Genomic DNA, 54,222 nt, shown 5'->3' on the forward strand with positions numbered 1-54,222 from the left:
CGGATAAGGTGTTCCACGGACGGCTCCCTTGTTTGAGATCTCAACGAACTCATTCTGGCACATCCGATGCCGTCGGGCGCCGTCCACCCCATCATGCCGTGACCTTAGCCGAAGGGTGCAGCGGAGCAGGATGTTGCACCGCTGCAGCGCTCTGATGTAGCGGCATGGATCCTGGGATCTGCGCCGCGTCGCTTCGCTCCTTGCTTCGCCCCAGGATGACGAAACGACGGGCGCCTCGGCCAATCTCCAAAGTGTACGATCCGCCGGCGCAAAAACCGTCCAAATGTCAACCTTCCGCGCCCGGGAACCTAATGCACCGCAGCGTACATGATCTTCTCCTCCGTCGCCTCGGCAGGCGAGAACTCCTCGACGATGCGGCCTTGCCGGCAGACCAGGATGCGGTCGGACAGGTTCATGATCTCCGGCAGGTAGGACGAGATGACGACGACGGCCAGGCCCTCGTCGGCCAGCCGGTTGATGATCTGGTGGATCTCGGCGATGGCGCCGACATCGACGCCGCGCGTCGGCTCGTCGAAGATGACGATGCGCGGCTTTTGCACCAGCCCCTTGCCGATCACCACCTTCTGCTGGTTGCCTCCGGAAAGCTCGACCACGCGGGCATTGTCGTTGATCGCCTTGACGTTCAGCGTCCTGGTCCATTCGGCCGACAGCGCCCGCATCTCCTGCGCGTTGATTACCCAGCCCTTTTCCCGCCCCGCCGCCAAAAAGCCGCCGAACAGGTTCTCGGCGACGTCCATCGTTTCGAATATCCCCTCGCTCTTGCGGTCTTCGGTGACGTAGACGATGCCGTCCGCCACCGCCTCGCTCGGCACGAGATAGCGCACCGGCCGGTCGTCCAGCTCGATGGTGCCGCCGCGCAGGAAATCGCGCTTGTAGATGCCGGAGACGATCTTGAATGTCTCGGTGCGGCCCGAGCCGATCAGCCCGAACACCCCTGTAATCTGGCCCTCGAAGATCGAGAAGGAATTGTTGCGCACGACATTGCTCATCGAGATGTCCTGTACCGACAGCACCTTCCTGCCGGCCCTGCGCAGCTTGGCCTCGTCGCGCTGGCTGTAGAGCTGTCCCGAAAGCGTCCGCCCGACCATGGCGGCGACGATTCTGTCGCGATCGAAAGCGGCGGTATCGTCGGTGATCACCAGCTCGCCGTCGCGCAGGATGGTGATGCGGTCGGCGATATCAAGTGCCTCTTCGAGCGCATGGCTGATGAAGACGATCGACACGCCCCTTGCCTTGAGCCGGCGGATCAGCGCGAAGAAGTGCCGCTTTTCCTCCGGCGTCAGCGTCGCCGTCGGCTCGTCGAAGATGATGATCTCGGCATTGTGGTGGACGGCGCGCGCGATCTCGACCATCTGCCGCTTGGCCGCGCCCAGCGTCGCCACCATGGCATTGGGGTCGACGGGAAAATTCAGCGACTGCAGGAACTGCTGCGCCGAGATGTAGGTGCCGCGCAGCCGGTTGAGAAAGCTCTCCGTGCCGAGATAGAGGTTCTGCGCCACCGTCATCGACGGCACCAGGCTGGTTTCCTGGAACACCATGGCGATGCCGGCTTCAAGTGCCGCATGCGGCGAGGCGTAGGCGATCTCCTGACCCTTGTGGAACATCTTTCCCGATGTCGCGTCGACAACGCCGGCGATGATCTTGGTCAGCGTCGATTTTCCGGCACCGTTCTCGCCGAGCAGCGCGTGGATCTCGCCATTGCGCAGTTCGAAGCTGACATTCTTCACCGCGGGCACGCCGCGATAGGTCTTGGTCACGTTCTCCAGGCGGACGATCGGTTCCATCAGCGATGCCCTCCTGAAGTCAGGTCGATGGCCAGCAGGCAATCGCCGCCTTTCGAGGCAATGAACAGGCGACCGTCTGTCTCCGCCACGCTGCAGATGCCGTGGCGCGTGCCGTTGGCACGGCTGTGCAGGCTGAATTGCGGCCGCATCTCCCGATCGAGCCTGACCACCAGCCCGTAAGAGCGGCTCGGCGACCACGGCTTGTGGATGCCCATAGTGCGGATGCCGCCGCATTGCAGCGGCTCGAGGAAGCTGCGGTTGGAGGCGAGCGCCGGCGCGATCCAGTGTTGCGGCGACACTTGCGCCAGCATGTCGTTCCGATAGTGCGTTTCCTGCAGCACGAATTCGATCAGACGGTTGCGGGGCGCAAACAGCGCCAGCCAGGCACCGCCATCGGCGGCGGGCGACAGCCGCGCGGGATAGCCGGGCAGATGCGCCAGCACCGTCGAGCGGCTGCCAGTCGCGCCGTCGAAGCGGACGAGTTGGTGCCGCCAGCTCTCGCCGACCAACACGTCCTTGCCGGTTGGATGCAGCCCATAGGGAAAGGCGATGTCACCGGCGAGCTTGCGGAATTCGCTGCCTGCCGGATCGCGCTTCCACAGCGAACCCGACGCACCCTTCTTCATCAGATCGGCGGCCCATTCCGACGGCGCGTGTTCGGCCGAGCCATTGGCCAGCCAAAGCGTGCCGTCTTCCGCGTAGGCGAGTGCTGTTATGCAGCGGATCTCGGCCGGCAGGGCGGCCTCCTTGCCTGCAATCAGCAGCCTGCCGCTTTCGAGCCCGACCGTCAGTTCGCCGGCGGGCGAGCGCGCGAGCGCGGTGACGGCGGCCGGAAATGTCTCGACCAGAACAGGCGCGCCACCGGCGGCGAGCGCGTAGAGGGCATTGCCGCTGGACGCCAGCAGCCGGCCGTCGGCGACCAGCAGATTGTCGGGCTCGGGCAGTTCGGCGAAGGCCGCAACATCGTCCAGCAGCGTGTTCGGCCTGAAGGCACCGTCGAGCGGCGGGATGGTCACTGCCTTGCCGCGGAAGATGTCGAGGATCGGGTCCAGCATCATGGCTTGGCACCCCAGTAGGAAGCGGGGCTGGTCCAGTTCGGGTCGGCGCCGGCAATCCGGTAGCGGCCGATGCGGTTGTTGAGGATGCCGCCGACGAACAGAAAACCCTTGTGCTCGCGCATCGAAGTCACCATCGGATGCGCGGCGCCCGACAGGTCGCCCATCGCCTCGACGATGCCGCCCTTCTCGTTGAATTTCACCACGCCACCGGTGTTGATGTTGGGGAACAGCCATTCGTCCTGCGGCAGCCGGCGCGTCATGCGCTTGCGCATGTCGGGATGGCGCAGCGACAGGTCGAAGCTCGGCGTGCGCATGCCGAGCCAGGCCATCCAGTAATTGCCGTCGGAGGCACGGTTGATGTTGTCGGGGTAGCCAGGCATGTCGCGGATGACGCATTCGGCAACGCCCGCCTTCGGCCCTTCCAGCCAATATCGATGCACGCGGCAGGCCCAGCTCTCGGCGAAGAACAGCGACTTGCCGTCATGCGCCATGCAGACGCCGTTGGTGTAACGGTAGCCGTCGAGCAATGTCTTGGTCGAACCGTCCTTCGGGTCATAGACGAGCAGCCGCCCGGTGGCGCGGTTCTCGATCGAGTCCAGCGCCCAGTCGTGCGCGTCATAGCGCTTGGTGGAATCGGTGAAGTAGATGCGGCCGTCCGGCGCGATGTCGCAATCATTGGGGTCGCGCAGCCGCGCATCGTCGACGATCGAGGTCCAGGAGCGCGACGTTTCCGCCGAAAGCCGCTTCACCTCGCGCTGCGGCGAGACCGAATAGAGGCCCATCGCGCCAACACAGCTGATCAGATTGCCTGTCTTGTCGAAGGCCAGGCCGAGTGGAAAGCCGCCAATATGGGCAAAGACCTCCGAGCGTTTGTAGTCCGGCGCGAAGAAGCGGACGATCTCGCCATGCCTGGTGCCGCAATAGAGATTGTCGTCGCGGTCGAGGATGACGTCTTCCGGCCCTTCCAGCTCGCCGAGCCCGATATGGTCAGCCCCAGACAGCCGGTTGTCGAGCTCGTAAGGCGTGCCGGAGCCCGGTGCGGCCGACTGCGTTGCGCCCATTTTCAGATAGACCGGTGCGACATAGACCTCGTCCAGAACCTTGTGGCGGTTCTTCAGCCAGCGAATGTCGATGGTGACGGCGACGGCCAGCATGATGCCCAGCACCATCTGGTTGGTGCCGGTGCCATAGCCCAGCCGGATCAGGCCGTTGGTCATCGTCAGCACGATGATCGCGCCCATCAGCCCCTTGATCACCGAACCGCGACCGCCGCCCAGGCTGACGCCGCCGACGACCGCCGCTGTCAGTGCCATGACCTCGAGGTTGAGGCCTGTGCCCGGCCCTGCCCCGCTCAGCCGGCAGGCGATGAGGAAGCCGCCTAGCGAGGCGCAGAAGCCGGAGAACACATAAGTCATGAACACGGTGCGGCGTACGCGGATGCCGGCATTGTGAGCCGATCGCCGCGACCCGCCCACCGCCTGCACATGCCAGCCGGGCCGCGAGCGCGTCAGCGCGACATGCGTAATAATCGCCAGGATAATCGCCGCCCACACCGCAACCGACAGGCCCCAGAAGGTATCGTCGCCGATGAAGTCCAGCACATCCGATGTGGCATCGGAAAGCTGGACGTCGGCCGCATAGGTGGTGACCAGTATGTCGAACAGCGCCCGCCCGAAGATGAAGGTGACCAGTGTCGTCAGGAAAGCGCGCAGCCTGAAATAGCCGATCAGGTAACCGTTGATCGCGCCGAACAGCAGGCCGGTGGCGATCGAGGCGGCCAGCGCCAGCCACACCGATTGTTCGAGGATGAAGAAGACGAAGACGGCGGAAAAGCAGGACAGCGCGAAGATCGAGCCGACCGAAAGGTCGATGCCGCCGCCAAGCATGACCACCGTCATGCCGGTGACGACCAGCGAGAACTCGCCGAGCTGGCGGGTCGATTCCTGCAGCGACATCGGCTTGAAGAAGCCGGGAATGATTGAACCGAACACACCGAGCGTCGCCACCAGCGCCAGGAACGGAATGGCGTTGTCGGTCCAGCGTTTGCTCAATATCTCGCCGACGAGATGGTCGGGCACGAGATTGTAGCGCCAGGACTGGAGGCGTTCGCGAAAGGACATCGGTTGCTGCTATTCGAGAGAAAAGGGAAAAAGGGGCCGGGCTATCCGCAGAACAATCGCCTCAGGTTTGCGCTGCCCCTCACCCTTACCCTCTCCCCGTATAGAGACGGGGAGAGGGGGTCGCCAGCGTTGGAGCGTATCCCTTCTCTCCGTCACTATACGGGGAGAAGGTGCCGGCAGGCGGATGAGGGGCAGCGCGAAGCTCAGGAAAGCCGGCCTACTTGGCCGCAGCTTCGGCTTGCAGTGCTTTCAAATCCCAGCAGCTGTCCGGCTTGAGGTCGGCCTTGGTCGTCGCCTTCTCCAGCGTGTAGATGTAGGTGTGCGAGGTGCCGGCCGGCTGGCCGCTCTGCAACAGGAATTTTATGACGGCGTTCATGTCACCCGACTGGCGGGCAAGGTCGGTCATCACCACCGCGCCATAGGTGCCGTCCTGCAGCTTGTCGCAGTCGGCGGTTTTCTCGCCGCCACCGGTGGTGACCAGGAACACCTTGCCCTCGAGCTTGGCATCGCGGATCGCAGCCGATGCGCCGGTCGCGTCACCGTCCCAGAAATCGATGATGGCGCAGATGTCGGGGTTCTGCTGCAGCATTGTCGTCGTCACGTTGCGCGAGGTCGTCGCATCCCAGTTGGAGTCCGGCTTGGCCACGACCTTGAAGTCGGGGTTCTTGTCCAGCACCTTCATGATGCCGGCATACTGGTAGAGGCTCGATGAGTTGGCCTGGTCGCCCTGCACCAGCCCGATCTTCTTGGAGGAGTTCGGCCCACAACCCTTGATCGCCGCTTCGGCTTCCAGCTGGCCGAGCCGATCCCAGTCGCTGCCGACAAAGGCATCGGCCGGGAAGTTCGCCGGATTGTCGACCAAAAGCACATAGGTGCCGGCCGCCTGCGCCTTCTTCATCAGCTTGGCATAGGAATTGAGGTCCGGCGAATGGATGATCAGCACGTCCGGCCTGGCGTCCGACGAGATTGCGTCGGTTATCGCCTGCGCGCCGGCATCGACCACCCAGTTCGGATCACGCGTCTCGAACACGCCGCCCCAGGCCTCGACCTCCGTCTTCAGGTAATGCGCCCAGCCCTGTGCCAGGTCGAAGCCCATCGCCATCGGCACCAGCATCACACGCTTGCCCTTGAGTGCTTGCGAATAGGCGGCCGGACCCGGATCTTCGGCGGCGAAGCCTGGCGCCACGAAGGCGGAGACGGCAAGCGCTGCCGCGGCAGCCATAAATGTCCTGATGATTTTCATGTCACATCCTCTGGTTTGGTATGTCGTTCGCGGCCGGCCCCAACCGTTCGCGTCAATCTAAATGTCGCCTTGCTGCGCGGTCTGCTCATCGCGCGGATTGATGAACCCATCAACGATGATCGCCGCCAGCAGGATCGCGGCCTTGATCAGGTTCTGATAGAGCAGCGGAATGTCGATGATGGTCATGGCGTTGAGCAGGATGCCGATCAGCGCGGCACCCACCAGCACGTTGCGCACCCCGCCCCGCCCGCCAGACAGACCGATGCCGCCGATCACCGCAACCAGCACGATGTCGTAGAGCAGCGTGGAATTGACGATGCGGGTGTTGATCGAATGCAGGCTGGCCGCAGTGAGCAGGCCGGCAACCAGCGAGACCAGGGCCGACAGCACGTAGCGCAGCACCAGCATCGGGCGCACTGGAATGCCGATATTGCGCGCCGCGACCGGGTTGTCGCCGGCGAAATAGACGTAGCGGCCCCATTTGGTGTAGCGCAGGAACAGGAAGAAGGCGAAAGCCAGCCCGGCGAAGACAAACACCTCGACGGGGATGTCGAGGAAACGCAGCCCGCCCAGAAGCTCGACCCAATGGCCGGGCGGCACCGGCACGGCGTCCTGCGTGATCAATTGTGAACGCACATAGCCGAAGACGAAGGACGCGGTCGCCAGCGTCACGAAGATCGCCGGGACCTCGGCGTAGGCGACCAGGATTCCGTTCAACAGCCCGATGGCGAGAACACCGGCGAGCACATAGGCGAAGGCCAGCCCGTCGGATGTCCCCGAATTCAGCAATTGCAGATACCACGCGACCGACATCGCCATGATCGCCACCGCCGACAGGTCGATGCCCCTGCCGATGATGACGACCGCCATGCCGAGCGCCAATATGCCCAGCACCGAGACCGAGCGCACGATGGCAACGAGATTGTTCGAATTGATAAACCCGGGCAGTCCGATCGCGGCGGCAATGAACAGCACAACCGCGATGGCAAAGACAATGCCCTCCTGATTCAGGCTTCTCCAGTTTAGCCAGCCGGTCGCGTTCATTGCCCGCTTTCACCCGCGATGGCTACGCCCTGCTCCCTCTGCGGCCATCGGAACGAAAGCTAATCGGCTCAAGACCAATTCGTCAAATGAATCCGTGCATTGCAGGCCGGCTTGCGAGGAAATTCCGCGCTTGGATGCACCGATTGGCGAGGCTGGCGCAATGCCGGGAACTCAAGCTGTTTTGCAATTGATCGCGCCGATCGAAGCGCCGGCAAAGGTTTGCTCCGGAACGATCGAAGCAGGCATAATTTATGTCCGCGATTGCCGCTGGATTCCTGCGTCAAATCCGCAAAACATGGCCCGAGACCTCGGCGCCGGCAGCCTTCGGCAACGCCAGGAAGCGACACGAGGCGACGAGCCCGATTGCGCCGATCGCCACGAAGGCAAGTCGGAAGTCGACGAGATCGAGCGCCGCAGCGCCCCTGGCGATCTGCGACAGGTTGAGCAGTGCCGCGGCGACCGCTACGCCGAACAGCATCGCCACCTGCTGCAGCATGCTGGACAACGTCGCCGCCGAGCTGCGCTGCGGTGAGGCCACATCGGCGAAGGCCAGTGTGTTGAGCGCGGTGAACTGCATCGATCGCGAAAGGCCGGCGATCAGCATCAGCGCCACCACCAACGCTTGCGGCGTCTGCGGCGAAAGCACCGCGCAGGCCATGATCGACAGAGAGGCGATCACCCCGTTGACGATCAGCACCGGACGGAAGCCGAAGCGCCTCAGTGTCGGCGTCGTCACCGCCTTCATGCCGAGATTGCCGAGGAAATAGGCCAGGATCATCATGCCGGCATCGACCGGGCTCAGGCCAAAGCCGACCTGGAACAAAAGCGGCAGCAGGAACGGCGTGGCGTTGATGGCGATGCGGAAGATCGTGCCGGCCGACAGCGTCGAGATGGCAAAGGTCTGCACCTTGAAAGCTGTGAGGTCGAGCAGCGGATGGTTGGCGCGTTGCAGATGCCGCACCGCCAGCCAGCCGACCAAAATGCCCGTGCCGAGCAGTGCCACGGTCGTCAACACACCCTCTTCCGGATGCGCGATGCGCTCGAGGCCATAGAGCATCGCGGCGAGCCCCACCGAGGTCAGCAGGAAGCCCGGCCAGTCGAGCGGCTTGGCTCCGGCTTCGCGGTCGCCGGGAATGAAGCGGGCGACCAGTGCCAAACCGGCAACGCCAAGCGGGATGTTGATGAAGAGATTCCAGTGCCAGGAGAGATAAGTGGTGATGAAGCCGCCAAGCACCGGCCCGACCACCGGCGCAAACAGCGCCGGCCAGGTGATCAGCGCCGTGGCGTTGAGAAGCTCGGATTTCGGCGCGTTGCGCAGCACCAGGATGCGGCCGACCGGCGTCATCAGCGCGCTGCCCAGGCCCTGAACCGCGCGTGCGGCGACGAACTCGGCCAGGTTCTGTGAGATGCCGCAAACGAGCGAGGCCAGCGTGAACAGGGCGATGGCCACGAGGAAGATGTTGCGCGCGCCAAAACGGTCGGCAAGCCAGCCGGACAGCGGCACGAACACCGCCATGGTCAGCATATAGACGGTGATGCCGATGCTCATCGCCACCGCCGGCACGCCGAAGGATTCTCCCATCTGCGGCAGCGATGTCGAGATGATGGTCGAATCCAGAAGCTGCATGAAGAAGGCGACGGCGACGATCAGCGCCACCCGCCGGGCTTGCCGCGCCGCCGGCGCGGTTTCGGGCAAGGCTTTGTTTTCGGGAATGGCGGTCATGCAAAGAACTGTCCGAAGGGGAATTTTCACCCGCTCCATCGGCAACCGCACAATTGTCCGGCAAACCGATGACCCACCGGTTTCAACAGCATCCGGCCGGTGCCGTCCAGACCTGGACCAACAAACTTTCGTGTGGCATCGCAGCCGCCATGCGATGACCTGGCCCTGGCGCCGAACCGGCCTTTTACGATCCGCGATGATGCTTCGTGCCGCAGCCGGCGTATCTCATGCGGCTTCGATCTTCTCCAGGAACAGGCTGAGCTGGTCCGGGTCCATGTGCACGACGTGCCTGTCTTCGGGATACGCCAGGCTGTTCACATCGGCGACATATTCGGAAAAGGCGGCGATGCGTTCGGCCTGCAGGCGATCGTATTCGGCGGCGAAATTGCGATAGACCTTGGAATGGCGCGGCATGTGGCCACGGTTCTGGCCAAGAATGTCGTCGGCGAACAGATACTGCGCGTCACAGCCGGTGCCCGCTCCCATCGACAGCATGATCAGCGACGTGCGTTCCGAAATCGCCTTGGCCACCTCGACCGGCACCACCTCGATCTCGGCGCCGATCGCGCCGGCGGCCTCCAGTTGCTTCACCGCCTCGAACACCTGCATGGCGGTATCGGCGGTCTTGCCGACAGCCTTGAAGCCGCCCGTCCAGGTGGCGCGTGACGGGATGAGGCCGACATGGCCGATCACCGGAATGGCATCGTCGGCCATCCGCTTGATGGTGGCGTACCCGGCGCTGCAATAGACCGCATCGGCGCTGGCCTTGTAGAGCCGGAACGCCCAGCGGACGAAATCATCGGCGGTGCCGATTTCGAAGAAATTCTCGCCCGGCATGGTGAACAGGCTGGGTGCCGCATCGCGGTATTGCGGATTGAGCACCAGCTCCGGCGGCACCGAGACGATATCGACGCCGGCGCGTTCGGCGGCCTCGGCCTCGTCCATCGTCAGCACGCGCAGCATCGTCAGCTGCCGCTTGCCCTTCATGGCACGCAGGTCTGCGACGGTCGGTCTTTTCCGGCTCATGGATTTTGGTTCCCTTTGCTACGTGACAGAAGGCCGGTCAGGCGATCTGGATCATCACCTTGCCAGCTTCCACCTTGACCGCATAGGTCTGCAGATTGACACAGACGGGAGCCCCTTTGGCCTGGCCGGTCTTGTAATTGAAGCGGCCATTGTGCTTTGGGCATTCGATGATGTCGTCCATGACAAGCCCATCGGCCAGATGCGCCTTCTCATGCGTACAAAACCCGTCGGTGGCGAAGAATTCATCGTCCGGCGAACGGTAGATCGCGAAGGTGCGACCGCCATGGTCGAAGCGGATGACATCTTCCTCTTCGACATCGTCCACGGCGCACGCTTCGACCCAATCGGCCATCTCTGCTTCTCCCGAAATTTCTGCGTTGCGCTGGTGCGCAGTACCTACTCAGCCGCTGCCGACATGTTCACTTCGTGGAATTCGCCACGATAGGGCCGTGCGGTTGGCGGCAGTTCGCGCTTGAGGAAATAATCCTCGTATTTGAGCTGCCTGAGCAGGACAGGCCAGACCTCGCGATAGGCATGCCATATCGACGGGTTCGGTTCCGGCAGATCGTGCTTGATCAATTCATGCAGCCTGGGCAGCGCGTGATAGGGCACCATCGGAAACATGTGGTGCTCGACGTGGTAGTTCATGTTCCAGTAGATGAACCGGCTGATCGGGTTCATGTACACGGTACGGGTGTTGAGCCGGTGATCGACGACGTTGTCGGCCAGACCGATGTGTTGCAGCAGGCCGGTCATCACCATGTGCCAGGTGCCGTAGAGGCGCGGCACGCCGATGAGCACCACCGGCACCCACGACTGCATGGTGAGGGCGAGTGCTATCGTGGCGATGTAGACGGCGATGTGCCAGCGCGCCGCGATGACGGCCTTGTGCTGTTCCATCTCGGGAACGTAGCTTTTCTCGTCGGGCGTCAGCTTGCCGAACGCCTGGCGTACCAGTGCCGGAAGCGAATAGCGAAAATCGAGGATGCCGGTGAAAGCCAGCGCCGCACGCAAAAGGTCCGGCGGGCGCATCACGGCGATCTCGGCGTCGCGGCCGACGATGATGGTGTCGGTGTGGTGGCGGGCATGGCTCCAGCGCCAGGTCACCGGGTTGCGCATCAGCATGAAGCTGGCGATCTGGTAGACGACATCGTTCATCCAGCGCGTGCGGAAGGCAGTGCCATGGCCGCATTCGTGCCAGCGCGAGTCGCTGGACGAGCCGTAGAGCACGCCGTAGACGAAGAAGAACGGCACGCACCACCAGGTACCCCAGAAATAGATGGCGCCGGCGGCCGAGCCGAGGATGGCGACGATCCAGATGATCGTGTCGCGGATCGCCGGGCCGTCTGAGCGCTGCATCAACTCCTTGATCGCCTTGCGGGGAACATCCGTGTGGTACCACTCCGCCGAGGCAAGCCCGGTTTCGATCGCCCTGCGCGTGCTTTCGCCGACCAGGCTGTAATCGCGCTTTACCGTGCCAGCCATTGTGACCTCCAATTCCCGATCGGCCGCGAGCCCTCCCCGCTCCAGCCGGAACCAGCCTCCCAACTGGTGTCCCGTATCGTCGTCGCCATTATCACGACCTGCCTCCAAGAACAGGAAAATGGCCCGACGGCTGGGGATAATCCTGCTGCGGCTGCGTGGCGATTGCCGCGATCCGGCTCTCGGCGACGGCGATCTCGCCGGCGCCGTCGAGAACCCGGAAAACGGCATTGTAGGAGCGGCTCTCGCCATGCTCCAGCCAGATCATCTCGCCGCGTTCGCGCGCCGCCAGATTTCCCAGCACATGATGCGTCGACGGCTCGATCCCAAGCGCGTACTGCCCGGCCTGGAAATTCTGCCATTGATAGGCGCAGGGCAATTGGTCCTTGCGCGTGACCACCTCGAAGCCGAGGCCGAGCCTGTCGTTGACCACCGCCACCGGCACTTCGCCGGCGCTGTCGGCGCCGAGTTCGTGCTGCCAGACCTGTTCCTTGAACCCCGGTTGCGGCGCCGGCACCGTGCGGTAGCCGACCTTCTGCGCTTCATAGCGCTCGCCGGCATGGCCTGCCCAGACGACGTCGCGGATCGGCGCCAGGTAGCGCGCGCCCTCGTCGAGTACCGGATGGCTGACATTGATGTGGTAGAAATACATATGCGGCGTACGGTTGAAACCGTGATTGACGACACGGTCCGAAAGCCGGATCTCGTTGCCGCCGACATCGGCCTCGATCCGCCGCAGCAGGTGCAGATCCTCGCCGAATACAGTCGATTGCTGGACGATGCCTTCGGCCCACAACACGCAGCGGTCGCCGTCCCAGGTCTCGCCATAGCCGGTCAGCCGCGCCGGAATGGTGCTGACACGGCCGTGCAGCGAATGGCGCACCGTCTTCTTCGGCGGGTAGTTATAGGTGTCGGCGGGTACTTCGTTCATGAACAATATATGGTCGAGGCCGCAGGTCAGCAGAAGGCCGGAAAACGACCGCGCCCACGCCAATCCCTCCTCGCCTTCATATTCGTGCAGGCCGGGATGGCGAAAACCGCTCGGCGAGTGCCAGCCGATCGCCTGGCCCCTGAAGTCGCAATCGGCGATATCGAGCGCCCGGTCGACCAGCGCGGTGAAGCGCAGGCCGGAGCCGGTGCGGAATTCGAGCATGCGGATGCCGCGCTCGACGCCGTCGCCAAGCGTCATCAGCCGCACGCCGGCGAACTGCGACAGCATGCCGGAGCGTTCCGAGACCTGCCGGCGCGACAGCGTCTTGCCGTAAAGCTTTACCATGTGACGGCCAGTTCTTTCACTTTGCTCCCGTCCTTCACTTCGCTCTCGTCTCCTTGAGCAGGGCCGACATGTCGGCACCGGTGATGATGCTTTCCACGGTCAGCAGATCGGTATCGGCGACCGTCTGCTCGGCGACGATCTCGCCGCGGCGCATGACGATGATGCGATCGGCGACCTGGAAGACGTGATGGATGTTGTGGGTGATCAAAAGCACCGAGTGACCGGCGTCGCGCACTTCCTTGACGAAGCGCAGCACGCCGTGCGTTTCCTCGACGCCGAGATTGTTGGTCGGCTCGTCGAGGATGATGACCTTGGCGGCAAATTGCATGGCACGCGAAATGGCGATCGATTGGCGCTCGCCGCCCGACAGCGTGCTGACCAGTGCATCGGCGTCGAGTTTCTTCGAGATGCCGACGCGCTTCAAAAGCGCCGAGGCGGCATCGCGCAATTTGGCGAGATCGAGCGGCGCGAACACGCCCAGCCATTTGAGATTGACCGGTTCGCGGCCGAGGAAAAGATTGCGCGCGATGCTGAGATCGGGCGCCAGCGAGGTGTCCTGGTGGATGGTCTCGATGCCGAGATCCATCGCGTCGCGCGTCGAGCGGATGGAGACCTTCTGGCCGCGCACATAGATCTCGCCGCGATCGACCGGAAACACGCCCGAGATCGCCTTGATCAGCGTCGATTTCCCGGCGCCGTTGTCGCCGAGCAAGGCCACCACTTCGCCCTCGTTGAGCGTGAAGGAGGCGCTCTTCAGGGCGCGGACGCTGCCGAAGGACTTTTGCAAATTCTGCAGCCGAAGCACTTCCATGATCAGCTCCTGGCGGCGTTCTTCTGCAGCAAAGCGTGCAGGATGAGCATGGCAAGGATGATGACGCCGACGAAGATGTTGTAGGCGAGCCCAGGCACGCCGATCAGCACGATGCCGTTGCGGATGCTGCGCAGCATCAGCGCGCCGACGATGGTGCCTAAAATGGTGCCGCGTCCACCGGTCAGCGCGGTGCCGCCAACCACCACCATGGCGATCACTTCGAGCTCGTACCCGGTGCCGGCCACCGGCGAGGCGGCAGAGATGCGAAAGGCGCTGATCATGCCGGCGAGACCGGCAAGCACCGAGGTCAGGATGAACAGCCAGATCTTGACCGCATCGGCCGGCACACCACGCGCCACGGCAGCGTTACGGTTCGAGCCGATAGCACTGATCCAGTTGCCGAGCTTGGCGTAGCGCAGCACATAGATCGCCAGTAGCGACAGGCCGATGAACCACCACAGCGAGGTATAGAAACGGAACGTTCCGATATTGAAGCTGCCGGCCAGCAGCGTTACGAAGAAGCCAGGCTGGTCCCAGGATTTCAGCGGAAATCCTTGCGTGATGTAAAGCGCTGCCCCGCGCACGACGAGCAACATCGACAGCGTCACCAGGAAGGACGAAATGCCGATCTTGGTGACGATCAGCCCGTTGATCGCGCCGATCGCTATGCAGAGCAGCAGGCCGGCCAGCAGCGCGACGCCAATATCAAAGCCGCCGTTCTGCACCAGCAGCATGACGACGACCGGCGCCAGCCCGAACACGGCACCGACCGAAAGGTCGAACTCGCCCGCCGTCAGAAGCAGCGTCATGCCGAGCGCGATGATGCCGAGCTCGGGCAGGAACGCCATCATGTTGGAGATGTTGAGCGGCGACAGGAAATTGGCGTCGGCGATCGCGAACACCGCCAGCAGGACAATCAGGATGACGAGCGAAGAGAACTGCGGCGAGCGCATCAGGCTCGACCTGCGTTTGGCACGCGGCATTTCCTCTTCTGCGGCAATTGTCATGACTGTTTCGACCATATCTCAAGGTGACGCCCGCCGCCTGCGCGGCGAGCGTCAGTTCCAATCACTTGTTGTAGAGTTTCAGGATCGGTTCGACGCTCGAGGCGTCGTAGAGACTGAACGTGTGGATGTCGTAGCCGATCGGTTCGCCAGCGGCGGCCAACCCGAGCAGCGCCACCGGCATGAAGCCCTGCGCCGATGGGAACTGCCAGGCAGCCGCGTTGATGAACCCAGACTTCACTGACTCGGCCGTTTCCTTCGAATTGCCCCAGCCGACGACCGGGATCTTGCCGGCCGGCACGCCGGCGCCGTCGAACACCCGCTTGACGCTGGCCGCGACGGAATCGCCGAGCGCGATGATTGCCGGCGGGTTGTTGGCGACCATGTAGTCGGTCATCTTGGCGATGATGCCGGCCGGATCGGTGCCGCAATCGACCACATCATATTTGATGCCGAGCGGATCGAAGACGCTGGCGATGCCTTCGGTCTCGAGCTGCTGGTAGCTGGCGCCCGGCACTTCGACCGGCAGGAACACTTTGTCGCCCTGCTTCACCATCTTGTGGTCGACCAGATATTTCGCCCAGATGACACCGGCTTCCTTAAGGTCGGCGCCGACATAGGCCTGACGGCCGGTTGCCGGATCGTCGGTGTTGAAGAACACGATCGGGATACCGGCCGCCTTCGCTGCCTTGACCTCCTCGGTCCACAGGCCGGGCTGCGCCGAGGTCGTGGCGATGCCGTCCGGCTTGGCGGCAAGTGCGGAGTTGAAGGCCTCCTTCTGCGCCGCCATGTCGCCACCGCTGAACGAGATCTTGCAGGTCACCTTGAGCTGGTCGCAGGCCTTGGTGGCGCCGGCATTCCAGTCGATCCAGAAGGCATCCGACGGGCCGCCATGCGACAGCAGATAGAACGTCTTCTGGGCGTCCTGCGCCAGCGCCGGCGTACCCAGCGCAACACCGGCGAGAACGGTCGCCGCGGCAGCGATTTTCAACGCGAATTTCAACATTTCTCTTCCTCCCTTGTTTCGTAGCCGAACCGCGCCATCACAGTCCGTTGGCGCGGAATTTCCCGTCGAGGAATTTCTTGGCGCGCGGCACGTCGTCTTCCGAAAGATGTTCGATGATGACCGGGATGTTCGGGTGCTTTTCGGCCAGCCGCTTGAGATAGAGGTCGTAGTTCAGCGAACCGAGACCGGGCGCCGGCAGCTCGATCTCGCCGACGCCGCGGAAAGTGTGGCTCTCCAGCGCGTCGTCGTCGCCGATATCTGCGTGCTTTTCCGACTTGTCGCCGCCGGAACGCTTGACGTCCTTGGCGTGGGCTATCTTGATCTTGTCGGTCAACGTGTCGAACACCTGGTTCAGGATCTGGTCCATCCTGTCGATGTTGTGCGTTTCGAAATAGTTGGTCGGGTCCATCAGCAGGCCGAGGCCTGGGTGGTCGACCTGCGCGAACATCCTCACCGTCTCTTCGACCGAGCCGACGACATTGTTGACATAGGTTTCGAGCAGGAAGACCGCGCCGTGGTCATAGGCGGTCTGGGCAAGGTCGGCGATGACCTTGCGGCATTCCTCAAAACCTTCCTCGGTCTTGTTCTTCGGGTGATGCACCCAGTCGGACTCGGTGTTGTAGGTACCGGTTTCCGAGATCACGTAAGGGGTGCCGAAATGGCGTGCGTTGCGGATGATCTCCTTCAAATAGCCGACGCGCCTCTCGCGCTCGCCCATATCCGGATGGATGATGTTGGTGTAGCCCGATACGCAGCAGATCGGCAGATTGTGATCGCGAAACGTATCGCGGACGGTCTTGGCCTTGTCCCTGGTGATCTGCCCGGCCGACAGATCTATGTCCTTGAAATGCAGGTCGAGCTGCACGGTGTTGAAATCGAGCGCACGGATCTTCTGCGCGGTTTCCTTGAGGCTATACGGGAAATAACCCGTGAAAATACCTGCCTGCATCATGGTGTGAAGTCCTCCCTGTAAGTAATTCAGTCAGTTGATATTTCGGAAAGTTTGACTGTCCGGCCCTTGTCGATCGAACGATAGCCGGCTTCGACCAGCGCCATAGTCTTGACGTTGTCGGCGACCGACAGCGCCGGCGGCTCGCCCGTCTTGACCGCGTGCTGGAGCTGCTCCATGACGCCGATAAAAGCATGCGGGAACCACATCGTGTCCCAGCTGGGTGTCACCCATTCACCACCGGTGGTCTCGGTCGAGGCATAGGTCAGCGTCGAGGCAGCGCCAGTCGGCCAGCCGATGGTACCCTTGGCGACGCCCTTGGTGCCGTCGACGCGCCAATTGATGTGCTGGTCGTCCTTGTAGCCCTCCTGGCGCGGCCCGGACCAGACATCCTCCAGCGATACGGCGAGCACGCCGGACGGGAACTTGATCGTCGACACGGTGATGCCGTCCGAATGGTCGAAGCGGGTGCGCGGGTCCTTGCGGGTCAGGGTGGTGATCTCCAGGGGATCGCCGAACAGGAAGCGCAATACGTCGAGATGGTGGACGCTCATATTGGCGAGCGTCAGCCGGTCATAGTCCTCGAGGAAGCTCTGCCAGTGCGGGATCGCATGCATGTCGATCTGGGCGAAAACGATGTCGCCGAGCGCGCCGCTGTCGATGATCTGCTTCAAGACGCGCATCGACTGGTCGTAACGCATGTTCTGGTTGACCGAGAGGATCTTGTCGGCCTTGGCCGCCTCGTCGCGGAGTTTGACGGCCTCTTCAAGGGACAGCGCCAATGGCTTCTGCGCCAGGATCGCCTTGATATGTGCTTGCTTCAGCGCATGGCGGATCAGCGCCGGCTGCTGGTCGGGCGGAAAGGCAAGGTCGATGATCTCGACGTTCTTGTCCTCGATGAGCTGTTCCGGCGTGTCGTGGACGGTTGGGATATCCCAGCGTTTGGCGACCTTCTCGGCGCTGGCCTTGGTCCGCGAGGCAATCGCCACCACCGGGAAACCGGCTTCCTTATAGGCGGCAAGGTGACATTCGGCCATGATCATGCCGGCGCCGACGCAGCCGATCCTGTATTCCCTGGTGCGGACTTTAACGTCCGGCTCGAAGCCGTTGCCCGCCATTTCTTGGCTTGCCATATGTTCCTCCCGAAGCTCGTTCCTTGCCGCCGCCGTCATCTTGCCAGCGCTCCCCCGCTCTGTCCGAAATAATGCACCCTGCCCGGCTCGCAGGATATCGCCACCATCGCGTCCGGCCTGATGTCTGGCTGGCCGCGCAACAGCGCCCGCAGACGCGCCTGCCCGGCGGCGAGCGTCACAACGGTGTAGCCGCCGAGCGGCTCGACCTCGAACACTCGCGCCGGGCGGCCCGCGCCCCCCTCCGACCAGGCCTTGACCTTGATGTCTTCCGGCCTGAGTCCAATTTCCACGGCATCGGCCGGGGCGCCGGTATCCGCGATGCGGATCGTGCCTTCCGCCGCCTCCACGCCTTCGGCGCCGTGCACCGACTTCAATATGTTCATCATCGGCGACCCGAGCAGCCGCGCCACATAGGTGCTGGCTGGCCGGTCATAGATCTCGGCCGGCGCGCCGATCTGCCTGATCTTGCCGTTCTCCAGAATGGCCATTCGGTCGGCGACCGACATCGCTTCTTCCTGGTCGTGCGTGACATAGATCAGCGTCTTGCCGAGCTCGCGCTGGATGCGCTTCAGCTCGACCCGCGTTTCCTCGCGCAGCCGGGCGTCGAGCGCCGAAATCGGGTCGTCCATCAGATAGGCGGCCGGGTCGCGCACCAGCGCACGGGCGATCGCCACGCGCTGCCGCTCGCCGCCTGAAAGCTGTGCCGGCGGCTTGTGCAGGATATGGCCGATATGCAGCTTGGCCGCGACGTCGGCGACGCGCTTTTCGATCTCGGCTTCGGCGACCCGGCGTTCGACCAGCGGAAAGCGGATGTTGTCGCGCGCGCTCATATGCGGAAACAGCGCCAAATTCTGGAACACCATGGCGACGTTGCGGTCGGCCGGCGACACTGTGTTCACCGGCTTTCCGCCGATCAGGATCTCGCCCGCGTCCGGGGTTTCCAGCCCGAGCACCAGACGGAGTATCGTCGACTTGCCCGACAGCGGCGGCCCGAAGAAGCAGAAGAACTCATTGTCGTTGACAGTGAACGAGGCGTCGTCGACGGCGAGCGTGTTGCCGTAGCGTTTGGTCACATTGCGGAAGGCGATATCGGCCATGGTCTCAGCCCGCTCTCAAGGCGAGGCCGGTGACGGCGTCGAAGACGCGCACCGCCTCCACCGCAGGTGCGACGACGGTTGTCTGCCCGATCGCCAGCCCGACATCATTGTCGAACACCGCCTTCACCGCAGTCTCGCCGTCGCCAAGGTGGATGATGGTGCGCGCGCCGATCCGCTCGACGAAACTCACCGGCATGGACAGGCCACGGCCGTCTTCAGCCAGCGTCACCTGCTCCGGTCGAAAGCCATAAAACACCTCGCCGCGCATCCTGCGTACGGCATTGGCGATCTCGACCGGCAGCGGCGGTGTCACGCCGAGTGGGCCGAGATCGACGACCAGGCCACGGTCGCTTTCCGCCGGCCAGCCCTTGAGCAGGTTCATGCCCGGCGCGCCGATGAAGCGGGCGACGAAGACATTGGCCGGATCGTTGTAGACTTCCAGCGGCGTGCCGACTTGCTGCAGCACGCCATGGTCCATCACCGCGATGCGGTCGGCCATGGTCATCGCTTCGAGCTGGTCGTGGGTGACGTAGACCATGGTCTGCCGGAACTGCCGCTGCAACTGCTTCAGTTCGGTCCGCATCACCGCCCGGAATGCGGCATCGACATTGGAAAGCGGCTCGTCGAGCAGGAAGATCGCCGGCTCCATGATCGCCGAACGGCCGATCGCCACTCGCTGCAATATGTTGACCGACAGCCTGTCCGCCTTGCGGTCGAGCAGCGGCGTCAGTTGCAGCATCTCGGCAATGGCGCCGACACGGCGGCCGATCTCGGCCTTTGGTGCGCCGCGCATTTTCGGCCCGTAGGCGAGGTTCTGCCGCACGCTCATATGAGTGAAGATCGCATAGTTCTGGAAGACGAACCCGACGCCGCGCCGCCCCATCGGCACGCCGGCCATGTCGCGCTCGCCGAACAGGATCTTGCCGCTGGTAGGCTCTTCCATGCCGGCGATCATGTTCATCGTCGTCGACTTGCCGCAGCCGGACGGCCCCAGCAGCGCCATGAACTCGCCGTCGGCAATGGCCAGGTCCATCGTCTTCAGCGCGGTGAAATCGCCAAATTTCTTGACCAGGTTCTGCAGATGGATGGTGCTCATCAGGCCGCCACCTCGCGTACCCGAGCCATGCGTTTCATGGCAAACACCGCGGCGATGGACAGCACGATCAATATGGCCAGCGCGATTGCCGCCACATAGCCCCAGATCAGGTCCTGGGTGGTGAGCTTGTAGATGTAAACGGAGATGGTTTCGGTAGCGACGCCAGGACCGCCGCCGGTCATGATGTAAAGCGTGTCGAAGATCTTGAAGTTCTCGATCACCCTGATCGCCAGCGCGATGATGATGATCGTCTTCATCTTCGGCAGCACGATGGTGATGAATCGCTGCCAAGGGTTGGCACCGAGCAGCGTCGCCGCCTTGATCTGGTCCTCAGGCACGCCGACCAGGCCGGCAAGCAGGATCAGGAACATCAGCGGCGTCCACTGCCAGATATCGGCGACCATGACGGCGATGAGCGCCAGCGTCGGGTCCGACAGCCAGGCGATGGTGACGGGAAAGCCTGAGATCGCCGACAGGATGTCGTTGACCGGGCCGCCCGACTGAAACAGCATGAAGAACATGTAGCCGGCCACCGCCGGCACCACCATCATCGGCATCAAGAGGATCGAGTAGAAGATCCGCTTGCCGGGGAACTCGTCGGCAAACAGTGTCGCGAGCGCCAAGCCGAGCAGGAACTCCGCCGGCACGCAGACGATCATGACGATGGCCGTGCGCTTCAGCGCACTCCAGAAGCGCGCATCGGCGGCAAGGTCGGTGTAGTTGGCGAAACTGTTCCACATCGACCAGGCGTTCCACCAGCCGGTGCCCGACAGCGGCGACCAGTCGGTCAGGCTGATGTAGAGCTGCATCAGGAGCGGGAAGACGGCGATGAACAGCACCAGGATCTGCGCCGGCAGCGTCAGCCGGAAGCCGAGCTTTGCGCCCTCGTCCGGCAGCACCGACGCCGCTTTGGAGGCTTGCATGTCGCCCTCCGAAATCGTCGCAGTCACCGCGCTCATTGCTTGAGCGCCCCGAAGGTCAGCCCGCGCACCAGATGGCGCTGGATGGCGATGCCCATGATGACAGGCGGCACTGCGGCTATCAGGCCGAGGGCTGCCTTGGCGCCGTAGAGTTGGCCGGTCATCGAGGAGGACAGCGAGGCCATGTAGACAGGGACCGTCACCCATTCGCGCGTCGTCAGAAGCAGCGCAATCAGATAGTCCGACCAGTTGAGGATGAAGACGAACAGCGCGGCACTGGCCAGCGGCGCGCGCATCATCGGCAGCGTGATGCGGATGAAGACGCGCCACCGCGAACAGCCCTCGACCAGTGCCGCCTCCTCGATCTCGCGCGGCATGTCGTCGAAGAAGGTCTTCATCAGCCAGAAGGCGAAAGGCAGCGTGACGATGCCGTAGATCAACGACAGCCCCCACCAGCTGTCGGTGAAATTGAGGAAGGCCCACATGATCATCACCGGGGTCATGACCGCCATCGGCGGAAACAGGCGAAGCTGGATCAGCGCCAGCGGCAGGTTCTGGCCCGAGCCGAAGCGCGACAGACCGTAGGCCGCCGCGGTGCCCGCCGACATGGCGATTGCCGTACCGAATGTGGCCGACAGCAGCGACGACAGGATCGGCTTCAAAGCTGTGCGGTCGAGGGCGACGATCAGATTGTTGGTCGATTCACCGAAGACGAAGCGGAAATTGCTGAGTGTCGGGTTCTTCGGCCACCATGTCAGGTCGGCGCCGGTCGCCGACCATTCGGCGATCGGCTTGAACGCCATCGACACCATCCACAGGATCGGCACCAGCGTCACCGCCATCGCCGCAAGGATCGCGGCATAGCGGAATATCTCGAAAGGAACTGAACGCTTCATCTTGCGGCTTTGCTGGGTCCTTCGTTGCCGAGGGGAAGAGCGACCGCTCCTCCCCTTCTTGGTAGGATCCTTGGAAGGATCAGGCGATCGGATCGAGGACGGTCGGCCAGGCCTCCTTGTTGGTCTTGATCGCTTCGAGAAGCTTCTCCTCGCCGGTGCGGCGGGCAATCTTCTTCCACTCGGCCTCGGTGTCGGCCATCGCCTGCTCGGCTGTCTTGGCCTTGGTCAGCGCGGCGACGAGGTTCTCGTCGAGCGCGTTGTGGAAGGCGGTGGCGCCGGGATAGTTGATGGTGGGCACGGTGCGGGCGACCGTCTCGCGCACCACGTCCATGTGGTAGGCGTGGTAGGTCTGGCGAACCAGCGGATCCGAGAAATCCGATAGCCGGAACGGATCGAAGTAGCCGCCCGGATTGGCAGTCATCCAGGCGTAGATGCGGCTTGAGCCCAGCCACTGCAGGAACAGGTAGCAGGCCTCCGGATTCTTGGCTTGCGAGGACACCGACGCCGACAGATTGAGCCACAGCACCGACCGGCTGACCAGCTTGCCGTCGATTTCGCGGCCGGGCGGCAGCATCGAGCCGATCTTGCCGGTGACAGCTGAATCCTTATTGCCGGCATTGTCGAGGAATTTCGGCAGATTGGAGAAGGCACAGGTCATGGCCGCGCCGCCCTTGGCGAAATTGCCGTACTGCTCCGGCCAGCCCCAGGAGATCGCATCCGGCGAATGGTGCGAAAGCGACGCGATGTACTCGCTGGTCGCCGCGATACCTTGCTCCGAATTGATCAGCGGCTTGCCGGTGTCGTCGAACAAGAACTGATTGGGCGAAGCCATTGAGACATAACGCTGATACCAGTTGGTGTAGCCCCAGCCCTGGTTGCGCAGATCGGTCGAGCCGAACAGGCCCTTGTCCGGGCGCTGGAAGAAAGCCGCGATCTCGTCATGCTGCTTCCAGGTCTTCGGCGCCGCCAGTTCATAGCCGTATTTGTCGGAGAAAGCCTTCTTCTCGGCTGCGTCGCCGAACAGATCGGTGCGGTAGACCCAGGTCTGGAAATCGCCATCCAGCGACACGCCGTAGGTCGAGCCGCGATACTGGTTGAGCAGCGAGACGCCCTTGGCGCCGTTGACATAGCCGCGCTCGGGATCGTCCCATTCCGGCTTGTATTGCGCGACGAAGTCGTCGAGCTTGAGGATGCCGCCGGTTTCGGCGAGGTCGCCAAGACGGTTCCATTCGACCGCGTAGATGTCATACGCCCCACCCTTGGTGGAGATGTCCTGCATCGTCTTGGTGAATTCCTGGCCGTTTGGCACACCGACGATTTCCAACGGAATGCCGGTTTCCTTCTCCCAGAGATCCTTGATCGACGGCGCGCCGGCCGGAAACGGCTGGGTCAACTGGCCGATCGAGCCGTCGGACAGGCCAAGTACGATCTTGGCCGGCGCCTTGCCGGCGCCCTTCATCGCCTTGGCCGCCTCGATGGCGCGGCCCTCCGGCGTATCGGCACCATATTGATAGCGCTCCGAACCGTCGAAACCCGTCGGGCCACCGATCATGCCGGGCGCCAGGGCATCGGCCGCATAGGCACGGCTCGGGCGAATGAATTTCGGTGCAATACCTGCGGCGGCAACAAGGACTGCCGCCTTTCCACCGGACGCCAGCAAACGGCGCCGCGACACGCGGACCAAATTCGACATTGGAACTCCTCCCTCAGGGCCTTGTTTCCTCCACGGCCCTTATGATGGATATTGACGGCACTATACGAAGCCTGTCAACATCATAAATAATCAAAATGCATCATAACATCTCACGGGAGGGGAAGAATGGCGTTTGTAAGGGCTCTCATACTGAAGCCGGTGCTTGAATTTGAGGGAGCCCGGCTGCCCACCTCCCCGCTTTGGTCTGCTTGGGCACTCTGGTGTAGCGCAACGGCTTGCGCATCGGCCAAGGCCGGTTACATCATTTCCCATCAGAATCGCGGACGGCGATGAAGCCGCTCTCCGACGGTGGACCCATGAAATGCGTGATCTCGATGCGCCCCTGGCGCGTTTTGGAATGAGGTGATCGACAGTGCGGTCCACCCTGACAGACATAGCCCGGGAGGCCGGCGTTTCGGCCGCCACGGTCGACCGTGTGCTCAACAACCGCGCCGGGGTCAGGGCGCGCACCCGTGAGGTCGTGCTCGAAACGGCACAGCGGCTTGGCTATATCGCTGAAAATTCGAATAATCCGAGCTCGCTCAACGCGGTTACTGGCGAGGTCATACGGCTGGATTTCGCCCTGCCCGCCGGCACCAATTCCTTCATCAAGATGCTGCACCGCCAGATCGAGGCGCAGGCGCAGGCGCGGCCCGACCTCGACGTCCGTGTCGCTACTATCGAAGGTTTCAATCCGGACCGGCTTGCGCGTCTGCTGCAGGAACTGCACGGGCAGACGCAGGGCGTCGGTGTGATCGCACTCGACCATCCGACGGTCCGCGAGGCGATCCGCTCGCTTTCGACCAGCGGCGTCAGGGTCGTCACCATCGCTTCCGACATCCTGCATGTGCCGAGGGTTGCCTATATCGGCATCGACAACCGCGCCGCCGGCCGGCTCGCCGGCTACCTGCTCAACCGCTTCATGGGCGCAGGGCGTCCGGGCAAGGTCGCGCTGTTCGCCGGTTCGCTCTCCTACCGCGGCCACGAAGAGCGCGAGATGGGCTTCCGCCACATACTGGCGGAAGAATCGCCCAATCTGCAGATCGTCGAGATGCGCGAGATGCTCGACGACCGGGAGAAGGCCTATTCGGAGGCCTCCGCCCTGCTGGACCGGCACCCGGACCTGGCCGCCATCTACAATGTCGGCGCCGGCAACACCGGCATCGCCCGCGCACTCAAGGAGCGCGGGCGCGCGCTGTCGACGGTCTTTCTCGGCCATGAGGTGACGGAAGGCACCAAGGAGCTTCTGCTCGACGGCACGCTGGACGCGGTCATCGACCAGAACCCGCGCGTAGAGGCCCGCGAGGCGCTCAACACCTTGACCCATGCGGTCAGGGGCTTGCCTTACGAACTGCACCAGCCACGGCTGCAAGTGATCTTCAGGGAAAGCATCCCGGAGATCTGAACCAGGTGAAGAAGCACGGGTGCGTCACAAATTCATAATCGCTCGGGCGAGATTTTGGCGGCCAGATCAAGGGTCCGACCGAGAATCTTCGATCAGGCTCAGACCTGCAAAATTAAATTGACTATTATCATCATGTTTTAATAAGTATCCCTGCCCGGCCCGTGTGTCGAGGCTTCTCCATCATGCCAGCCAGGGCCAACGGCCGCCGCCAGCAATCTTTGCTTTTCCCGGGGCTGCACGCATGAAACAGACAAGCAACAAGACCTTGATGGCGAGCACCGCGCTCGCCTTCGCGCTCGGCCTGTGTGCCGCGCCGCTGGCCGCCGCGCAGGAGCCGGAGAAGAACGGCGCCGCCGCCAAGGCCGATCGGCCGGTCAAGGTCGCCCAGCAGGCTAGAACTGGGCAGAACGAGCCGACCGTGCTCGACCTGATCACCATCTCGGCGACGATGATCAAGACGGCGATTATCGAATCGATGGCCGCCATCAGCGCCGTCGATCAGGAAGAGCTCGAACGCATCCAGCCTGACACCGCCGCCGACATGTTCCGCACCACGCCCGGCGTTGCCGCTTCGATGAACGGCGACGATCCGGCAACCGCCATCAACATTCGCGGCCTCGAACAATATGGCCGCGTGGTGGTGACGCTCGACGGCGCCCGCCAGGATTACTGGCGCGTCGGCCACGGCTCGGGCTCGTTCTATGTCGAGCCGGAACTAATCAAGGAAGCGACCGTCATTCGCGGCCCGGTCTCGAACGCCTATGGCTCGGGCGGCATCGGCGGCGTCGTCTCCTTCGAAACCAGGGATGCCGGCGATTTCCTCAAGCAGGAGGAGCGCTGGGCGCTGAGCGAGAAGCTGGGCAATGAGGATAATGGCGACGGCTTCACCACCAGCACCACCGGCGCCTACCGTTTCAGCGACGACGCCGACATCATCGGCAACCTCATTTATCGCGACCGCGACAGCTACACCGATGGCAATGGCGACGCCGTGCCATGGACCGGCGAGAGCATCACCAGCGGCTATATGAAGGCGACCCTGCGGCCGGCCGACGGCCACGAGCTCAAGCTCGGCGCGATCCTGCAGCGCTACAATGACCAGATCACCGGATCGAGCGGCTCGACCTCGCCAACGCTGAGCCGCTACGACACCGACACGACCAACCAGACCTACACGGCTGCTTATATGTGGAGGCCGGACGACAACGAACTGATCGACCTCAGTGTCAACGCATACCACAACCGCACGCGCGCCGAGCAGACGCAGGTCTGGCCGGCAACGGCGATCGGCAACTTCCGCTATTACGACGTCGCCACGACCGGCTTCAACCTGAAGAACTCCTCGCGTTTCGACGCCTGGGAGTTGGCACATACCCTCACCTACGGCCTCGACTACTACTATCTGGAGGCCTCGTCGGAGGCCGCGCATTTCGGTTCGGGCGAGCAGCAGGGTTATGGCGGCTTCCTGCAATGGCAGGGCGACTACAGCGACTGGCTGCAGCTCATCGCCGCCATGCGCTATGACGGCTACCAGCTCGACGGCAAAACGAAGACCGTGCCGCCGGCGGAAGCCTCGATTTCGGGCGATCGCTGGTCGCCTCGCCTCACCGTCGGCGTGATGCCGTTGGATGGCTTCCAGCTCTACGGCACCTATTCGGAAGGCTACCGGGCACCAGGCCTGCAGGACGTCTATCGCGGCGGCGGCGCGCATGGCGGCGGCGACAGTTACCAGCCTAACCTGCTTCTGCAGCCCGAAACGGCGAAGAACTGGGAAGCCGGGATCAATCTGAGATATGACGATGTGCTGGCCGCGGGCGACCTGTTTCGTGCCAAGGTCAACGTCTTCCACACCGCCGTCGAAGACTATATCGACGTCGACCTCACCGTTTTGCCGCGGATGGCGATCAACATCGGCGACGCGCGGCTGAAGGGCATCGAGGCCGAAGCCGTCTACGACTATGGCTGGGGGTTCGCGAACCTCGCCGGCGCCCTGATCGACGCCGAGGTCGTCAGCGGCGTCTATTCCGGCCAGACGCTGAACAACACGCCGCTCGACCGCTTCTCGGCGACCGTCGGCTTCCGCATGCTGGAAGACCAGCTCACCGTCGGTGCGCAATATCTCAGCGTCGGCAAGATCACCCGGACAAGCCGCACCAATCCCGACGCGCCGGTCGTGGTCGATGACGGCTTCGACCTGGTCAACGTCTTTGCCAACTGGCGCATCAACGACTACGCCAAGCTCGATTTCAGCGTCGATAACGTCTTCAACACCGCCTACACCGACCCGCAAAGCGCCTGGTCGACGACGGCGGCGACGGAACAGGGCAAGGGCCGCACCTTCAAGGTGGCGCTCACAGGCAGGATCGGAGGTTGAGAATGAGGGAAGCTTCAGTGAGCGGACTGGCCTGCGAAGCGCGCTTGAACCTGCGCAACCTGCCGCATTACATCGACCGCATCAGCGACAGGCTGCAGAGCTTCGATGCCGATGCCTCGCGGGAGGGGCAGCGGCTCGACTTCCGCTTCGCCTTCGGCGACGCGTCCCTTGACATGGAGCGGCTGGTGATGCGGGCCAACGCCGCCGACCGCGATGGGCTGGCCCGCATCAAGGACCTGCTGGCCACTGCCGTAGAGGTATATGCCAAGGAAGAAAGTCCCGAGATCGTCTGGACCGGCGATCTCGCCGAAGAAACCCGCCTCGCGCAGTTCCGTGAGATGGTCGTCACCCAAGTCGGCGACCTGACGCGGCATATGCGCCGCATCCGCTTCGCCGGCGAGGATCTCTCTCGTTTTGCGAAATTCGGCGGCATGCATATCCGCATGCTGTTTCCGACCAGGGACGTCCCCGATCCGCTCTGGCCCGTGCTCGGCAGCAATGGCCTCCCGGCATGGCCCTCGGACGACAGGCGCCCGGCAGCGCGCGTCTACACCATCCGGGCCCTCGACGTCGAAATGGGCATCATCGAGGTCGACTTCCTCATCCACCCCGGCGACAGCGTCGGCGCCCGCTGGGCCATGCAGGCGGCGCCCGGCATGAAGATCGGCATGATGGGGCCGGTCGGCCGTCGGGTGCGACCGGCGTCCTGGTATCTCATGGGCGCCGACGAAACCGGCCTGCCGGCGCTGGCTCGCATGCTGGAGACGCTGCCCGCCGAGACCAAAGGCGTGGCCTTCATAGAGATCGCCGACGATGGCGAACGGCAGGTCGTCGACAACGCAACCGGAATAGAGGTGCACTGGCTGCCGAGAAATGGGGTGCCAGCCGGGCTCGACGACAGGCTGGCGCGCGCCATCCGGTCAGTCGCATGGCCGACCGGTTCGGCATTCGGCTGGTTTGCGGCCGAAGCGGCAGCCGCCACGACGGTGCGCGAACACTGGCGCGGCACGCTGGCGCTCGGCCGCAACGAAACACTGGCGGCAGCCTACTGGCGGCGGGGCGCGGCGGGACTGATGGCCGGCTAGAGCTTGCTCACCATCGCTTGCGCATCTTCGCCCAGACCGATTGCGATCCGGTCGCCGGAGACAATGCCTGACACGTCGCAGACAACCAGCGGCATGCTGATTTCGTAGAGGAATTCGGCAACGATGGCGCCGACGGCAAGGATCGGGTCCGGCCGCTCCAGGATAATGCCGGCCGGCGCGGTGCCTCTGCGGATCGCTTCGGCCAGAACCGAAGACGAGGACGACGACCCTCGCCCGCTCGGCATCACCAGGATCTTGCCGGCGATATTGCCGCCCAGGTCCGGATGCGAATGGTCGATGATGTCGCCCGTTTCGACGTCGATCCCGCCCCAGAAGCTGAGCGCCTGCGAAAGCACCAGCGCTGGGCCTTGTGCCGAGCCGGAAAGGTGGAATGTACCGGTTCTGGCCGGCGTCTTCATGGCGCGCCTCGCACGACGCGGCCGGCCGCAGCCGAGCGGACGCAGTCTTCCATGTCACCGAAGGCCACCGAGACACCGATATTGCCAGGTGCGTAATGCGCCCATTTGCCCGAATTGGTCATCACCACGCCATCGAGACGCTCGAGGATCGACGTGACATAGGTGCAGGTGTCGGTGACCGGGACAAGGCCGAAGGCTTCCATGCCGGCCAGTGCGCCTTCGTCCTGCAACCGCGTCAGCGTCGCGCGCCCTGTGTTGACATAGATCGGGACACCCTTGCCTGGACCGACTTCGCGCAGCAGCGGCAACAGGCGCATCCACTCTTCATGGGAGAAATGCGGCGTGCCTAACGACACGGCTGCGAGCTGCACGCCGTCGGGAACGCTCGACAGCCTGGCCAGCGCATGGTGGATGTCAGCGCGAGAGATCCGGATTTTTTCCTCCGGCGCCAGGCCGTGCAACGCCTCATCCGGCGTCTTCGCCTCCGGCGTGATGCCGACGGCATGAAACAGCGCCACGGCACCCGTCGTTGCCGCCGCCGCCCCCAGCGCCTTCAATTGGTCCTCGTCGCGCGGCTGCGGCAGGCCCGATATGACAGGGATACGGTCGCCAGCCCTTTGCCCGATGATCAGCCCGACGCCGACAAACAGAGCGTCGCTTGGCTCGAAAGCAGCGTCAGTCAGCTCGAACAGGACCTGGCCTCGTCGATTTTCACTCAGATGCAGCCCCCATGCCGGCGCGCGCCCGGTAATTGCGCAGCACAAATCGATAAAATCGCCATAGCGGTTGGTCCGCGCGCCGATCACCGAATTGGCAAAGACGATGGCGTTGGATTCACCCCAGGCGATCTGCTCGCCGAACCTTGGCCGGAACCGGGTCTGATAGGGTGCGCAGGTGAAGGTCGCCTGGCAGCCGAGTTCCAGATGCGCCTTCATCAGGCGTCGCGCCGGCGTTTCTTGCGACACCGGCATCTTCACCAATCCGGTATGGATGAGGTCGAGCGAACCGACATTCAGCGTCGTCGGCACCCGAACGCGGCCGCCGCCCTCGATCAGCCTTTCGACGAAATCGAGGCTGGCCTGGCCGTGATAGAGGCAGCCGTCTATATGGGCACCGGCAATGTCCAGCAACTTGCGCGCGCCGACCGCCTTCGAAAAGGCAACCAGGATCGTCATGGCGGCAGCCGCTGCCGAGCCTTGCTCGCCATGCAGCATCGACTGGTCGCCGGCCGTCAATTCCAGCGTCATCGGCAATATTCCCGAGCCCGCACTATGCCGATCAAGCACTCCCTGATTACGGAGCGTCTGGCAAGACAGAGCTTTGGATCTCTTCTACTTCGCAGCCGTCAGCAGACCAGACGTTCACAGCTCATCGCGAAGCAAGAGAGACGCGAAGCACGGTCGCAGAGCGGGCGATCCGCGGCGGAAACGGCACTATTCCTTCGGCGCTATTCCTTCTGGGACGGTCCGTCGGCCGCGCTGCGGTCACCATCTGCAGAATGCGGCAGAATGCCGAAATCGCGCGACTTGGTCCCATGCGCCGCCGTCAGGAAACCATCGGCTGTGAGACCTCGCCTCAAAAGCTCACGTACCGCGGCCGACCGGCTCGGCATGTGCTTGTCGAAGCGCCAGTTCTCCAACGCCGCCAGTTCATCGACGGTCAGCATGATCTGCAATCGTTCCGGGCGTTCCAGTTCGGACATCTCGGCCTCCTGTCACACCAGCCTAAATGCAGCTGAGTTAGTGTGTTCCTAATTTTCTGTAGAGTTAGGTACGTGAGCAGAATGCGTCAAGGCCTTCGGATCAGCGAGTCATGCAGAAGTCAGATGAAGCGGATCAAGCGTCAGATAGGCAATCAACAAAATACGCTAACTATTTGACATAAAACGAGTTTTTAAGGAATTTCGCTTGCCAATCGCGAATCCTGGGCGCATCGTGGAACATGAGGGACAAACCGCTCCTGAAGGGAAGGGTTTTCCATGCGCTACGGATTTTCGGTTCGCCTGCACGAAGACGTCAGTTCCCGAGTTCGGGCTGTATTGCGGTCCGGGATTGCCATCAATCTGACTGCTGTCGCCGAAGCCGCGCGACTGCAGAACCTCGCCGAGAATGTTGCGCGCGAGGACATCGAATGGCTCGTCATGCAAGCAGCCCAGCTCTACGGGGCGGCTATCGAGTTCGACGGCTTCGCGGAAACCGATCTGGCGGAGTTTGCGTGCCCTCAGCTGATGCAAAGCAGCCCCGCCGCGGGTTGGGACTCCCTGGAAGACGAAGCGTCCGCTTCGCCGGATCCTGGCCGTCAAACACACTGAGCGCGTGCTCGTGTGAGCCCCCGCCATGCTGACGCCACGTGCTCGGAAAAAAGCCCGCCGCAATGGCGGGCTTTGGACTGCTGGAGCTTTGGTGGACGAAGGCCTCTCGGCCTGGTCCGACATTCATCCGATGTATTCGCCTTAGCGGCGGGCGATCAGCAGGCACAATTGGCGCAGATCGCTGTCGTAAGTGCCTCCGCTGCTGAGCACGTCAACGCAGCGCTTCTTCATCCTGGCCAACTTGTCGCCCGACATGTCGGCAACGACCTGAGGCAAGCTGGGATTGCTGGGATTGCTGGGATTGGACGGGTTGGACGGATTGCTCGGATTGGTGCCACCACCGATCCCGACACCGGCGCCGACATTGATGCCGCTGCCGATCCCGACCCCCGCGCCAGCCCTAACGCCGCTGCCGATACCTACCCCCGCGCCGGCAGCAATGCCACCGGAACCGCCGATCGTCGCGCCGGCACCGGCGTTGATGCCGCTTCTGCCCCCGACCGATGCGCCGGCGCCCGCCGCGATTCCGCTGGAACCGCCAACCGTCGCGCCGGCACCGGCGTTGATGCCGCTACTGCCGCCCAACGACGCACCGAGGCCTGCCTTGATGCCGCCGCTGCCGCCAACCGTCGCGCCGGCACCGGCGTTGATGCCGCCGCGACCGCCAACCGTCGCGCCGAGGCCGGCTTTGATGCCGCCGTTGCCGCCGATGGATGTTCCAACACCAACGGCAATTCCGTCCGCGGCATTCACGGGCATCGAGAGCATGAAAATAACTGCGCTGCCTGCCACCGCATCGGTGATTGTTTTGATTAAGGTGGTCATAACACTCTCCTTGCTGTAGTTGCGCTGAACAGCCCGCGACGTCGCCGGTTGCATACCTACTAATTTGCAAGAAGATGATCGGTTTCGTTGCCGATCAGCTCGCTGGCCTCATGGTATATTTTCAAATAACAGCCGCGTGAAATTTGTAGTGAAATTTTCCGAAAGTTTTACTTTGGGATGGCCTCTACCGATTGAAGCGATGCGAGACTCAGCTGATGGCGCCGCAACAGACGAACGTTGCGACGGTCGGCGGCCAAAGAAGGCGAATTCCTAATCAGCAAACCACAACATCAAACCTACCTACGGTAATAGAACAAGGGGGGCCGAGAAGATCCGCGCTGCGCGGGTTTGCTTCACTGTGCTGCGTCATTTTTGCCGGAACCTTTCCATCACCCGGGTTGTTTTTTCTGTAGTCGTCACATGATGATAACCCAATGATGGAGATCAACATGCTTACGAAAATCGTGACAGCTTCCATACTTGCAGCCGGTCTGGCGACCGCGGCGATGGCCCAGAACGCCGGGTCGGACAACAATGCGCCTGGCAGCGAGAAGAGCATCGTCGTCCAGCCCAAGCCGAACGGTATTGACCCTGGCACGACCCGCAGCACGATGGGCACGACGGGTACCATGAACTCCAATGCGGACGAAAACTGCCCTGCAACCCCGCAAGGAGCTCAACCCGATGCCTCCAACAAGCCTGCCGGGACGGTTTCACCGACTGTCAACGACAACAATTGCGGTAAGTAGTTAGCCGCGCCAATCGGGCTTGCCATCGCGGGCTTGCGGCAGCAGGACCGGCAGGACTGGTTTTGCTGCCGATCATGGAACGATGCATGGGCCGACCACCCGCGAGATCCAGCGTTGGAATCAAATCCGCTTGCGTTCACGCTTTACGTGGTCGCGCCTTGGCTTTGCTTCCGTCCTTGCTGGCGGCCGGCCTAGGTGGCGTGCTTTCGGCTTCGGTCGGCTGGCGGTCTCCGGCGCGGCGGTTTCTGCGTCGATTTCGGCGGTAGCCTGATCCCAATGCTGCTGATGCGCCCCGTCGGGCCTGCCTGCCTGTTCCCAGATCGCGTGTGCTCGCTGGCGAATCCGTTCCTGCCTGTCCGTCACTGATACCTCCGTCGGCTCGGTTGATGCGTAAGCAACCTTGTTCTAGCTGAAATTTCGACCGGCGTCTTGAGCGGCAGGCGACACCGTCATTGAACCTCTCTGTCACACAGGACGGCGACCCCGAGGAGCGCCGCCTTCTTGATGATCAGCCCTTCAAGGTCCGCGTCCGAGCGCTCGGTTCCGGTGCGTTCGCGCAACAGTGCTATCGCCGCCTTCATCGACAGCAGGCCATCGCCTCGTTCAGCAAGCAGTTTGTCGACGGCGGCGGCCACGTTGACCGGCTCGACATGCGGCAGCATGGGAATGGCTCCTTTCCTTGTTTCGAGACGACAGCGGCTCCATCCCGATCCCTCGGGATGGAGCTCTCATTTGATAATTTAGGCCATGACCTTCCAAATCCGGTTCGCGGTTTGGCAACGCCGATCACTCGATGACCTGCACGATTTTGCGGGTGTCTGGGTCGACGAGCACGGTGCGATTGCCGACGACGACGTATCTGTACCGCACGTCTGGAACATCGATCGGTTGCAGCTCGACCGTATCGGGCAACGTGGAACCGATATTGAGCTCCACCCCCAGAAGACTGATCGACGCCAGCGGGTGCTTGTGGACGTATTCGCGGATGACCGTCTGCTGTTTGGGCGTGACAATCACCTGGTCCGCGGTGGCCACGCCGACGCCGGCAAGCAACGCCAATCCCGCCGCAGCAGGAACAAGGTGGATTTTCATCGTCTACTCCTGTTGTTACGGGCCTCGCCCTTACAATTGCGACGCGGCATTCCGGTCGAAGCGGCGAACCCTCTAGGCAAACGCCCACGCCACCTTGTTGTTCCGTAAGTGGCGGCTAATCGAACAGCGGTGAAGTGCCCGCGCGATGCGGCGAATGGACTGCGAATGAGCTTGCGGTGGCCCGCGTCGCAAGACGCGGGCCGATCGGTTTCCCGATCAGCAGCGATACCGGAGGGGGGTGATATCTACTGCGTCTAAAATAACATTTAGGACAAGCTAATGTTCCTCAGCGAGTGCAACAAACCTGCCGGCGCGAGCGGCGCGAAGTTGCCGCTCGTCGCTGCTACTGCTTTGGCGGCTGTGGCGGCACCTCGCCGGGCTTGATCACCGGGGTCTTGCCCTCATCCGGCGGTGGCGCCGCCATGCCCTGATCGCCCGTTGGCGGGGGCTTCAGGACCCCACCGCATGGCTCGAGCGTATCGGACAAATTGTTGCCGGCCGGCTTCTGCTGTTGGCTGTTCTGGTCCGGCGGCTCGACTTTGCAGCGGTCGGATTGCGCCTGTTCGCCCGGCTGCGCGGCCGCCGGCACCGCCAGCAGCAGCGCACCTAACATGTACGGCAAGAAAATGAGCGGTCTCATGTCGAGCTCCTTTCGCGCCAATATCTTCTGAATGTGAAGGCGGGCCGGCGCGATTGGTTCCGTCGTGCGGCAACGCGCGCGGACCGCGGCGGCCCGGAACCGGCCGCCAGACTTATGAGTTCAACCACAGAGCCAATTCAGGGCCGCTGACATTATGGAGAACCGGCGATGGAACCGCGCAGCAAAGAACGAACCGACGACGAGACGGAGAGCCCGACGATCGAGCAGCAGGACTGGGATGCCATCCGGAGCGGGAGAATCCTCCCTGACGGCGTGCCGCAAAACGGCGATATTCGCTATGACGTCGAGAAGAGCGGCGAACTGCCGGAGGAGGACGACGATAACGCTTACCAGGACAGCGACGAGGCCTTGCCGGACGATACCGATGAACGTGTCATTTCGCGCGATCTTGCAAGCGAAGGTGGCCCTTTCGACGAGGAATGAGCCGCCGCCTGCTTTCAATTCGGGAGGTCGAAGAGCGGCTCCTGGCAGCGATAGACCAGACATTGACCGTCGAGCGTCTTGATATACGCGGCGCGCGGCACCTGCGGCCAGTCGCATTCATTGCCGAATTGGCGGACGTAACGGTCGTAGGTGTTCTGGCCGGTGGTGAGCACGACAGAGCGATGCCTCTGGATCAGAAGCTGCGTCTGTTCGCATGTCATCGCGCGGCTGTCCGGCCGCGCGTAGGCCGTCGCGGCAAACAGAAGTGCCCCGGCTGTCAGGACTGCCGCTTGTGTCTGGACCTTGGCAAGCATGACACCATCTCCCATGCCTAACGCGCATCTTGGTCGGGCAGCGCCGGATCGAGCCGCCCTGTCGCGAAAGAAAGATCGTACAGAATGCGAGCAAAAATGCAAAAAGCCCGCCGCACCTTTCGGCGCGGCGGGCTCCAACTGAACGTCACTATTTCGGCGGGCTTGGGCGGCTTATTCCTCCTTCACCGGCCCGAACCGGCGCACGATAACCTCGAAGACGATGTCCGAGATCCACATCGCCGAGACGCCGATGAGGAACGCCGCGGCCAGCGTCGTGGTGTCGTCGTCCGGAGAAGGAATGGGCAGGCCGGCGGCGCGGAAATAATGCACGACCGGCAGCGTCAGATAAGCCGCCGCCAGCGCGCCGCAGATCGGCGAGGCCACCATTTCGCGGACCTTGTAGCGGTGGCGCGACAAGGCCCGCAAAATGCCGCCGGACAGGCCGGCGACCAACACCGGCGCCTTGATGCCCAGGACGTCGAGTAATTCGTGCATCATGGCGTCCACCCGCACCATCTGGCGCCCTGCCCGTTGAACGCGTTCATCTCGTCGAGCTCTGGCCGGGTCATGGCGGCGATCACGGCCGCCGATGGCCGGCGCGGCTGGTTGTGGTCGCACCAGACCTGGCGCGGATTGCCGGCCGGTGCGGTTGTCGCGCAGCCGGCGAGCACCACGCAGAGGATCAGCGCTTTGCCCATTTCTCAGCCTCCGCTCTTGCTGCCGCATCGGCCATGCCGGCGGCCTTGCGCTCTTCGGCGGCGGCCTCGCGCCTCATTTCCAGGCGATCCTCGGCGGCCGCGACTTTTGCCTCGGCCTGTTTGACCGCCTCCTTCTTTGCCCGGTTGATGCCGCCGGCAACGTAAAGGCCGATGCCGCCCGCCACGGCAGCGAATACCGTCATGACGACCCTGTTGCCGATGATGGCGCTGAGAATGCTGAGAAGCGCTGCCATCACAAGTCCTCCGCGCGGCGGCGGCGCAGGAACTCGGTCAAAACGCCGTTGATCACAAGAAACCAGGGGAACCATTCCCCCGGGATAATCGGCGAAAGGACCTGCGGGTCGACATAGGTGACGATAGTCGCGATGACGCCGATGGCCGCCTGAAGCCGCGCCCAGAATATTGTCTCGCTGTCGCGGAAAAAGCTCTTGATCCGGGTCCACATGTCATTTCCTTCCGAATAGCTTGAGGATGGCTGATAATTTGAGGATGGCGGCGATCAGCGCTGCCCAGAGGCCGGGCCTGGCGGCAGCCACGGCAGCCACGGGAGGCACGGGAGGCACGGGAGGCACGGGAGGCACGGGAGGCACGGGAGGCACGGGAGGCACAGAGGGTATAGCGGTCGCTTGGGGAACGGCAATTGGCTTCGCGGGCTCTGGCGGGACTGTGGGGACGACCGCCGACGACACCGGACCGGCAGACGGCCAGGGCGTGTCCTTGATGCGCGACCATTTGCGATAGGCCTCGGCAAGCCTGGTATCGTAGGCGTTCTTGCGATAGCCGGCGCCGTTGTAGCCCTTGGCGAATCCCGACCAGTCATGATTGCGCAGATTGTCGTCGAGCCGCTTCTCGACGATGAAATCGATCGCCGCGCCGAGCTGCAGCGCCTCGTCCGCCATCATCGCCTCGGCCATCGCCTGCACGGTAAGGAAGCCTGCCGCCATGAAATTCTCGCCGAGAACCTGGCCCAAGCCCCATGAGGCCGATTTGAGCGCCGCGGTTTCGTCGATCGCACAAGCTGCCCTGAGCCGTGGGTAGCTATCCCTGGGATAGGGCTTTGCGCCCCACTTCGGATAAGCGAGGCCGGCGGCTACCGCTTGTGCCCGCTTGGCACCCGACAGGTTGCGGTAGAAGACGTGCGGTTCGAACAGGATGACCGGCCGGCCAACGGCGTCGAAGCCATGCCCGCTCGTCTCGACATCGAGGAACGCGTGCATCTCGTCCTCGCCGACGCCGATCCGGGCACCGAGTTTCGGCAAGTCTATATCATCGAGGCGCCTGGCGGCGCCCCTGAACGTCATGTCCATGGGCAGTCCTTTCCGCCCTCGCGGGCAAGGTTTTGAGGTTGAAAAAGCAGATGCGCGGCGGCAAAGCAGAATTTGGCGGCAGCCCGCGCCGATGTGGCAAGGAAGGTTGATGTTTTCGACCCGCCGTGTGAAATGGCCGCGGGATGGTGCACATGTCTGATGATGAACAAACCGCTGCGGCACGCTGGTCGGTGAAGTCCGAGCTCCGCGCCGTCGCTCGCGACAAGCCGTTGCTCGCGGTGCTGGCGGCGATCCTCTGTCTCTATTGTGCGTTTATCGCCGGACCGATCGTCTATGCGGTGCTGGCCATCAACGGCATTGCGGATTTCTTCAAATGAAGCCGGTTCCGGCGATATCGCTGCGGTCCGGCGCGCTGCGTTTTCGGCCCCGAAATTGCTTGGCCTGGATGAAATTGCCTAGCCGGGATGAAACTGTTCCCGTCTATCGTTCGTAGCTTTAGCGGGAGGACACGTGACGATAAGAATCAGGCTTCCGGGCGGCACCTTGAAGATCAAGAAAAGGAGCGAGCTGCGGCGCCGCGAGCAGAACCGCGAGGTGCCGGTTTGGCAGGTCGGCAATTACTTCGTCATCTGGTGGCCGAGCGGCGTGTCCGATCGCCCATCCTCGCCCAGAAAATCCTCGCCCAGGAAATAGCCCGCGCACCCGACGATCCCGACTGGCACTGGCGCCCCCGTGCGGGATCGGGAACCGCCGCGTGCGCCCAAACCTCAAGACCGCTCGACTAGTCCCAGAAATAGTCAGCGGGCAGGCATTGACTCTTCCGCAGCGGAAGGTCTCTGATGCTGCATTGCACAATGGGGTGGCGGAATCGATGGCGGTGCGTATCAGGATGCCTGGCGGCACACTGAAGGTGAAGGTGTACCGCGAATTGCGCGACCGCGAACGCGCCCGCCGCATACCCGTCGTCAAGATCGGCCGGATCTATTTCACCTGGTGGTCGAACCGCCAGCGCCTGATTGATGATCAGTCGCCAGGATGAAGCTCCTTCGGCCGGCCCTGCCCGCCTGGCACCGCGAAGCCTCCGCAGCTCGCAAAATAAGTTGATGATCCTGCTGTTGACTCTTCCGCAACGGAAGGTCTCTACTTACCGCATTGCACACAATTGCTGCGTTGCACAACGGGAGTTGAACCGATGGCAGTGCGTATCAGGTTGCCTGGCGGCACTCTGAAGATGAAGACCTATCGTGAGTTGCGGGCCAGGGAACGCGACCGCCGCGTGCCTGTGATGAAGATGGGCTCGCTGTATTTTGTCTGGTGGTCGAAAAGCCAGGACCCTCACCAGAAGCCGCAGGACAGCAGACGGTAGCCCGCCGGCGCGGTGGGTCTGCGTCGGCGATGAACCCTGACAATTCCGAAATACCGCCCAGTTGTAGGATTTCTGGTCGGCCTGCTGTGCCATTGTTGGTGCGCACAGCATCCCGAGCGGCCCTCGCAGAGCAATTCTTCTGACGTCTTTTCGGCGATTTAAAACGGCGTCCAGACTGGCGGCCGCGGGCGTTTTGCAAGCTTGCAAACCGCCGCCGCTTGTCGCAAATAATTGTCCGCGGGCGGGCGATCAGGAGTCATCCATTGATGAATGTCCAATCGCGCATGCATGCTTTCCTTCGCTCAAGCCCCCTCCGATATTATTTTCACCTCGCAAAGGCTCGCCTTGCCGGGTCTCCGCAATCAGACGAAAGTGTAATCCTGTCGCAGATTGTTGGCCAAAGCCCGAAAACGTTCTTGGAATTTGGTTTCCATCCGACGGAGTACAACTGCATTGGGCTTAGTGAATTCAGGGGTCTGCTCGTCGACGGCGACGCAACGACCGTGCGGTTGGCGCGCTCGCTGCTTCCAAAGCGGATTGAAGTGCGCCAGAGCTTCATTGATCTCAACAACATCGAAAGTCTCGCCACGCATTTCCCGCAACTTGGAGTGCTTTCCGTCGATGTCGATGGAAACGACTACTGGTTTCTGCAAGCCTTGCTGCCAGTGCGCCCGGCCGTCATTGTCGCGGAGTACAATGCCAGCTTCGGGCTCAACCCCGTCACCGTGCCATACGATCCGTCGTTCGATAGGGCCGCAAAGCACGAAAGCGGTTGGTATCACGGCGCCTCGATCACCGCTCTGACGCAGCTCTGCAATAGTCACGGCTACAAACTCGTCGCTGTCTCGGCGGCTGGCGGCAACCTGTTCTTCTTGCCGCAGACTGTGGCCTTGCCCGGACTAGAGCCTGTGGAGGCGTACCGCGAGAGTGCACTTCGCAACGGCTGGTCAGGAACCACGGCGAAGGAGCAATGGGAGCGGATCAAGCACATGCCCTTCGTGACAGTGAGCTAACCGTGTGATGAGCATTAACCCAAAGGCATCATTTCACGACCCGGTCAGGCCGCACCAGGGCGTCAGCAGGGACGTCGGTTCGCACTATGGAACCGGCGGAGATAATCGCCCGATCGCCGATCGTGACACCCTTCATGATCATGGCACTGTTCCCAATCCAGACATCGTCTCCAATCACGATCGGAGCGGAGCGGATGCCAGGGTCGACTCTAGGATGGCCCCGCTTGAAGATGGCTTGCATCTGCGCGAAGCGCTTCTTCGGGTCCATAGGATGCGAGTTGGTGTCGTGGATCGCCACACCCCATGAGACGTGTACCCGCTTTCCGATCTTGATCCCCACCGGGTCTGACGACCAAATCGTCGAGCTTGGGCCAAGATAGAACCAATCATCAATCTTGATCCGACCCTCGTGGGCAAAGACCTGCAAATGCCCATCCAAATGGCTGTCCGCGCCGATTGAGACGCGAGACCGGTCGCCGTGGATATTAAAGATCTCTGCCCCGGCGCCGAACTTCGTGCGCGGCCCGATGACGGCATTCTCCCTAGCGGCGCCCGTGGCGATCCACGACCAAAAGCGGCGGCGAAGAGTGAGAACGGTGGAGAAGACGCGCATTCGCGAACATCTGCCACACAGGACCATTCCAGTCTAGGCTCCGAAGAAGCCCCGGCGCGACAGACATCGGAGTTCCTCAGCGTCGAAAGTTCCGTGACGCAGACTGCCCGCAGCATTCGGATGGAGCTCATCGCCCATGTAAAGCAACGAGGTCAGGTAGCCGATGCCACTCTCACCACCTACGTCGATTAACGGTATGGACAGCAGCTTCGCCACTTCGCGCTCGGCGTTGAAGAACTGGTCCATGGTGTTGCCCTGGCCATTCACCCGACCTATCCGGTGCGTCGCGTGTCCAGGGCCGCCGCTGTAGGTGCCAATCATGACGATCTTGGCGTTCGGCGCACGCGCTCGGATGGCGGCGCACGCCGCCCACAGCGAACCATAGTGAGTGGCGTAGGTCGTGTCGCCGAGAGCGCCCAGGGGCGTCTCCTGCGCGCCAAAGGCGTTCGGGCCCGGCTCCAGGATTACCAACTCCGCGTCGACCGGAATGTTGGTGATCGCATTGGACATTCCGTAGCTCGGATAGGCGGTGGTGCTCAGCCCCAAGGCCGAGCCACTGACGGCTAGATTGGTAGGGACCATACCGGTCAGACCGGCGAGGACGGGAACGTAGTAGGCTCCGGCCGAAATACTAGAGCCGATCAGCGTCAATTTCTTACCAACCAGGGCGGCCGAGCCGTCGTCATATGGATCGCCGCCGATGTTGGCCGGATCCGACAGTAGACCAAGATACAGAGCGCCATTGGCGACTGCCGTCACGCCGGCGCTTTTGGTCCAGGCCGAGTTGGAGAGGTTTTCCGAAGACGAGAAGACATTCGGCCCACCATTGATGCTTAGAGCCGACCTTTGGACATAGAATCCAGACACACCATCGCCGACATACGGGTGACCGCCAGCAGACGGGAAAATACGCTGTTGCCAGTTCGTCGCGGCCGTGGCCGTTGCCGTCTTCGTGACCGTGCATTCGTACCAGCCGTTGCCAAGAGCGACGATGCTCGCGCCCGTGCCGGTCGCAGTCCCGGTGTCGAGATTGAAGGTGCAGTCGAAGATGACGGCGTTGTTGGAGTAGAGATTGAGACGATTGCGTTCGGCCTTTTTGGCGGTGACTTTCCAGACGATATTGTCGCCATTGACCACGGACCTGCCCTGATAAACGGAAGGATTGCCAGAGCCGACCATTTCGACAAGCTTCGACGCCGTCATTCGGCCTCTGACGGTCACGTCGAGGCCATCGACAAGCGGAGGCAGGGAGATCAGCACCGGTTCATAAGGGCTGACCGTGGTGGTAACCGTCACGTTCTGCTTCGTGAAGGCGGCGTTGGCGGGGTCGCTGCTCGGGAACAGGTTAGCCGGCAGGCCCTGCTTGCGCAGCACGATACTGCGAATGTACATACCGCTGGTTCCATCGCCGGTGAACGGAAAAACGCCAGCAGCCGACATGCGTGCCTGCACATTGTTCGTAATATTTGCCGCAGCCAGGACGACAGCCTTGCACTCGTACCAGCCGGAGCCAATATCCGTGATGGCAGCGCTGACGAGGTTCGCGCCAGAACTGCTTGAGACGATACCCTCCTCAAGATTGAAGTTGGCTGTATAGGCCGCACCAGCCCCCGCGTGAATAAGCTGCAGAATGCTTCGCTCTCCAGCTTTGGCAATGGCAATGTGCTCGATCGTGTCGCCCGACACAAAAGAGTAGGATCGATATACAGATGGGCTGACTGATCCGGCCGCCTCAGTTAGCCTGGCGGTCGGAACGCTAAGGCCTTCGATCATTGCAAGGCTATCGACGCTCGAAAGGAGAGCAGCCGTTGCCGCGCGAACGCTCGTATCGGCCGCCACAGGCCCGGCCGTGACATTGTACAGCCCAAGCACACCAGTCGAAACTTCCGTCCAGAAATACTCGCCGACATCGACATTCCTGCCCAGCACCGCCGCTGCGGCGGCGCCGGCGAGCCCTGCCGACGCCGCAAAACTGAACGTCGGCGCCACTGTGTAGGAGCCCGGCGCCGTGATCAGTATCTGCGTCAGCGCGCCGCCCGCCACGACGAAGCGGCCGGCAGCGCCCGAACCGGTCCCGCCGGTAAACGCCAGGTCGAACGTGCCGTTGGCGCCGCCGGAGCCTGGCGTGATCGCACCGTTGCCGGCGACGCCGAAGCCGATTGCCGCCGCAGTCGTCGGGAAAATGCCCTTGCCGTAGAGCGAAGCGTCGCGTGCAGCCTGAGCGCTGATGACGGCGGCCGCGGCCGCGACGGCATCGGAATTGGTGGCAGCCCGGTCGGCTGTGGTTTGTCCGGCATTCGCGGCGGAAGCGGCAGCACTGGCGGTTGCCTGGCCGGCGCTGGCAGCGGCAGCATCCTTCAAGGCCTGGGTTTCATCGCGCAGCGCTTCGACCTCTTCGACCACATCGGCGATGTCGGGCGGAACGGATGCGGCGATGGTGATGGCATCGGCGCCGATGGCCGGCTCGTCGGCCGTGAACTCGAACACGCGGTCGGCGTTGACCGACCCGACCTGGGTGTGAACGGTCGTGCCCTTCTGCAGGGTGCGCGTAGAACGGGCGTCGGCGGCGCGGAACCAGTCGCCTTCGCTCGCCGTGTAGATGCCGTTCTGCGTCGGGTCGGCCTGGTCCTTGACCAGCACGCGGTCGCCGATTTCGGCCGGCACGCCGTCGATGGCCTGCAGGCCGTGCAGGAGGATGTCGGCCGTGGTTGCGAGGCGCACGGGTTCGCGTTCGCCGGTCAGGAGACGAACGGCGGCAGTTGCAGGTCGGGACATGAGGGCTTGCTCCATAAAAAAAGCCCCGCATAAGCGAGGCTGGAAGGGGGTTCGGTGCTGTCGGTGGGAGACTTAAGCTACGCGGCCGGACACCGCGCTATCCGGCGCAGCCGGCGATTTACATTTTCCGGACGGAGAGCGGCAACGCGGTCGAGACTACAGCAGCCCGCCAATGAGCCTTCTTGTGCCCCTCATGGCCGCCAGCCCGCAGGCCATGCCGGCGCAGTCGGCGACCCAGTCGAGGATATCCATATCGCGCGCGATCAGCTGCACGCCCTGAAGCAGCTCGATCGCCGCGCCGGTAATGGCAAGGAGCACGACCAGCCTCGTCTTGTGTTCCGGCCAGCCGAGGCTTCCAAGCGCCGCCAGCACCGCGAACGCCGCGGCGTGGTTGAGCTTGTCGTGCTGGAAGGTGAAGCCCATGTCCAACTCCTGCAGGAAGCGCACCGGCGAAAGCGCGAGCAGGAGGACGCCGGCCAAGGTGAGCAGAAAAACGATCCTTGCCATGGTCGAAAAAGAGTCCGTGCGCAACAGGTCAATCCTTCATCTGAAACAGGAGGCGATCCAGGAGGCACCGCCAAACTGACCGCTCGGCGGTTAGCAGGCCATAAGCCAGGATCGTGACCACAATCAGACCGCCGGCACGTTGCCATCGCCGGCGGGGCGTACTCACCGGTGATCGCGCCAGCACTGATCTGGTCGAGCCGTGCATCACTTTGGGAGCAACGGAAGCACGTTCTCGTCAAGAAACTTCAGACGGCTGCCCAACATTTCGGCGTAGGCAGGGGTCGCCGGCACGTTGACGGGGATAATGTCCGCGACCGACTTTCCCTCTCGCGCGGCTTCGACCCACTCTTCCATGGCGCCTATCTAACCGTCCAGGGCAACATGGGGTGGACGCTGTCTAGATTCGGAGCGGCGTCATTCATGTTGTTCGCCTTCTGCTTTTGCCATCTTCTATTAGCCCAGCGCGCATAATCTCCAGCATCGCTGTGACGCTGTATATGATCGGCCCTGGTAGGGGTAGTATGTTTTGATACATGATCTGCCCCACCGTCGTCTCATCTCGAACATTAGCCTATAATCCTTGCGCACGCCAAAACCGTCGTGACTCGTCTATGCGTTCACTTCCAACCGGACCAAAGCGGAAGTAAACTCCGCTACCATTCAGAATGTGTTTAGGTGATTTTGTCGCGCTTCCATGGCGAAGACTTTGTATCGCGCCACGCACGCCAGCCTAACGGCAAATCCGCCAACTGTGCAACAGTTCCATCAAGCTCGACCACCTCGACCAAGGCCACTAAAATTAGGTCATCTTGATCAACTTCAGCTTCATTTCCGTAGAATTGCCACGACTCATTATCGTCGCCGTCATCATCATGTGACACATACGCAATCCAGCCGCCCCCCTAAATATCTTCCGAGTCGAAATAACGGCTGTGTTTTTTGGGTTTTCGAACTTCCATTCGGTCATATGTCACCTATTTATTCGATTTTTCTATATTCTCAAACCCAGCCGTAAGACGAAGATTTTTATGGCTATTTGATCCTGACGATTTTGTCTTGTCAGCGGGATTAACCGGATCTATGTGATCGATATGAGCTTCATTTTTTGGAGGAGTTACGCCTCTTTTGCTTTTCTTTGCTGGAATTATTTCTATACCACTCTCATCCGATCTAAAAATTCCATCATTCACCATTTTATTTTCCTCGAAAATAGCTATCCTCTGCTTCTTTGTTGGATCCTTGCCGGACGCAACGTTGGGAGGATCTTCCAAATGCGTATAGGGCCTCCTTATTTCTCGGGCCTTGCCGGTCGAGATCGGAATCTCTTCTGCATTGACAGAAACCGGGGGAGCCCCACTATCCAGTACGATATCAGGTTTAGCATTCGCAGAACGCCCGGCAAGCCTTGCCAACACCTGGCTGCCAACTGCACTGAGCCCTTCGGCAAGGACATTGCCGCCCGCCCCCCAAAGCGCGCCGTTGGCAATTCCCCAGGGGACGCTCTGTCCTGTGTTGAAGGCGTATGCCCCGCCATAAGTGCCACCCGCCACACCCCCGACGCCAGTTCGGGCAGCAAGACCGATCAAGCCGTTCTCTGCCGCCGCGCCAACGCTTGCCCGGCCCAGCAAACCGAACAAACTCTCCGCCAGGCCATATCCGCTTAAGCCGGTGCCGAGGGCTTCCGCCGCCCAACCGGCCGAACCGGCCCGGTCCTCGGCGTCCTCGGTCTTGGCCTGTTCATCTTCGAGGAGGTTCTGGTAGTTTCCTCCGGACCAAGCGGAGTCCAGCCCGGCGGAGATCGCATCCGCACCGCCGGCGGCCGCGCCCTTAGCCGTGAGGCGGCCGACATCCGAGAACGCCAAGCCGAATTGCTGTAGCCACGGCATGGTGCTGTACTGGGCTTGGGCCGGATGTTCCCCGATCCACGCCAGCCCGTTCTTGAGCACTGCAACCTGGGCTTCCAACGACTCTGGCGCGACGTTCGGATCTTGGGCGGCCTCGGCTCGCCACTGGGCTTCCGCCGCCACAGAAATCTGTTGGGTTGTCGCCTTGCGGGCATCAGGATCGCGAACCGCCAGGACGATCGAACTCAATTTGGCAAGGCGCTTTTCGAACGGCACACCTTGGTCGATGTATTTCGCCGCCTGCTGGCCAGCTACGGCCCAGGGCATTGGCAGTATTCGGTCGAAGCCCAACTCCTGCTGAGCAGCGACGGCCCAGGTGACGGCAGCCTTATAATCCTCAGGAGCTGTGATCTTATCCCAGTCCGGAGCATGGTTCGGGAACAGTTGGCCGACGTAACCGGCGGGATCGGCGCGCCTGGCACCCAGCACCAATTGCGCGGCGCCGGCCCTTATCTCATATTGCTCCCGCTCTTCCGGCGAGCCGTAGGGGCCGGGTTCAAAATCCCGAATCTGGGCGTGTATCGCCTGGTTCGGGACGGGTCGCATGTCGAAAACCGCGCGGCCGATATCAGCCGTTATGTCGAAGGCTTGGAGACGCTTGCCGCCATCTTCGGCGCCGTACACGGCAGTGAAGTCTTCGGCACCCGGTGTCTTGCCAGAATAGCTGCCGGTATTGGCAATGGCAGCCGGCGCGTTCTGCAAGGCGATGTCGATGTTCGTGCGCGCATCGACCAGGCTTGCCACAGTCGCTACCTGCGCCTTCTGGCCGAGATCCTGAACCGTGTCCGGCGACAAGTCGGCAATCCAGGGTCCTGCGGCAGCCCAAGCCGTATTTCCGACGGGCCCCACGGAACCCGTGCGGATAGGTGTTTCGTCGGACGGAAGGCCACCTACCGGCGCTTCGCGCGTCGCCAGCACGCTGGACCCACTCGCCCGAGGTCCGCCCACAGCTTCGATGGTATCGTCCTTAGTCCTGCCGTCCGTTGAGACCGCCCCAGCCCCCAGCACCTCCGCAGCACCTTTCGGGTCCTTGGCGATCATCGCCTGGACGAGTGCCTTTGCCGTGTTGCTGCGCCAGGCGACCTCGGCGGCCTGGCGGGCCACCGGGTTGCCCATCTTGCCGATCAGGTCGAGCCCGCTCTGCCTGATCGCCTCGAACGTGCCGCTATCGTCCGGGTCGCCCTGCGCGATGGCGCTTGTGTAGCCGTCCTCGACCTTGCTCCACTCGGCCTGCTCATAGTTCTGGCGCCGCGCGTGCTGCTGCGCGGCCATGCGCGCCGAGCCGGCCAGCCGCAATGCCTGCTTTTGGGCGAGGAAATTGGCGCGTTCGCCCTCCGGCACTTTCGCTACGGTGTCGTCGAAGATCTGGTCGAACAGGCCGGGCCTGACGACGCCGTCGCTGCGCGGATCGAGCTGGCCATACATGAAGTCGTGCAGGCCGCCGCCGTCGGCCGGCGCGGTCTGCACCGCCACGGCCTCGGCGTGGGCGATGCGTGCGTTCAGCTCGCGGCCGATAATGTCGGCGTCGAACGCGTCCTGCTGCTGCTTCTGTTGCTTGAAGCGCTCGGCAATCGCCGAGAGCTCGTCGCCAAAGCCTTGCATGGCGGCGCCCACCGGCGAGCCGTCGGGATAGGAGGCCACAGTGCCGGTATCGAGGCGGCGCTGGGCAAGCTGGAGCGGGATGGTGGCCATCAGTAGAGGCCTCCGCCCGGCGCCGGCGGGAAGGCGCTTCTGCCGAACGTCACCGCCTTGGCCGGGTCGTAGAGGCCGGAGATGCCCGACACGAGGTTGCCGCCGGCCTTGAAGATCGAGGCGCCGACCGCCTGCCTGCCGGAAAAGCGCGCAATCGCCGCCTGCGTGGCGAGACCGTTCTGGCGCAGCTGCGAGCCGTACTGGATCGCCTTGAGGTCGAGCTGGCCCTGCCTTGCATTGGCCGCCATCACCTCGGTCGGCGAACCAGAAATAGCGACGCCCGAAGCGCCGGCCTGGGCACGCGCCTGCGCCTGCAGCAGATCCTGCTTGTGGCGCTCCTGGCCCTGCTCGAAGGCCGAGCTTTGAGCGTCGGCCCGCGCCTGCTGTTCATAGGCTTTGGCCTGGTAGTCGGCCATCTGCCTGGACTGCTGGCCTTCCGCCAGCGCGCCGCCGGCCGAAAGCGCCGTACCGATAAGAGCTAGTGTGCACATGGTCAGCCTCGTTCGCTGGCGGGAATGAATTTGCTTTTGATGCCGTCGACCGGCGCACCGATCGAAGGCCGCCGGTCGAGCACGCCGCCCGGGCTGAGGAAGGACAAAAGCAGCCGGTCGGCCTGGATCGCCGGGCGGCTGAGACGCGATGGCGCGGCGGCGCGCGGGCCGGCCATGGCAGTGCGCCGGATGGTGGTCAGGTTGACTCTGACCCCGGCAGCGCCGTCGGCATTGAACAGGCCGTTGGCAGCGATGATGGCGCGGCTCAAGGCATCGGCCGCGAACAGCTCCTGGCGCAGCTGTTCGATCAGCCAGTGGATCGTGCGCCAGCGCTCGCCGAGCGCCTCGGCGTTTGTCCTGACCGCGTCGCCCGGCGCGGGCGTGGCGGCGACGGCTTCGGCGGGGGGTTCGTCCAGGGGGGCGCCAATGCGGCGCTCGTCCGCGTCCTCGATGGTTTTCTCGATCAGCGCGATTTCAGCGTTGCAGTCGTCCAATGCGGCACGCGCCGCCGTCAAATTGCCGGCGCCGAAGATCGCGTCAAACTTTTCCGTTTCCAGCTCGCCCTTGCGGGCGATCGCATCGTTGAGGTCGGTGTCGAGCAAGGCGCGGATGGCAGCGAAATCGGCAGCCGTCCGCGCCTTGCCGAGTTGCTCGGCATGGGTTGGGGTCACGGGTGGGTTCCTTGGTTGGGGAAGCGATGGAAGACGGAGCGGGTGATCTCCCCCCTCGAGGGGGAGATGGCCGGTAGGCCAGAGGGGGTCGTCTCGCGTGTAGCTCCAACCCCCTCAGTTTGCGATAGGAGGCCGCGTCAGGACGTGCCGACCCCCTCTGTCGCCTTCGGCGACATCTCCCCCTCGAGGGGGGAGATCAGCAGTTTCTAAGGCTCGGCGTCGAACACCGGTGTCATCGCCCTGATCGTGCAGGGCGTTGGATTGACGTGGCGGATCTTCACCCGCCCCTGCCCTTCCCAGCTATCGTCGATCGGCACCTCGACATTGCCGGTGAACAATTTCGCCATGCCGTCGGGTGCAACCACGGACGGAATGCGAACCTGCTCCCAGCGGCCGCGGATGAACGACTGGACCTGAAGCCCGGTTGTGTCGGTTTCCAGCAGCGAAAGAATGAGCTTGGCCACCTTCTTGCGCCGCCCGACGATCGATCCGTCGCGGCCGCCGACATCGAGCTCCAGCGTGTTGGCTTCGGACTGGTAGCCGAGCCCGACCTGCCATTTGGCTGCCGTAGCCCCCACCGGGCAGCGAGACCGCGCCAGCGGCCACAGCAAGGCCCTTGTAGACCTTGCCATCGGCCAGGACGTCGGCTGTTTCGCCGTTGAGATGATCAAGCCCCGAGACCGTGCCCACAGCGACGCCGCCATAGGTCAGGCCGCAGTCGACTTCGAATGCATCGCCGATCCCGCCATACTCAAACGGCGCGGTCTTGATTTCGATATAGCGCCTGGTCACGCCGCCGATCGTGCGCTTGACGATCAGCCAGAGATCGTCGTTGCCGTCCTGGCCGGGCGTCACCACGGCGCTTTCGACAACGGCCCAGTTCGATCCTGCGAAGCTTCCGGCGATCTGGTGGATGTGCATGCCGCGAACGTCCTGCGACGGCTGGTGCGTGTAGCCGCCGAGTTCGCCATCCCCGAGCGGGAACCAGAGCAGCGGATCGGGGTCGGTCTGGAAGGCGAGTTCGACGACGCCTTTCTTGGGAATGTGCTCCGATATCTGACCGACATCGTCGGAGGTGAAGCGGCCGGTGGCGTTTTGCGTCAGCTCGGCGATCGATTTGCGGGAGCGGGTGACATAGAGGAACGACTGCCCCGCATCGACGGGACGCAGCGGGGCACAACCGAAAGTCCGGGACCGGCGGTTCTTGAACGAGGACGGCGTCAGCGCCTCGTCGATGCCGGAACCCGACAGCGCCCTCACCCCGCCAAGCGTTCCGATGATCAGCGCACCGTCCGATTCCGCCACCCACGTAATGTCGTTGGCCTGGCCGCCACCTGCCTGCACGAATTCCAGCGCGTCGGTGTCTTTCTCACCGGTGGCGAAGTTGTCGAAATCGCCGGTTTGCGAGGCATAGACCGAGAATTTTCGGCTGAACGCCAGACGCTCCTCGTAAAGCGAACCGCTCTGGACATACTTGCCGGGCACGAACGTGCCGAGACGCCAGCGGATGATCGGGCTGAGATCGGGCAGAGCATGCCCGTACAACTGGACCGTGACCACCGTCGTGCTGGTTCGGGCAACGACCTTGGCCCAGCGCCAGAAGCCATCCGCGCCAAGCAGACGAATGGCGCGGCCGATATCGCTGGTCTGGAAGCCGATGCCGTCGTTGATGCCGACGATCGAGGAGGCCGAGAGATCAAATGGCGTTTGCGACGGCGCGTATTCGTGCAGGGCCAGTTCGGCGATAGCGGTTCCGTCGCTGCCGCCACCTGAAAACAGCAGCTGATAATATTCGTAGGCAACCGTGTTGTTGAAGCCGTCGAAGAAACGGGTTTCCGACTTGGACCAGCCGGTCTCTCCGTCCCGGCTGTCGAGCGTCGTCCAGTCGGTGCCGTTGTGCGAGGCCTGGAATTGCCACTGGGTCGGCGATGCAGTGTCTGAGTGATCATTCGTGGCGGTAATCCAGTAGGCGTCGACCGTCTTGGCCCCGCCGCCGCCGAACTGGTAGCGCAGATACCCGCTCGGAAAGCCCGCTATGTTCTCCCCCTTCTGCTTGTCGCCATCGAACACCTGCCACACGTCGGATGAGCCGTTGCTGTTGCTGACCGTGCCGCTTGGCAGCGTATTCGCGACCATGACCGGCATGGCGTTGCCGGTTGCGGCCGGCGTTAGCGTCGTGGCCGTGGTGTTGATCTTGTCGTATGGGCCGTCGAGAAAGACGAAATCGGCGAGCGTCCAGGTCGTGTGCGCAGTGCGCGTCAGCACTTTGACCGGATGATCCTTGTGGGTGATCCACATCTGGTCTGCCGACTGGACGAATTGCAGGTCGAACAGATCGGCCTCGGGATAAGGCGAAACGACTTCGACCGTGCCGACACGCGCGCCATAGGCATAGACGCGGATGTAGAGATCGCCGAATTCGAGCGCATAGGCCTGATCGGCCGAGAAGATGAACGGGATCAGCCGTGTCGCCTTTGATGAGTCCCTCACCTCCGCGCAAAAATAGGTGCCGCCACGCTTCCTGATACCGCCATGCGGCAGCGTGACGAAGTTCGTGCATTTCGACAGCGCCGCCCGGTAGAGCTCGAGCGAGGCGCGAGCATGCAAGCGGGGAGAAATCTCGCCGCGGATGAAAGCATCCTGGATCGGATAGAGCGTGGTCATCGGCCGACGCCCCGGCTGTCGCCGCGCTGGAAAGCCCAGGACGTCGTGGAAAATCTGCCGCCGCGCTGGATGGCATTGGCCGAGTAGGCGGCGTCCAGCGCCCTGTCATAGGCGCTGCGTGCGACGTCGATCATGCTGGCCTTGTGGGTCAACGGATGCGCGATCTTGATGGCGAGCGCCGCCACCAGCACTTCGGTGAACAGCGCGTCCCAGTCGTTGGGGTCGGTCAGGTTGGCGACATAGCGGATGATGCGCGGGCCGGCCTGATCGGAATAGACCAACCCGGCCTCCTGCCGCCATGAGAGCGGCACGCCATCCGGCTCGCCATTATGGGTCAGCGGCAAGGGCCGCAGGCAATCGGCGGGAAGCTCATAGGCGAAGTTCAGCGTGCCAGCGCCGCTGCCGGTGTCGAAGCCGGCGACCGAGGCCGCCAGGATGGCGAAGACAAAGGCATGCTTGGTCAATTCGGCCTCGCGGGTCAGGTCAAAATGCAGATTGAGCAGGCGCGCCGCCTTGGCATCCTGGTCGAGGCTGTCGATCGGCGCCTCGTCGAGCACGGCGAGCGCCATGTTGGCGATGTCGAGCGGGGTGATGGCCATGGCTCAGCCCTCTGTCTGTATGGTTGGTCGGAGAAAACGGGGCATGGTGCCTCCACGGCAAAAAGCCGCTTCGAAGCGGCTGGGGATTTTTTGTGATTTTGGCTTGGGCGGAACGTTGCACGTCTCGTGCACGGGGGCCGTCACGACGCCACCCGCCCGTCATGAAACGGCGTGGCAGACGCTTCGTCAGCCGTCTTTTTCCCATTCGAGCAAGGAAGACGGCAATGCTTCGGCTATTGCAGTTTCACGACACCGCCGCGCAACGCGGCGATGTCTTGCATGAATTGTGTCAGCCGATGCGTGCGCCGGTCGAGATCCCTGTTTCAGCTGACGTGGCAAAGACGCTTGCTTTCACCCTTCCGGCACCTCCCGCCAAAGCCAAGCCCCTGTCCAGGGCATCCTGAAGACTTGGCGTGTAGTAGGCGGTGTCTTCCAGGCCGCTGAAGAAGTTTATGCGATGAACTTCCCCCTTCTTACTCATGACAATGCCCGCTTTTCGGAGCACTTCCTGAACTGTTTTGTACTTCATGTTCATGGTGACCTCCCTTACCAAGACAAGGCAGCATCGCCCTTTCTTGTAACTGTTTGGTGCCGTCGATTGGCCAAAGGGCAACATGAATGTTGTAGCGAACGCCAAAATTCACATCACTCCGACGCAGCGCAGCGGGTGAACTTGCGGGTCGCCACGGTGGCCGACCTGGTGTCCCGAAGGGGCGGACGTCTGACGCCCGCCCCTTCGCCCGATCAGGCCTCGGTCGTCTTCAGCGCGATGAACGTCATGTGCTTGACGCTCGACGCCGTGCGGTCCCAGTTTGCCGCCAGTGCCAGCTCGGCATCGGTGGCGAATTCGCCGGCCGAGGACGCATCGAGGAAGCGGGTGCCCGGCACATGCGGCACGAAATGCCGGCGGCCGACCATTTCGGTGACACCACCGCCATGGCCCTGCCGCGGCTTGCGGTCGAACTCGAGCGGCCCGCCTTCGGTGTTGACCGGCAGCTCGTTCCAAAGGATCGCCTGGTCCTTGAACATGAACGCCGTGTAGACGCCGCCGGCAACCGGAATGTCGTCATCGACGACGGCCCTGAGCCCCATGTAATAGGGGATCAGCGGCCCGCCCTGCTCGGACGACGGCACATAGTCGATGAGGTCGGCGAGCTTCAGCGCCTTCATCTGTTTCGAATGCATCCAGATCGTCTTGAACTTGTCGGCGCGGTCGCCCATCAGATAGGCGGCCTCGATGATGTCGGTGTCGACGATGGAGGCGCCGGTGACGCGCACCAGGTCACTGCCGTCATTGGCGATGTTGTCGGCCAGCACGCCTTTCAGTATGCCCAGCAGCGTCAGCTTGTTGGCGCGCTGCCAGCAGTCGGTCTGGCGGCGCACGATAAGCTTCTGCGGATCGTCGCCGGCAAGGATCGAGGTCAGATCCGGGATGCCCCAGGCCTGCGCACGCACATTGCGGGCCGCGACTTCGCGGCGCGCACCGATCTTCTTCATCTCGATCGAGTCGGCCGGGTCGTCATTGACCGGCTCGGACGGATCGTTGCCGAGGTCCTTCCAGCCGGGCATGTCGACGGAACGTCCGCCCAGGCTGAGCTTCGAGGCGATCGACGGGTCGGAAAACAGGATCCCGGCCTGGTAAATCTCCAGCGACTGGACGTGCTCCTCGAACGAGTATTGCGCATAGACGGACGGAACGATCGCGTCCGCGATACGGGTATAGGCGTCTGCCATTTTTGTCTTCCTTCAGGTTTGGGTTAAAGAGGATTGTTGGGCATCCACAGGTCGGGATTTTCGCCGGCCTGGCGTGCCAGCCGCCGGGCGCGGGCGGGGTCGCTTTTGACGAGCGCCGAGATGCCAGTCAGGTTGCGCTCGCCGGCGGCATTGCGCTTGAAGGGATTGCCTCCGCTCAAGGCAGCATTGCCGTCGATCGTGTCTTCGCGGAACATCGCCTCGCCGATGGCGTGGAACGCCTTGGCGATCTGCGGGTCGGTCAAGGCGCCGTCCGGCAGAAGGATACCCTTCGCCTTGTAGGCATTGACCAGTCCGAGCTTTTTCATCGCCCGGTTGGCGACCTCAAGCTTCTGGCGAAAGCCATCGCTGCCGGTCGGTCCCCAATCCCTGACGAGGTCGTCATGCGTCGTCTCGACCGAGCGGGCAAGGGCGATCTGCTGTGCCTTGGCCTGCTCGGCCATGTAGCCGACGAAGCGGTCGTGATAGGCCTGTGCGACCTTCGGGGTAGCACCTGCCTCGACCGCCCAGGCCTTGGACGCATTGGCGAGCTCGTCCGAATAGGCGAAGTTTTCGGGGAGCCCGTCGGGGCGCCGGTACTCGACCTTCTCGGGTGAGGTCAGCGGACGCATCGCCTCGGGCAGCCGGGCATGGAACCTGTCCCAGTCTTCCGCGGCTGCATCGGCTGCCGGAACGCGCAGGCTCTCGCCCTGCTGCCGCTCCAGCTCCGCATAGGAGGCGAAGACCCGATCGAGGCTTTCAGGCTTGGTCCAGCCCTTGGTTTCAGCAAGCTTGCGGTTGCCTTCGGAAAGACCGTCAAACCAGCTTTTGGCCGCAGGCGGGGCGGACCCGTTGTCCCCGTTGGCCGGTGGCCGTGCAAGGTTGCCCGCCGGTGGCGCCGCCACCACGGACCCGGCGTCTGCCAGATCTGTCATGAGAAGATTCCTTTTGTTACAGAATTAAGGCCGGTGATGAGAGCACTGGCGGCGAAGCTTGGTATCTCCCCCCTCGAGGGGGAGATGGCCGGCAGGCCAGAGGGGGTAGCGGCGCGTGGAGCGCCGACCTCATCTGTCGCCGGGCGTCGCGCCCGGTCGAACCGACCCCCTCTGTCGCCTTCGGCGACATCTCCCCCTCAAGGGGGGAGATTAGCGCCTACGCATTATCGCCCC

General features: G+C 62.9%; 59 protein-coding genes (1 of these 59 only partly in view). 11 read left to right on the forward strand and 48 right to left on the reverse strand.

Annotation, left to right across the window (positions count from 1 at the left end; translation table 11 throughout):
• Window positions 1-308: 308 nt before the first annotated feature.
• From NKJ81_RS16825 to NKJ81_RS16920, 20 genes are all read right to left on the reverse strand, one after another.
• Complete coding sequence (locus tag NKJ81_RS16825) at window positions 309-1,805, reverse strand: sugar ABC transporter ATP-binding protein (RefSeq protein WP_352541105.1); 1,497 nt, start codon at window positions 1,803-1,805, stop codon at window positions 309-311.
• On the reverse strand, window positions 1,805-2,863 hold the full coding sequence (locus NKJ81_RS16830; RefSeq protein ID WP_352541106.1) for a hypothetical protein: 1,059 nt from the start codon (window positions 2,861-2,863) through the stop codon (window positions 1,805-1,807). Before NKJ81_RS16830 ends, NKJ81_RS16825 begins: the two co-directional genes overlap by 1 nt.
• Window positions 2,860-4,983 (reverse strand): ABC transporter permease, encoded by a 2,124-nt coding sequence (locus tag NKJ81_RS16835; RefSeq protein ID WP_352474241.1) that lies wholly within the window; start codon window positions 4,981-4,983, stop codon window positions 2,860-2,862. Before NKJ81_RS16835 ends, NKJ81_RS16830 begins: the two co-directional genes overlap by 4 nt.
• 217 nt (window positions 4,984-5,200) lie before the next feature.
• Window positions 5,201-6,226 (reverse strand): sugar ABC transporter substrate-binding protein, encoded by a 1,026-nt coding sequence (locus NKJ81_RS16840; RefSeq protein ID WP_352541107.1) that lies wholly within the window; start codon window positions 6,224-6,226, stop codon window positions 5,201-5,203.
• Between the two features lie 57 nt (window positions 6,227-6,283).
• On the reverse strand, window positions 6,284-7,270 hold the full coding sequence (locus NKJ81_RS16845; RefSeq protein WP_023675789.1) for an ABC transporter permease: 987 nt from the start codon (window positions 7,268-7,270) through the stop codon (window positions 6,284-6,286).
• 280 nt (window positions 7,271-7,550) lie between these two features.
• Window positions 7,551-8,993: a DHA2 family efflux MFS transporter permease subunit gene (locus NKJ81_RS16850; RefSeq protein ID WP_352541108.1), complete on the reverse strand. Its 1,443-nt coding sequence runs from the start codon at window positions 8,991-8,993 to the stop codon at window positions 7,551-7,553.
• Window positions 8,994-9,218: 225 nt separating this feature from the next.
• Window positions 9,219-10,019, reverse strand: a complete 801-nt coding sequence (locus tag NKJ81_RS16855) for a 3-methyl-2-oxobutanoate hydroxymethyltransferase (RefSeq protein WP_023675787.1) — start codon at window positions 10,017-10,019, stop codon at window positions 9,219-9,221.
• Between the two features lie 37 nt (window positions 10,020-10,056).
• Window positions 10,057-10,371: a MocE family 2Fe-2S type ferredoxin gene (locus NKJ81_RS16860; protein WP_352465283.1), complete on the reverse strand. Its 315-nt coding sequence runs from the start codon at window positions 10,369-10,371 to the stop codon at window positions 10,057-10,059.
• A gap of 44 nt (window positions 10,372-10,415) precedes the next feature.
• Window positions 10,416-11,504 carry a fatty acid desaturase family protein gene (locus tag NKJ81_RS16865; protein ID WP_352541109.1) on the reverse strand — a complete coding sequence of 363 codons (1,089 nt, stop codon included), beginning with the start codon at window positions 11,502-11,504 and terminating at the stop codon, window positions 10,416-10,418.
• A gap of 91 nt (window positions 11,505-11,595) precedes the next feature.
• Complete coding sequence (locus NKJ81_RS16870; RefSeq protein ID WP_352541110.1) at window positions 11,596-12,777, reverse strand: aldose 1-epimerase family protein; 1,182 nt, start codon at window positions 12,775-12,777, stop codon at window positions 11,596-11,598.
• A gap of 34 nt (window positions 12,778-12,811) precedes the next feature.
• Window positions 12,812-13,594 carry an ATP-binding cassette domain-containing protein gene (locus NKJ81_RS16875; protein WP_352541238.1) on the reverse strand — a complete coding sequence of 261 codons (783 nt, stop codon included), beginning with the start codon at window positions 13,592-13,594 and terminating at the stop codon, window positions 12,812-12,814.
• Window positions 13,591-14,595, reverse strand: a complete 1,005-nt coding sequence (locus tag NKJ81_RS16880) for an ABC transporter permease (RefSeq protein ID WP_352452735.1) — start codon at window positions 14,593-14,595, stop codon at window positions 13,591-13,593. Before NKJ81_RS16880 ends, NKJ81_RS16875 begins: the two co-directional genes overlap by 4 nt.
• Before the next feature lie 61 nt (window positions 14,596-14,656).
• The gene (locus tag NKJ81_RS16885; RefSeq protein WP_023675781.1) at window positions 14,657-15,598 is read right to left on the reverse strand and encodes a sugar ABC transporter substrate-binding protein; all 942 of its coding nucleotides are present in this window, start codon (window positions 15,596-15,598) and stop codon (window positions 14,657-14,659) included.
• Window positions 15,599-15,635: 37 nt separating this feature from the next.
• Window positions 15,636-16,550 (reverse strand): sugar phosphate isomerase/epimerase family protein, encoded by a 915-nt coding sequence (locus tag NKJ81_RS16890; RefSeq protein WP_352541111.1) that lies wholly within the window; start codon window positions 16,548-16,550, stop codon window positions 15,636-15,638.
• Window positions 16,551-16,576: 26 nt separating this feature from the next.
• Complete coding sequence (locus NKJ81_RS16895; RefSeq protein ID WP_352541239.1) at window positions 16,577-17,665, reverse strand: Gfo/Idh/MocA family protein; 1,089 nt, start codon at window positions 17,663-17,665, stop codon at window positions 16,577-16,579.
• Window positions 17,666-17,715: 50 nt separating this feature from the next.
• Entirely contained in the window at window positions 17,716-18,777 is a 1,062-nt protein-coding gene (locus NKJ81_RS16900; RefSeq protein WP_352541112.1) for an ABC transporter ATP-binding protein, read from the reverse strand.
• A gap of 4 nt (window positions 18,778-18,781) precedes the next feature.
• The gene (locus tag NKJ81_RS16905) at window positions 18,782-19,873 is read right to left on the reverse strand and encodes an ABC transporter ATP-binding protein (RefSeq protein WP_352541113.1); all 1,092 of its coding nucleotides are present in this window, start codon (window positions 19,871-19,873) and stop codon (window positions 18,782-18,784) included.
• The gene (locus tag NKJ81_RS16910; protein WP_352505504.1) at window positions 19,873-20,832 is read right to left on the reverse strand and encodes a carbohydrate ABC transporter permease; all 960 of its coding nucleotides are present in this window, start codon (window positions 20,830-20,832) and stop codon (window positions 19,873-19,875) included. Before NKJ81_RS16910 ends, NKJ81_RS16905 begins: the two co-directional genes overlap by 1 nt.
• Window positions 20,829-21,689 (reverse strand): carbohydrate ABC transporter permease, encoded by an 861-nt coding sequence (locus tag NKJ81_RS16915; protein WP_352541114.1) that lies wholly within the window; start codon window positions 21,687-21,689, stop codon window positions 20,829-20,831. The genes NKJ81_RS16910 and NKJ81_RS16915 overlap by 4 nt, the downstream gene beginning before the upstream one ends.
• 79 nt (window positions 21,690-21,768) lie before the next feature.
• The gene (locus NKJ81_RS16920) at window positions 21,769-23,382 is read right to left on the reverse strand and encodes an extracellular solute-binding protein (RefSeq protein ID WP_352541115.1); all 1,614 of its coding nucleotides are present in this window, start codon (window positions 23,380-23,382) and stop codon (window positions 21,769-21,771) included.
• 373 nt (window positions 23,383-23,755) lie between these two features.
• On the opposite strand from NKJ81_RS16920, the gene NKJ81_RS16925 reads away from it, so the two are divergent.
• The 3 genes from NKJ81_RS16925 to NKJ81_RS16935 all read left to right on the forward strand — a co-directional run bounded on the left by NKJ81_RS16925 (window position 23,756) and on the right by NKJ81_RS16935 (window position 28,246).
• On the forward strand, window positions 23,756-24,787 hold the full coding sequence (locus NKJ81_RS16925; protein WP_352541116.1) for a LacI family DNA-binding transcriptional regulator: 1,032 nt from the start codon (window positions 23,756-23,758) through the stop codon (window positions 24,785-24,787).
• Window positions 24,788-25,028: 241 nt separating this feature from the next.
• Entirely contained in the window at window positions 25,029-27,161 is a 2,133-nt protein-coding gene (locus NKJ81_RS16930; RefSeq protein ID WP_352541117.1) for a TonB-dependent hemoglobin/transferrin/lactoferrin family receptor, read from the forward strand.
• A gap of 2 nt (window positions 27,162-27,163) precedes the next feature.
• Window positions 27,164-28,246, forward strand: a complete 1,083-nt coding sequence (locus NKJ81_RS16935) for an SIP domain-containing protein (protein WP_352541118.1) — start codon at window positions 27,164-27,166, stop codon at window positions 28,244-28,246.
• Here the strand turns inward: NKJ81_RS16935 and NKJ81_RS16940 are convergent.
• The 3 genes from NKJ81_RS16940 to NKJ81_RS16950 all read right to left on the reverse strand — a co-directional run bounded on the left by NKJ81_RS16940 (window position 28,243) and on the right by NKJ81_RS16950 (window position 30,367).
• Window positions 28,243-28,665, reverse strand: coding sequence for an aconitase X swivel domain-containing protein (locus NKJ81_RS16940; protein ID WP_352541119.1), 423 nt, complete (start codon window positions 28,663-28,665; stop codon window positions 28,243-28,245). The two genes, NKJ81_RS16935 and NKJ81_RS16940, sit on opposite strands and share 4 nt — an antisense overlap.
• Complete coding sequence (locus NKJ81_RS16945) at window positions 28,662-29,912, reverse strand: aconitase X (protein ID WP_352541120.1); 1,251 nt, start codon at window positions 29,910-29,912, stop codon at window positions 28,662-28,664. The genes NKJ81_RS16940 and NKJ81_RS16945 overlap by 4 nt, the downstream gene beginning before the upstream one ends.
• Before the next feature lie 200 nt (window positions 29,913-30,112).
• A complete protein-coding gene (locus tag NKJ81_RS16950) occupies window positions 30,113-30,367 on the reverse strand; it encodes a hypothetical protein (RefSeq protein ID WP_352474222.1) in 255 nt (84 codons plus the stop codon).
• Between the two features lie 276 nt (window positions 30,368-30,643).
• Here NKJ81_RS16950 and NKJ81_RS16955 point away from each other — a divergent pair, with 276 nt between their 5' ends.
• Window positions 30,644-30,976: a hypothetical protein gene (locus NKJ81_RS16955; protein WP_352474220.1), complete on the forward strand. Its 333-nt coding sequence runs from the start codon at window positions 30,644-30,646 to the stop codon at window positions 30,974-30,976.
• 141 nt (window positions 30,977-31,117) lie between these two features.
• Here NKJ81_RS16955 and NKJ81_RS16960 read toward each other — a convergent pair whose 3' ends face one another.
• Window positions 31,118-31,801: a hypothetical protein gene (locus tag NKJ81_RS16960; protein WP_352541240.1), complete on the reverse strand. Its 684-nt coding sequence runs from the start codon at window positions 31,799-31,801 to the stop codon at window positions 31,118-31,120.
• A 434-nt stretch (window positions 31,802-32,235) separates the two neighbouring features.
• On the opposite strand from NKJ81_RS16960, the gene NKJ81_RS16965 reads away from it, so the two are divergent.
• Window positions 32,236-32,550 (forward strand): hypothetical protein, encoded by a 315-nt coding sequence (locus NKJ81_RS16965; protein ID WP_352474216.1) that lies wholly within the window; start codon window positions 32,236-32,238, stop codon window positions 32,548-32,550.
• Between the two features lie 120 nt (window positions 32,551-32,670).
• On the opposite strand, the gene NKJ81_RS16970 is transcribed toward NKJ81_RS16965, so the two are convergent.
• From NKJ81_RS16970 to NKJ81_RS16985, 4 genes are all read right to left on the reverse strand, one after another.
• Window positions 32,671-32,913, reverse strand: a complete 243-nt coding sequence (locus NKJ81_RS16970; protein WP_352541121.1) for a DUF2934 domain-containing protein — start codon at window positions 32,911-32,913, stop codon at window positions 32,671-32,673.
• Between the two features lie 86 nt (window positions 32,914-32,999).
• A complete protein-coding gene (locus tag NKJ81_RS16975; RefSeq protein WP_352452715.1) occupies window positions 33,000-33,212 on the reverse strand; it encodes a hypothetical protein in 213 nt (70 codons plus the stop codon).
• Between the two features lie 124 nt (window positions 33,213-33,336).
• Window positions 33,337-33,642: a DUF1236 domain-containing protein gene (locus tag NKJ81_RS16980; RefSeq protein WP_352474210.1), complete on the reverse strand. Its 306-nt coding sequence runs from the start codon at window positions 33,640-33,642 to the stop codon at window positions 33,337-33,339.
• Between the two features lie 343 nt (window positions 33,643-33,985).
• Window positions 33,986-34,282, reverse strand: a complete 297-nt coding sequence (locus NKJ81_RS16985) for a hypothetical protein (protein WP_352474209.1) — start codon at window positions 34,280-34,282, stop codon at window positions 33,986-33,988.
• Window positions 34,283-34,450: 168 nt separating this feature from the next.
• Here NKJ81_RS16985 and NKJ81_RS16990 point away from each other — a divergent pair, with 168 nt between their 5' ends.
• Entirely contained in the window at window positions 34,451-34,726 is a 276-nt protein-coding gene (locus NKJ81_RS16990) for a hypothetical protein (RefSeq protein WP_352541122.1), read from the forward strand.
• A gap of 14 nt (window positions 34,727-34,740) precedes the next feature.
• Here NKJ81_RS16990 and NKJ81_RS16995 read toward each other — a convergent pair whose 3' ends face one another.
• From NKJ81_RS16995 to NKJ81_RS17020, 6 genes are all read right to left on the reverse strand, one after another.
• Window positions 34,741-35,040, reverse strand: coding sequence for a hypothetical protein (locus NKJ81_RS16995; RefSeq protein WP_352503641.1), 300 nt, complete (start codon window positions 35,038-35,040; stop codon window positions 34,741-34,743).
• A 171-nt stretch (window positions 35,041-35,211) separates the two neighbouring features.
• Window positions 35,212-35,535 carry a hypothetical protein gene (locus NKJ81_RS17000; RefSeq protein WP_036245970.1) on the reverse strand — a complete coding sequence of 108 codons (324 nt, stop codon included), beginning with the start codon at window positions 35,533-35,535 and terminating at the stop codon, window positions 35,212-35,214.
• Window positions 35,535-35,738: a hypothetical protein gene (locus NKJ81_RS17005; protein WP_352541123.1), complete on the reverse strand. Its 204-nt coding sequence runs from the start codon at window positions 35,736-35,738 to the stop codon at window positions 35,535-35,537. The genes NKJ81_RS17000 and NKJ81_RS17005 overlap by 1 nt, the downstream gene beginning before the upstream one ends.
• Window positions 35,723-35,992, reverse strand: a complete 270-nt coding sequence (locus tag NKJ81_RS17010; RefSeq protein WP_352503640.1) for a hypothetical protein — start codon at window positions 35,990-35,992, stop codon at window positions 35,723-35,725. The genes NKJ81_RS17005 and NKJ81_RS17010 overlap by 16 nt, the downstream gene beginning before the upstream one ends.
• Window positions 35,992-36,204: a hypothetical protein gene (locus NKJ81_RS17015; protein ID WP_352503639.1), complete on the reverse strand. Its 213-nt coding sequence runs from the start codon at window positions 36,202-36,204 to the stop codon at window positions 35,992-35,994. The genes NKJ81_RS17010 and NKJ81_RS17015 overlap by 1 nt, the downstream gene beginning before the upstream one ends.
• 1 nt (window position 36,205) lies before the next feature.
• Window positions 36,206-37,066 (reverse strand): N-acetylmuramidase family protein, encoded by an 861-nt coding sequence (locus NKJ81_RS17020; RefSeq protein WP_352541124.1) that lies wholly within the window; start codon window positions 37,064-37,066, stop codon window positions 36,206-36,208.
• A 152-nt stretch (window positions 37,067-37,218) separates the two neighbouring features.
• On the opposite strand from NKJ81_RS17020, the gene NKJ81_RS17025 reads away from it, so the two are divergent.
• From NKJ81_RS17025 to NKJ81_RS17045, 5 genes are all read left to right on the forward strand, one after another.
• Window positions 37,219-37,404 (forward strand): hypothetical protein, encoded by a 186-nt coding sequence (locus NKJ81_RS17025; RefSeq protein ID WP_352474196.1) that lies wholly within the window; start codon window positions 37,219-37,221, stop codon window positions 37,402-37,404.
• 133 nt (window positions 37,405-37,537) lie between these two features.
• Window positions 37,538-37,720: a hypothetical protein gene (locus tag NKJ81_RS17030; protein WP_352491000.1), complete on the forward strand. Its 183-nt coding sequence runs from the start codon at window positions 37,538-37,540 to the stop codon at window positions 37,718-37,720.
• A gap of 178 nt (window positions 37,721-37,898) precedes the next feature.
• On the forward strand, window positions 37,899-38,066 hold the full coding sequence (locus NKJ81_RS17035) for a hypothetical protein (protein WP_023675755.1): 168 nt from the start codon (window positions 37,899-37,901) through the stop codon (window positions 38,064-38,066).
• 153 nt (window positions 38,067-38,219) lie between these two features.
• Complete coding sequence (locus tag NKJ81_RS17040) at window positions 38,220-38,393, forward strand: hypothetical protein (RefSeq protein WP_352452704.1); 174 nt, start codon at window positions 38,220-38,222, stop codon at window positions 38,391-38,393.
• Window positions 38,394-38,659: 266 nt separating this feature from the next.
• Window positions 38,660-39,406, forward strand: coding sequence for a hypothetical protein (locus NKJ81_RS17045; RefSeq protein ID WP_352474245.1), 747 nt, complete (start codon window positions 38,660-38,662; stop codon window positions 39,404-39,406).
• A 28-nt stretch (window positions 39,407-39,434) separates the two neighbouring features.
• On the opposite strand, the gene NKJ81_RS17050 is transcribed toward NKJ81_RS17045, so the two are convergent.
• The 14 genes from NKJ81_RS17050 to NKJ81_RS17115 all read right to left on the reverse strand — a co-directional run.
• Entirely contained in the window at window positions 39,435-40,019 is a 585-nt protein-coding gene (locus NKJ81_RS17050; protein ID WP_352458146.1) for an acyltransferase, read from the reverse strand.
• A 33-nt stretch (window positions 40,020-40,052) separates the two neighbouring features.
• On the reverse strand, window positions 40,053-42,506 hold the full coding sequence (locus NKJ81_RS17055) for an SGNH/GDSL hydrolase family protein (protein WP_352541125.1): 2,454 nt from the start codon (window positions 42,504-42,506) through the stop codon (window positions 40,053-40,055).
• A 444-nt stretch (window positions 42,507-42,950) separates the two neighbouring features.
• Entirely contained in the window at window positions 42,951-43,301 is a 351-nt protein-coding gene (locus NKJ81_RS17060; RefSeq protein ID WP_352541126.1) for a hypothetical protein, read from the reverse strand.
• Between the two features lie 671 nt (window positions 43,302-43,972).
• Window positions 43,973-44,182 carry a hypothetical protein gene (locus NKJ81_RS17065; protein WP_352541127.1) on the reverse strand — a complete coding sequence of 70 codons (210 nt, stop codon included), beginning with the start codon at window positions 44,180-44,182 and terminating at the stop codon, window positions 43,973-43,975.
• 93 nt (window positions 44,183-44,275) lie between these two features.
• Window positions 44,276-46,897, reverse strand: coding sequence for a hypothetical protein (locus tag NKJ81_RS17070; protein WP_352541128.1), 2,622 nt, complete (start codon window positions 46,895-46,897; stop codon window positions 44,276-44,278).
• Window positions 46,897-47,388, reverse strand: coding sequence for a hypothetical protein (locus NKJ81_RS17075; protein WP_352541129.1), 492 nt, complete (start codon window positions 47,386-47,388; stop codon window positions 46,897-46,899). Before NKJ81_RS17075 ends, NKJ81_RS17070 begins: the two co-directional genes overlap by 1 nt.
• Window positions 47,389-47,390: 2 nt before the next feature.
• On the reverse strand, window positions 47,391-48,059 hold the full coding sequence (locus tag NKJ81_RS17080; RefSeq protein ID WP_352541130.1) for a hypothetical protein: 669 nt from the start codon (window positions 48,057-48,059) through the stop codon (window positions 47,391-47,393).
• A gap of 206 nt (window positions 48,060-48,265) precedes the next feature.
• Window positions 48,266-48,406: a hypothetical protein gene (locus NKJ81_RS17085; protein ID WP_352541131.1), complete on the reverse strand. Its 141-nt coding sequence runs from the start codon at window positions 48,404-48,406 to the stop codon at window positions 48,266-48,268.
• Window positions 48,360-50,723 (reverse strand): phage tail protein, encoded by a 2,364-nt coding sequence (locus tag NKJ81_RS17090; RefSeq protein WP_352541132.1) that lies wholly within the window; start codon window positions 50,721-50,723, stop codon window positions 48,360-48,362. Before NKJ81_RS17090 ends, NKJ81_RS17085 begins: the two co-directional genes overlap by 47 nt.
• Entirely contained in the window at window positions 50,720-51,322 is a 603-nt protein-coding gene (locus NKJ81_RS17095; RefSeq protein ID WP_352541133.1) for a phage connector family protein, read from the reverse strand. Before NKJ81_RS17095 ends, NKJ81_RS17090 begins: the two co-directional genes overlap by 4 nt.
• Before the next feature lie 289 nt (window positions 51,323-51,611).
• Window positions 51,612-51,857: a hypothetical protein gene (locus tag NKJ81_RS17100; RefSeq protein ID WP_352472067.1), complete on the reverse strand. Its 246-nt coding sequence runs from the start codon at window positions 51,855-51,857 to the stop codon at window positions 51,612-51,614.
• Window positions 51,858-52,066: 209 nt separating this feature from the next.
• Window positions 52,067-53,056, reverse strand: a complete 990-nt coding sequence (locus tag NKJ81_RS17105) for a Coat protein (RefSeq protein ID WP_352541134.1) — start codon at window positions 53,054-53,056, stop codon at window positions 52,067-52,069.
• Between the two features lie 23 nt (window positions 53,057-53,079).
• Window positions 53,080-53,988, reverse strand: a complete 909-nt coding sequence (locus NKJ81_RS17110; RefSeq protein WP_352541135.1) for a hypothetical protein — start codon at window positions 53,986-53,988, stop codon at window positions 53,080-53,082.
• A 217-nt stretch (window positions 53,989-54,205) separates the two neighbouring features.
• Window positions 54,206-54,222 carry the final stretch of a hypothetical protein gene (locus tag NKJ81_RS17115; RefSeq protein WP_352541136.1) on the reverse strand. 556 nt of this gene lie beyond the right edge of the window, so the window shows 17 of its 573 coding nt (coding positions 557-573); the start codon falls outside the window, past its right edge; the stop codon is at window positions 54,206-54,208.

Origin of the sequence: Mesorhizobium sp. M0018, from assembly GCF_040323955.1 — a bacterium.
Lineage (GTDB): Bacteria > Pseudomonadota > Alphaproteobacteria > Rhizobiales > Rhizobiaceae > Mesorhizobium.

What these genes read in the sequence shown, in the direction of transcription:
- NKJ81_RS16825 (WP_352541105.1), bottom strand. Translation starts at nt 1,805, where the DNA reads ATGGAACCGATCGTCCGCCTGGAGAACGTGACCAAGACCTATCGCGGC.
- NKJ81_RS16830 (WP_352541106.1), bottom strand. Translation starts at nt 2,863, where the DNA reads ATGATGCTGGACCCGATCCTCGACATCTTCCGCGGCAAGGCAGTGACC.
- NKJ81_RS16835 (WP_352474241.1), bottom strand. Translation starts at nt 4,983, where the DNA reads ATGTCCTTTCGCGAACGCCTCCAGTCCTGGCGCTACAATCTCGTGCCC.
- NKJ81_RS16840 (WP_352541107.1), bottom strand. Translation starts at nt 6,226, where the DNA reads ATGAAAATCATCAGGACATTTATGGCTGCCGCGGCAGCGCTTGCCGTC.
- NKJ81_RS16845 (WP_023675789.1), bottom strand. Translation starts at nt 7,270, where the DNA reads ATGAACGCGACCGGCTGGCTAAACTGGAGAAGCCTGAATCAGGAGGGC.
- NKJ81_RS16850 (WP_352541108.1), bottom strand. Translation starts at nt 8,993, where the DNA reads ATGACCGCCATTCCCGAAAACAAAGCCTTGCCCGAAACCGCGCCGGCG.
- NKJ81_RS16855 (WP_023675787.1), bottom strand. Translation starts at nt 10,019, where the DNA reads ATGAGCCGGAAAAGACCGACCGTCGCAGACCTGCGTGCCATGAAGGGC.
- NKJ81_RS16860 (WP_352465283.1), bottom strand. Translation starts at nt 10,371, where the DNA reads ATGGCCGATTGGGTCGAAGCGTGCGCCGTGGACGATGTCGAAGAGGAA.
- NKJ81_RS16865 (WP_352541109.1), bottom strand. Translation starts at nt 11,504, where the DNA reads ATGGCTGGCACGGTAAAGCGCGATTACAGCCTGGTCGGCGAAAGCACG.
- NKJ81_RS16870 (WP_352541110.1), bottom strand. Translation starts at nt 12,777, where the DNA reads ATGGTAAAGCTTTACGGCAAGACGCTGTCGCGCCGGCAGGTCTCGGAA.
- NKJ81_RS16880 (WP_352452735.1), bottom strand. Translation starts at nt 14,595, where the DNA reads ATGACAATTGCCGCAGAAGAGGAAATGCCGCGTGCCAAACGCAGGTCG.
- NKJ81_RS16885 (WP_023675781.1), bottom strand. Translation starts at nt 15,598, where the DNA reads ATGTTGAAATTCGCGTTGAAAATCGCTGCCGCGGCGACCGTTCTCGCC.
- NKJ81_RS16890 (WP_352541111.1), bottom strand. Translation starts at nt 16,550, where the DNA reads ATGATGCAGGCAGGTATTTTCACGGGTTATTTCCCGTATAGCCTCAAG.
- NKJ81_RS16895 (WP_352541239.1), bottom strand. Translation starts at nt 17,665, where the DNA reads ATGGCGGGCAACGGCTTCGAGCCGGACGTTAAAGTCCGCACCAGGGAA.
- NKJ81_RS16900 (WP_352541112.1), bottom strand. Translation starts at nt 18,777, where the DNA reads ATGGCCGATATCGCCTTCCGCAATGTGACCAAACGCTACGGCAACACG.
- NKJ81_RS16905 (WP_352541113.1), bottom strand. Translation starts at nt 19,873, where the DNA reads ATGAGCACCATCCATCTGCAGAACCTGGTCAAGAAATTTGGCGATTTC.
- NKJ81_RS16910 (WP_352505504.1), bottom strand. Translation starts at nt 20,832, where the DNA reads ATGAGCGCGGTGACTGCGACGATTTCGGAGGGCGACATGCAAGCCTCC.
- NKJ81_RS16915 (WP_352541114.1), bottom strand. Translation starts at nt 21,689, where the DNA reads ATGAAGCGTTCAGTTCCTTTCGAGATATTCCGCTATGCCGCGATCCTT.
- NKJ81_RS16920 (WP_352541115.1), bottom strand. Translation starts at nt 23,382, where the DNA reads ATGTCGAATTTGGTCCGCGTGTCGCGGCGCCGTTTGCTGGCGTCCGGT.
- NKJ81_RS16930 (WP_352541117.1), top strand. Translation starts at nt 25,029, where the DNA reads ATGAAACAGACAAGCAACAAGACCTTGATGGCGAGCACCGCGCTCGCC.
- NKJ81_RS16935 (WP_352541118.1), top strand. Translation starts at nt 27,164, where the DNA reads ATGAGGGAAGCTTCAGTGAGCGGACTGGCCTGCGAAGCGCGCTTGAAC.
- NKJ81_RS16940 (WP_352541119.1), bottom strand. Translation starts at nt 28,665, where the DNA reads ATGAAGACGCCGGCCAGAACCGGTACATTCCACCTTTCCGGCTCGGCA.
- NKJ81_RS16945 (WP_352541120.1), bottom strand. Translation starts at nt 29,912, where the DNA reads ATGACGCTGGAATTGACGGCCGGCGACCAGTCGATGCTGCATGGCGAG.
- NKJ81_RS16950 (WP_352474222.1), bottom strand. Translation starts at nt 30,367, where the DNA reads ATGTCCGAACTGGAACGCCCGGAACGATTGCAGATCATGCTGACCGTC.
- NKJ81_RS16955 (WP_352474220.1), top strand. Translation starts at nt 30,644, where the DNA reads ATGCGCTACGGATTTTCGGTTCGCCTGCACGAAGACGTCAGTTCCCGA.
- NKJ81_RS16960 (WP_352541240.1), bottom strand. Translation starts at nt 31,801, where the DNA reads ATGACCACCTTAATCAAAACAATCACCGATGCGGTGGCAGGCAGCGCA.
- NKJ81_RS16965 (WP_352474216.1), top strand. Translation starts at nt 32,236, where the DNA reads ATGATGGAGATCAACATGCTTACGAAAATCGTGACAGCTTCCATACTT.
- NKJ81_RS16975 (WP_352452715.1), bottom strand. Translation starts at nt 33,212, where the DNA reads ATGCTGCCGCATGTCGAGCCGGTCAACGTGGCCGCCGCCGTCGACAAA.
- NKJ81_RS16980 (WP_352474210.1), bottom strand. Translation starts at nt 33,642, where the DNA reads ATGAAAATCCACCTTGTTCCTGCTGCGGCGGGATTGGCGTTGCTTGCC.
- NKJ81_RS16985 (WP_352474209.1), bottom strand. Translation starts at nt 34,282, where the DNA reads ATGAGACCGCTCATTTTCTTGCCGTACATGTTAGGTGCGCTGCTGCTG.
- NKJ81_RS16990 (WP_352541122.1), top strand. Translation starts at nt 34,451, where the DNA reads ATGGAACCGCGCAGCAAAGAACGAACCGACGACGAGACGGAGAGCCCG.
- NKJ81_RS16995 (WP_352503641.1), bottom strand. Translation starts at nt 35,040, where the DNA reads ATGCTTGCCAAGGTCCAGACACAAGCGGCAGTCCTGACAGCCGGGGCA.
- NKJ81_RS17000 (WP_036245970.1), bottom strand. Translation starts at nt 35,535, where the DNA reads ATGCACGAATTACTCGACGTCCTGGGCATCAAGGCGCCGGTGTTGGTC.
- NKJ81_RS17005 (WP_352541123.1), bottom strand. Translation starts at nt 35,738, where the DNA reads ATGGGCAAAGCGCTGATCCTCTGCGTGGTGCTCGCCGGCTGCGCGACA.
- NKJ81_RS17010 (WP_352503640.1), bottom strand. Translation starts at nt 35,992, where the DNA reads ATGGCAGCGCTTCTCAGCATTCTCAGCGCCATCATCGGCAACAGGGTC.
- NKJ81_RS17015 (WP_352503639.1), bottom strand. Translation starts at nt 36,204, where the DNA reads ATGTGGACCCGGATCAAGAGCTTTTTCCGCGACAGCGAGACAATATTC.
- NKJ81_RS17020 (WP_352541124.1), bottom strand. Translation starts at nt 37,066, where the DNA reads ATGGACATGACGTTCAGGGGCGCCGCCAGGCGCCTCGATGATATAGAC.
- NKJ81_RS17025 (WP_352474196.1), top strand. Translation starts at nt 37,219, where the DNA reads ATGTCTGATGATGAACAAACCGCTGCGGCACGCTGGTCGGTGAAGTCC.
- NKJ81_RS17035 (WP_023675755.1), top strand. Translation starts at nt 37,899, where the DNA reads ATGGCGGTGCGTATCAGGATGCCTGGCGGCACACTGAAGGTGAAGGTG.
- NKJ81_RS17040 (WP_352452704.1), top strand. Translation starts at nt 38,220, where the DNA reads ATGGCAGTGCGTATCAGGTTGCCTGGCGGCACTCTGAAGATGAAGACC.
- NKJ81_RS17045 (WP_352474245.1), top strand. Translation starts at nt 38,660, where the DNA reads ATGAATGTCCAATCGCGCATGCATGCTTTCCTTCGCTCAAGCCCCCTC.
- NKJ81_RS17050 (WP_352458146.1), bottom strand. Translation starts at nt 40,019, where the DNA reads ATGCGCGTCTTCTCCACCGTTCTCACTCTTCGCCGCCGCTTTTGGTCG.
- NKJ81_RS17060 (WP_352541126.1), bottom strand. Translation starts at nt 43,301, where the DNA reads ATGGCAAGGATCGTTTTTCTGCTCACCTTGGCCGGCGTCCTCCTGCTC.
- NKJ81_RS17070 (WP_352541128.1), bottom strand. Translation starts at nt 46,897, where the DNA reads ATGGCCACCATCCCGCTCCAGCTTGCCCAGCGCCGCCTCGATACCGGC.
- NKJ81_RS17075 (WP_352541129.1), bottom strand. Translation starts at nt 47,388, where the DNA reads ATGTGCACACTAGCTCTTATCGGTACGGCGCTTTCGGCCGGCGGCGCG.
- NKJ81_RS17085 (WP_352541131.1), bottom strand. Translation starts at nt 48,406, where the DNA reads ATGGCGAAATTGTTCACCGGCAATGTCGAGGTGCCGATCGACGATAGC.
- NKJ81_RS17090 (WP_352541132.1), bottom strand. Translation starts at nt 50,723, where the DNA reads ATGACCACGCTCTATCCGATCCAGGATGCTTTCATCCGCGGCGAGATT.
- NKJ81_RS17095 (WP_352541133.1), bottom strand. Translation starts at nt 51,322, where the DNA reads ATGGCCATCACCCCGCTCGACATCGCCAACATGGCGCTCGCCGTGCTC.
- NKJ81_RS17100 (WP_352472067.1), bottom strand. Translation starts at nt 51,857, where the DNA reads ATGAACATGAAGTACAAAACAGTTCAGGAAGTGCTCCGAAAAGCGGGC.
- NKJ81_RS17105 (WP_352541134.1), bottom strand. Translation starts at nt 53,056, where the DNA reads ATGGCAGACGCCTATACCCGTATCGCGGACGCGATCGTTCCGTCCGTC.
- NKJ81_RS17110 (WP_352541135.1), bottom strand. Translation starts at nt 53,988, where the DNA reads ATGACAGATCTGGCAGACGCCGGGTCCGTGGTGGCGGCGCCACCGGCG.